The sequence below is a fragment of the uncultured Eubacterium sp. genome (genome assembly GCF_934525195.1).
In the GTDB taxonomy this organism is placed as follows: Bacteria; Bacillota; Clostridia; order Oscillospirales; family Acutalibacteraceae; genus Eubacterium_R.
Genome location: NZ_CAKSZA010000009.1, coordinates 1 through 57,671 on the forward strand (window position 1 = coordinate 1; position 57,671 = coordinate 57,671).

The 57,671-nt window shown below is 38.2% G+C and carries 49 protein-coding genes, 4 pseudogenes and 1 riboswitch (1 of these 54 running past the window's edge); of the genes and pseudogenes, 33 read left to right on the top strand and 20 right to left on the bottom strand.

All coding sequences use genetic code 11. The features are described from left to right. The 6 genes from rplL to Q0E03_RS08460 form a co-directional block, all read left to right on the top strand. A partial coding sequence (rplL, locus tag Q0E03_RS08435) for a 50S ribosomal protein L7/L12 (RefSeq protein ID WP_297131633.1) occupies positions 1 to 318 on the top strand: 318 nt, incomplete at its 5' end. A gap of 555 nt (positions 319 to 873) precedes the next feature. After that, entirely contained in the window at positions 874 to 1,311 is a 438-nt protein-coding gene (locus Q0E03_RS08440) for an NfeD family protein (protein ID WP_297131636.1), read from the top strand. 31 nt (positions 1,312 to 1,342) lie between these two features. Next, positions 1,343 to 2,263 carry an SPFH domain-containing protein gene (locus Q0E03_RS08445; RefSeq protein ID WP_297131638.1) on the top strand — a complete coding sequence of 307 codons (921 nt, stop codon included), beginning with the start codon at positions 1,343 to 1,345 and terminating at the stop codon, positions 2,261 to 2,263. 129 nt (positions 2,264 to 2,392) lie between these two features. Continuing rightward, positions 2,393 to 3,736 carry an MATE family efflux transporter gene (locus tag Q0E03_RS08450; protein ID WP_297131642.1) on the top strand — a complete coding sequence of 448 codons (1,344 nt, stop codon included), beginning with the start codon at positions 2,393 to 2,395 and terminating at the stop codon, positions 3,734 to 3,736. Between the two features lie 85 nt (positions 3,737 to 3,821). After that, entirely contained in the window at positions 3,822 to 4,511 is a 690-nt protein-coding gene (locus Q0E03_RS08455; protein ID WP_297131646.1) for a response regulator transcription factor, read from the top strand. Then, on the top strand, positions 4,480 to 6,891 hold the full coding sequence (locus tag Q0E03_RS08460; protein WP_297131648.1) for a sensor histidine kinase KdpD: 2,412 nt from the start codon (positions 4,480 to 4,482) through the stop codon (positions 6,889 to 6,891). Before Q0E03_RS08455 ends, Q0E03_RS08460 begins: the two co-directional genes overlap by 32 nt. A gap of 42 nt (positions 6,892 to 6,933) precedes the next feature. Here Q0E03_RS08460 and Q0E03_RS08465 read toward each other — a convergent pair whose 3' ends face one another. The 5 genes from Q0E03_RS08465 to Q0E03_RS08485 form a co-directional block, all read right to left on the bottom strand. Then, positions 6,934 to 8,004, bottom strand: coding sequence for an acyltransferase (locus Q0E03_RS08465; RefSeq protein ID WP_297131651.1), 1,071 nt, complete (start codon positions 8,002 to 8,004; stop codon positions 6,934 to 6,936). Positions 8,005 to 8,162: 158 nt separating this feature from the next. Next, positions 8,163 to 9,188 (bottom strand): alcohol dehydrogenase catalytic domain-containing protein, encoded by a 1,026-nt coding sequence (locus tag Q0E03_RS08470; RefSeq protein WP_297131654.1) that lies wholly within the window; start codon positions 9,186 to 9,188, stop codon positions 8,163 to 8,165. Next, a complete protein-coding gene (ispD, locus tag Q0E03_RS08475; RefSeq protein ID WP_297131657.1) occupies positions 9,181 to 9,894 on the bottom strand; it encodes a 2-C-methyl-D-erythritol 4-phosphate cytidylyltransferase in 714 nt (237 codons plus the stop codon). The genes Q0E03_RS08470 and ispD overlap by 8 nt, the downstream gene beginning before the upstream one ends. 37 nt (positions 9,895 to 9,931) lie before the next feature. Further along, positions 9,932 to 12,349 (bottom strand): CDP-glycerol glycerophosphotransferase family protein, encoded by a 2,418-nt coding sequence (locus Q0E03_RS08480; protein WP_297131660.1) that lies wholly within the window; start codon positions 12,347 to 12,349, stop codon positions 9,932 to 9,934. Positions 12,350 to 12,352: 3 nt separating this feature from the next. After that, a complete protein-coding gene (locus tag Q0E03_RS08485; RefSeq protein WP_297131663.1) occupies positions 12,353 to 13,930 on the bottom strand; it encodes a CDP-glycerol glycerophosphotransferase family protein in 1,578 nt (525 codons plus the stop codon). A gap of 193 nt (positions 13,931 to 14,123) precedes the next feature. Between Q0E03_RS08485 and Q0E03_RS08490 the strand changes: the two genes are divergently transcribed. Next, positions 14,124 to 14,894: a sulfite exporter TauE/SafE family protein gene (locus Q0E03_RS08490; protein ID WP_297131665.1), complete on the top strand. Its 771-nt coding sequence runs from the start codon at positions 14,124 to 14,126 to the stop codon at positions 14,892 to 14,894. 269 nt (positions 14,895 to 15,163) lie between these two features. Here the strand turns inward: Q0E03_RS08490 and Q0E03_RS08495 are convergent, their stop codons facing one another. Further along, positions 15,164 to 16,060 carry a phosphatidylinositol-specific phospholipase C domain-containing protein gene (locus tag Q0E03_RS08495; RefSeq protein ID WP_297131668.1) on the bottom strand — a complete coding sequence of 299 codons (897 nt, stop codon included), beginning with the start codon at positions 16,058 to 16,060 and terminating at the stop codon, positions 15,164 to 15,166. A 104-nt stretch (positions 16,061 to 16,164) separates the two neighbouring features. Here Q0E03_RS08495 and Q0E03_RS08500 point away from each other — a divergent pair, with 104 nt between their 5' ends. The 4 genes from Q0E03_RS08500 to Q0E03_RS08515 all read left to right on the top strand — a co-directional run bounded on the left by Q0E03_RS08500 (position 16,165) and on the right by Q0E03_RS08515 (position 21,340). After that, entirely contained in the window at positions 16,165 to 17,097 is a 933-nt protein-coding gene (locus Q0E03_RS08500) for a CehA/McbA family metallohydrolase (RefSeq protein WP_297131671.1), read from the top strand. 57 nt (positions 17,098 to 17,154) lie between these two features. Next, positions 17,155 to 17,275: riboswitch (FMN riboswitch) on the top strand. Between the two features lie 113 nt (positions 17,276 to 17,388). Continuing rightward, complete coding sequence (locus Q0E03_RS08505; protein ID WP_297131674.1) at positions 17,389 to 18,009, top strand: ECF transporter S component; 621 nt, start codon at positions 17,389 to 17,391, stop codon at positions 18,007 to 18,009. Positions 18,010 to 18,180: 171 nt separating this feature from the next. Next, entirely contained in the window at positions 18,181 to 19,635 is a 1,455-nt protein-coding gene (locus Q0E03_RS08510; protein WP_297131678.1) for a DUF1846 domain-containing protein, read from the top strand. 91 nt (positions 19,636 to 19,726) lie between these two features. Further along, entirely contained in the window at positions 19,727 to 21,340 is a 1,614-nt protein-coding gene (locus tag Q0E03_RS08515; RefSeq protein WP_297131681.1) for a CTP synthase, read from the top strand. 39 nt (positions 21,341 to 21,379) lie between these two features. On the opposite strand, the gene larE is transcribed toward Q0E03_RS08515, so the two are convergent. The 3 genes from larE to cysK form a co-directional block, all read right to left on the bottom strand. Further along, on the bottom strand, positions 21,380 to 22,186 hold the full coding sequence (gene larE / locus Q0E03_RS08520; RefSeq protein ID WP_297131684.1) for an ATP-dependent sacrificial sulfur transferase LarE: 807 nt from the start codon (positions 22,184 to 22,186) through the stop codon (positions 21,380 to 21,382). Then, positions 22,183 to 22,863 (bottom strand): hypothetical protein, encoded by a 681-nt coding sequence (locus tag Q0E03_RS08525; protein WP_297131687.1) that lies wholly within the window; start codon positions 22,861 to 22,863, stop codon positions 22,183 to 22,185. Before Q0E03_RS08525 ends, larE begins: the two co-directional genes overlap by 4 nt. 205 nt (positions 22,864 to 23,068) lie before the next feature. Beyond that, positions 23,069 to 23,998 carry a cysteine synthase A gene (gene cysK, locus Q0E03_RS08530; RefSeq protein ID WP_297131690.1) on the bottom strand — a complete coding sequence of 310 codons (930 nt, stop codon included), beginning with the start codon at positions 23,996 to 23,998 and terminating at the stop codon, positions 23,069 to 23,071. Between the two features lie 367 nt (positions 23,999 to 24,365). On the opposite strand from cysK, the gene rplM reads away from it, so the two are divergent. From rplM to Q0E03_RS08570, 8 genes and pseudogenes are all read left to right on the top strand, one after another. Next, a complete protein-coding gene (gene rplM / locus Q0E03_RS08535) occupies positions 24,366 to 24,794 on the top strand; it encodes a 50S ribosomal protein L13 (protein ID WP_297131692.1) in 429 nt (142 codons plus the stop codon). A gap of 16 nt (positions 24,795 to 24,810) precedes the next feature. Continuing rightward, complete coding sequence (rpsI, locus tag Q0E03_RS08540) at positions 24,811 to 25,209, top strand: 30S ribosomal protein S9 (RefSeq protein ID WP_078767836.1); 399 nt, start codon at positions 24,811 to 24,813, stop codon at positions 25,207 to 25,209. Between the two features lie 616 nt (positions 25,210 to 25,825). Next, positions 25,826 to 26,482: a helix-hairpin-helix domain-containing protein gene (locus Q0E03_RS08545; protein ID WP_297131695.1), complete on the top strand. Its 657-nt coding sequence runs from the start codon at positions 25,826 to 25,828 to the stop codon at positions 26,480 to 26,482. Between the two features lie 65 nt (positions 26,483 to 26,547). Continuing rightward, positions 26,548 to 27,897 (top strand): NADP-specific glutamate dehydrogenase, encoded by a 1,350-nt coding sequence (gdhA, locus tag Q0E03_RS08550; protein WP_297131698.1) that lies wholly within the window; start codon positions 26,548 to 26,550, stop codon positions 27,895 to 27,897. A gap of 209 nt (positions 27,898 to 28,106) precedes the next feature. After that, the gene (locus Q0E03_RS08555) at positions 28,107 to 28,520 is read left to right on the top strand and encodes a cytidine deaminase (protein ID WP_297131700.1); all 414 of its coding nucleotides are present in this window, start codon (positions 28,107 to 28,109) and stop codon (positions 28,518 to 28,520) included. Between the two features lie 176 nt (positions 28,521 to 28,696). Beyond that, positions 28,697 to 29,260: a GNAT family N-acetyltransferase gene (locus Q0E03_RS08560; RefSeq protein WP_297131704.1), complete on the top strand. Its 564-nt coding sequence runs from the start codon at positions 28,697 to 28,699 to the stop codon at positions 29,258 to 29,260. Positions 29,261 to 29,429: 169 nt separating this feature from the next. Next, a complete protein-coding gene (locus tag Q0E03_RS08565; RefSeq protein ID WP_297131706.1) occupies positions 29,430 to 30,104 on the top strand; it encodes a hypothetical protein in 675 nt (224 codons plus the stop codon). Positions 30,105 to 30,166: 62 nt separating this feature from the next. After that, positions 30,167 to 30,486: pseudogene (locus Q0E03_RS08570) on the top strand (transposase); the annotation flags it as partial. A gap of 178 nt (positions 30,487 to 30,664) precedes the next feature. Here the strand turns inward: Q0E03_RS08570 and Q0E03_RS08575 are convergent. Next, on the bottom strand, positions 30,665 to 30,856 hold the full coding sequence (locus Q0E03_RS08575) for a hypothetical protein (RefSeq protein WP_297131708.1): 192 nt from the start codon (positions 30,854 to 30,856) through the stop codon (positions 30,665 to 30,667). Between the two features lie 41 nt (positions 30,857 to 30,897). Beyond that, the gene (locus Q0E03_RS08580) at positions 30,898 to 31,521 is read right to left on the bottom strand and encodes a hypothetical protein (protein WP_297131711.1); all 624 of its coding nucleotides are present in this window, start codon (positions 31,519 to 31,521) and stop codon (positions 30,898 to 30,900) included. 187 nt (positions 31,522 to 31,708) lie between these two features. Here Q0E03_RS08580 and Q0E03_RS08585 point away from each other — a divergent pair, with 187 nt between their 5' ends. After that, positions 31,709 to 33,412, top strand: a complete 1,704-nt coding sequence (locus tag Q0E03_RS08585; RefSeq protein WP_297131714.1) for a DUF3048 domain-containing protein — start codon at positions 31,709 to 31,711, stop codon at positions 33,410 to 33,412. 75 nt (positions 33,413 to 33,487) lie between these two features. Here the strand turns inward: Q0E03_RS08585 and Q0E03_RS08590 are convergent, their stop codons facing one another. From Q0E03_RS08590 to Q0E03_RS08620, 7 genes are all read right to left on the bottom strand, one after another. After that, entirely contained in the window at positions 33,488 to 35,161 is a 1,674-nt protein-coding gene (locus Q0E03_RS08590) for a recombinase family protein (protein WP_297131717.1), read from the bottom strand. Positions 35,162 to 35,289: 128 nt separating this feature from the next. Then, positions 35,290 to 35,529 (bottom strand): hypothetical protein, encoded by a 240-nt coding sequence (locus Q0E03_RS08595; protein WP_297131720.1) that lies wholly within the window; start codon positions 35,527 to 35,529, stop codon positions 35,290 to 35,292. A 526-nt stretch (positions 35,530 to 36,055) separates the two neighbouring features. Further along, positions 36,056 to 36,340, bottom strand: coding sequence for a helix-turn-helix domain-containing protein (locus Q0E03_RS08600; protein ID WP_022259918.1), 285 nt, complete (start codon positions 36,338 to 36,340; stop codon positions 36,056 to 36,058). A gap of 285 nt (positions 36,341 to 36,625) precedes the next feature. Next, positions 36,626 to 37,417, bottom strand: a complete 792-nt coding sequence (locus tag Q0E03_RS08605) for a TRM11 family methyltransferase (RefSeq protein ID WP_297131724.1) — start codon at positions 37,415 to 37,417, stop codon at positions 36,626 to 36,628. An 11-nt stretch (positions 37,418 to 37,428) separates the two neighbouring features. Beyond that, a complete protein-coding gene (locus Q0E03_RS08610) occupies positions 37,429 to 38,055 on the bottom strand; it encodes a hypothetical protein (protein ID WP_297131725.1) in 627 nt (208 codons plus the stop codon). 80 nt (positions 38,056 to 38,135) lie between these two features. Continuing rightward, complete coding sequence (locus Q0E03_RS08615; protein WP_297131728.1) at positions 38,136 to 39,137, bottom strand: DNA adenine methylase; 1,002 nt, start codon at positions 39,135 to 39,137, stop codon at positions 38,136 to 38,138. A 54-nt stretch (positions 39,138 to 39,191) separates the two neighbouring features. Next, positions 39,192 to 40,346, bottom strand: a complete 1,155-nt coding sequence (locus Q0E03_RS08620) for a hypothetical protein (RefSeq protein ID WP_297131731.1) — start codon at positions 40,344 to 40,346, stop codon at positions 39,192 to 39,194. A gap of 208 nt (positions 40,347 to 40,554) precedes the next feature. On the opposite strand from Q0E03_RS08620, the pseudogene Q0E03_RS09110 reads away from it, so the two are divergent. The 12 genes and pseudogenes from Q0E03_RS09110 to Q0E03_RS08680 all read left to right on the top strand — a co-directional run. Continuing rightward, positions 40,555 to 40,623 (top strand): annotated as a pseudogene (locus Q0E03_RS09110) (SEC-C metal-binding domain-containing protein); the annotation flags it as partial. A 3,991-nt stretch (positions 40,624 to 44,614) separates the two neighbouring features. After that, positions 44,615 to 46,756, top strand: a complete 2,142-nt coding sequence (locus Q0E03_RS08630) for a DNA/RNA helicase domain-containing protein (protein ID WP_297131737.1) — start codon at positions 44,615 to 44,617, stop codon at positions 46,754 to 46,756. A gap of 36 nt (positions 46,757 to 46,792) precedes the next feature. Continuing rightward, the gene (locus Q0E03_RS08635; protein ID WP_297131740.1) at positions 46,793 to 47,479 is read left to right on the top strand and encodes an MBL fold metallo-hydrolase; all 687 of its coding nucleotides are present in this window, start codon (positions 46,793 to 46,795) and stop codon (positions 47,477 to 47,479) included. Further along, the gene (locus Q0E03_RS08640; protein ID WP_297131743.1) at positions 47,476 to 47,832 is read left to right on the top strand and encodes a VOC family protein; all 357 of its coding nucleotides are present in this window, start codon (positions 47,476 to 47,478) and stop codon (positions 47,830 to 47,832) included. The genes Q0E03_RS08635 and Q0E03_RS08640 overlap by 4 nt, the downstream gene beginning before the upstream one ends. A gap of 335 nt (positions 47,833 to 48,167) precedes the next feature. Continuing rightward, positions 48,168 to 48,356 carry a helix-turn-helix domain-containing protein gene (locus tag Q0E03_RS08645; RefSeq protein WP_022074379.1) on the top strand — a complete coding sequence of 63 codons (189 nt, stop codon included), beginning with the start codon at positions 48,168 to 48,170 and terminating at the stop codon, positions 48,354 to 48,356. Positions 48,357 to 48,376: 20 nt separating this feature from the next. Beyond that, a pseudogene (locus tag Q0E03_RS08650) lies at positions 48,377 to 48,508 on the top strand (cell filamentation protein Fic); the annotation flags it as partial. A gap of 56 nt (positions 48,509 to 48,564) precedes the next feature. Continuing rightward, positions 48,565 to 49,284 carry a hypothetical protein gene (locus tag Q0E03_RS08655; RefSeq protein ID WP_297131745.1) on the top strand — a complete coding sequence of 240 codons (720 nt, stop codon included), beginning with the start codon at positions 48,565 to 48,567 and terminating at the stop codon, positions 49,282 to 49,284. A 5-nt stretch (positions 49,285 to 49,289) separates the two neighbouring features. Then, entirely contained in the window at positions 49,290 to 49,715 is a 426-nt protein-coding gene (locus tag Q0E03_RS08660) for a hypothetical protein (RefSeq protein ID WP_297131748.1), read from the top strand. Positions 49,716 to 49,776: 61 nt separating this feature from the next. Next, positions 49,777 to 50,382, top strand: coding sequence for a protein adenylyltransferase Fic (gene fic / locus Q0E03_RS08665; protein WP_297131752.1), 606 nt, complete (start codon positions 49,777 to 49,779; stop codon positions 50,380 to 50,382). A gap of 15 nt (positions 50,383 to 50,397) precedes the next feature. Then, positions 50,398 to 51,492, top strand: coding sequence for a Fic family protein (locus Q0E03_RS08670; protein ID WP_297131755.1), 1,095 nt, complete (start codon positions 50,398 to 50,400; stop codon positions 51,490 to 51,492). A 340-nt stretch (positions 51,493 to 51,832) separates the two neighbouring features. After that, on the top strand, positions 51,833 to 52,525 hold the full coding sequence (locus Q0E03_RS08675; protein WP_297131758.1) for a hypothetical protein: 693 nt from the start codon (positions 51,833 to 51,835) through the stop codon (positions 52,523 to 52,525). A gap of 18 nt (positions 52,526 to 52,543) precedes the next feature. After that, positions 52,544 to 53,506 carry a hypothetical protein gene (locus Q0E03_RS08680; protein WP_297131761.1) on the top strand — a complete coding sequence of 321 codons (963 nt, stop codon included), beginning with the start codon at positions 52,544 to 52,546 and terminating at the stop codon, positions 53,504 to 53,506. Between the two features lie 19 nt (positions 53,507 to 53,525). Here the strand turns inward: Q0E03_RS08680 and Q0E03_RS08685 are convergent, their stop codons facing one another. Further along, complete coding sequence (locus Q0E03_RS08685; RefSeq protein WP_367270260.1) at positions 53,526 to 53,885, bottom strand: TnpV protein; 360 nt, start codon at positions 53,883 to 53,885, stop codon at positions 53,526 to 53,528. Between the two features lie 485 nt (positions 53,886 to 54,370). Here Q0E03_RS08685 and Q0E03_RS08690 point away from each other — a divergent pair, with 485 nt between their 5' ends. Further along, positions 54,371 to 57,325, top strand: coding sequence for an AAA domain-containing protein (locus Q0E03_RS08690; protein WP_297131764.1), 2,955 nt, complete (start codon positions 54,371 to 54,373; stop codon positions 57,323 to 57,325). A gap of 321 nt (positions 57,326 to 57,646) precedes the next feature. Here the strand turns inward: Q0E03_RS08690 and Q0E03_RS08695 are convergent. Further along, a pseudogene (locus Q0E03_RS08695) lies at positions 57,647 to 57,671 on the bottom strand (alpha/beta-type small acid-soluble spore protein); its annotated part runs 122 nt beyond the window's last position; the annotation flags it as partial.

Sequence of the window (57,671 nt, forward strand, 5' to 3'; positions counted from 1 at the left end):
CTTAAAGAACTCAAAGAAACAATCGAGGAAACATTCGGCGTAACTGCAGCAGCAGTAGCAGTAGCAGCAGCTCCGGCAGAAGGCGGCGCAGCAGCAGCTGAAGCTAAGTCAGAATTCGATGTTGTTCTTACAGAAGTAGGCGCAAACAAGATTCAGGTTATCAAGGCAGTTCGTGAAGCAACAGGTCTTGGTCTTAAGGAAGCTAAGGAAATCGTTGACGGCGCTCCTTCAACAGTTAAGGAAGCAATGCCAACAGCTGACGCTGAAGCTCTTAAGGAAGCTCTCACAGCAGCAGGCGCAACAGTTGAACTTAAGTAATTTTAGTTTAAACTTAATCCATAATTTAGGAAGCCATCCATATTGGATGGCTTCTTTTTTCAGCGTGTCGAAAAAGTATTTTTTGACACGCTGTAGGCTGTTGAGAAAGTTTCTGAATTTCGTTTTCTTGCGAAGGAAGATGTACGATGGTACCTCGACTGAGCAAAAAACGAAAAACGCCAAAAATGCCGTAGGTCCGATACCTACGGCATTTTTAAAACCCCACCGTCAACACTTCGTGTTGCCACCTCCCCTTTTAAAAAATGGGAGGCATAATTCGGTTAATTATATTTTGGCGTGTTTCAGGAGCTTTATCGACAGTCTGGGAAGTCATCCGTATCGGATGGCTTCTTTTTTATATGTAAATTGTCAAAAATTAACCACAATAGGTTGTATGTCAAAAATATTTGTGTTATTCCTGTAGTATCGGATTATGAACAGATTGTAAATCTCATTCATACTATTCACAACATATTGAAAATATCACCGAAATATGGTATAATGTGCACAACATATGGAACAAAGCATATGTAATTTATTATGGAGGTGAAAGATGTGTCTGATTCAATGATGTATATTATTTGGGCGGTGGCAATAGTTGGCTTCGGTGTTTTGGAGGCAGTAACTGTTCAGCTTGTGTCGATTTGGTTTGTTATCGGCTCGGTTGCAGGTCTTGTGGCGGCTCTTTTGGGCGCTCCGATTTACCTTCAAGTTATCATTTGCATTGCGGTCAGCGTGCTTGCACTTTTGGTGACAAGACCACTTGTTCGCAAAAAACTGAAAACACAGGTTCAGCCGACAAATGCAGACCGAGTAATCGGGCAGACTGCCGTGGTTGTTGAGGAAATCAACAACATTGCACAGACCGGAACCGTGAAAATTGACGGTAAAGTTTGGACAGCCCGAAGTTGTGATGACAAAATTCTTCCGCCAAACAGCCTCGTTGCTGTTGAAAAAATTGACGGCGTAAAATTAATAGTTAAACAAAATTAGCATATAATAGATTTATTTAAAGGAGAAGATTATGAAAGTGGCTATTGTTATCGGTATTATTGTGATTGCTTTGTTGGCTCTCGTTTTTGCAAACATCAGAGTTGTTCCGCAATCAAAGGCTTATGTTATTGAAAGACTCGGCACTTACTTTACAACTTGGCAAACAGGACTTCATGTGAAAGTTCCGTTTATCGACAGAATTGCAAAGATTGTGTCGCTTAAAGAGCAGGTTGTTGACTTCAAGCCACAGCCTGTAATTACAAAAGATAATGTTACTATGCAGATTGACACGGTTGTGTTCTATCAAATCACCGATCCAAAACTTTATTGCTACGGTGTTGAAAGCCCGATTTCCGCTATTGAAAATCTTTCGGCAACAACACTCCGTAACATCATCGGTGAGCTTGAACTCGACTCAACCCTCACATCCCGTGACACAATCAATGCAAAAATTCGTGTAATCCTTGATGAAGCAACCGACCCGTGGGGTATCAAGGTTAACAGAGTTGAACTTAAAAACATCATCCCTCCTCGTGAGATTCAGGACGCTATGGAAAAGCAGATGAAGGCAGAGCGTGAGCGCCGTGAGGCTATTCTCCGTGCAGAGGGCGAAAAGCAATCAAGAATTCTTGTGGCAGAAGGTCATAAAGAATCAAAAATCCTTGAAGCAGAGGCAGAAAAGCAGTCGGCTATTCTTCGTGCGGAGGCTGTCAAGGAAGCAAAAATCAGAGAAGCAGAGGGTGAGGCACAGGCTATTGCAACTGTTCAACAGGCAAGCGCAGAGGCAATCAAGCTACTCAACGAGGCTAATGCCAATGAGGCTGTGCTGAAACTTAAAGCACTTGAAGCGTTTGCAAAGGCTGCTGACGGTCAGGCAACAAAGATTATTATCCCGTCGGAAATTCAATCTCTTGCCGGACTTGCAGAGGGCATTGTTGAAGCAACAAAGTAAAGTAATTTATTGCACCCGTGGTAGAAATGCTGCGGGTGATTTTTTGTTTTTGCGGTTTTTACATTCACGGTTGTCAAATCTGCATATATATGGTATAGTCATTGAGTAAAATCAAATCGGAGAGGGAAAATGAAAGTACAAATATCAGACCATTTTAATTTTAAAAAGCTAATTCAGTTTACGATTCCGTCAATCGTTATGATGATTTTTTCAAGCATTTATAATGTTGTTGACGGCTACTTTGTGTCAAACTATGCGGGCAAAACGCAGTTTGCGGCAGTAAATCTTATTATGCCGTTTTTGATGTTGCTCGGCGGAATCGGTTTTATGTTCGGCACAGGCGGAAATGCGATTGTTTCCAAACTGCTCGGCGAGGGTAAAGAGAAAAAGGCAAACGAAGTCTTTTCTATGCTTGTTTATATCACCCTTATTTGCGGTTCGGTTATTTTTGTCCTTGCAGAAATCTTTATGCCACAAATCGCAAAAGTTCTCGGCGCTGACGAAAATATGATTGAATATTGCATATTGTACGGTAGAATTATTTCAATCAGCTCCATTCCGTTTATGCTTCAGGTTATGTTCCAAAGTTTTATGGTCACCGCAGGCAAGCCGCAAATCGGACTTGCAATAACAATCATTGCAGGGGTTACAAATATTGTTTTGGACTTCCTTTTTGTCGGCATTTTCAAATGGGGACTTGTCGGCGCAGCAGTCGCAACCGTAACGGGTGAGAGCATCGGCGGTTTTGCTCCGCTTGTTTATTTCATCAGCAAAAATTCAAGTTCGCTCCGTCTTTGCAAAACAAAGTTTGACGGCAGAGCACTACTCAAAACTTGCGGTAACGGCTCATCGGAACTTATGACAAATATATCCGTCAACCTTGTGAATATGATGTACAATCTTCAACTTATGAAGTATTACGGCGAGGACGGCGTTGCCACATACGGCACAATTATGTATATCAACTTCCTGTTCACATCGGTGTTCATCGGCTATTCGATTGGCTCGTCACCGATTGTCGGCTACAATTACGGCTCAAAGAACTACAAGGAACTTCAAAATATATTCGGAAAAAGCCTGTTGACGCTGTTCGTATTTTCGGGCATAATCACGGTTGCTTCCGTGTTCCTCGCAGGACCTATTGCAAGCATTTATGTCGGCTACGACAATGTACTATTTGACCTCACGGTTATGGCGTTCAGATTGTTTGCAACTTCATACTTGATTGTCGGTTATAACATTTACGCTTCGGCATTTTTCACGGCGCTCAATAACGGACTTGTCAGTGCGGCAATATCGTTTTTGAGAACGCTTTTGTTCCAAATCGTTTGTATTTTTGCTTTGCCGCTGTTGTTCGGCAAGCAGGCAATTTGGCTTTCAATCACGGTTGCAGAGGCTTTTGCGCTCGTGATGTCGGCAGTATTCATTTTCACTCAAAACAAAAAGTATCACTACATCAAATCAAAAAAGTAAATTCTATTCTTTGACAGTTCTTTACTTTTTCTTGTTCAATTATTAAATTCGGTATGGTTTAATAAAATCACCGGAGGGGAAATATATGTACACGGTTTTAGTATGCGATGACGACATCGCAATTCAAAATTCAATTAAGATTTATCTTGAAAACGAGGGTTACAATGTTCTCACCGCTTCTGACGGCGAGGAATGTATCAGGGCTGCGGAAAATAACGAAGTGCATTGCCTCATCCTTGATATTATGATGCCCAAGATTGACGGCTTAAACGCTATGCTCAAAATCAGAGAAAACAAGAATTTTCCTATTATTCTTCTTTCTGCCAAGAGCGAGGACACGGACAAAATCACGGGACTTTCATTCGGTGCCGATGATTATGTTACAAAGCCGTTCAACCCGCTTGAACTTGTGGCGAGGGTGAAAAGCCAAATCAGACGCTATTCAACTCTCGGCTCGATGGTGAAAACCGACAGTCAGCTCATCACGGGCGGTCTTGTGCTCGACACAAAGTCAAAGCGTGTGACCGTTGACGGCGAGGAGGTTCACCTCACAGCCCGTGAATACAGAATTCTTGAATATCTTATGCAGAATATGAATGTTGTTCTTTCTTCTTCGCAGATTTATGAGGCTGTGTGGAACGAGGCTTCGTTCGGCATTGAAAAAACCGTAACTGTACATATACGAAATATCCGAGAAAAAATCGAAATTAACCCCAAAGACCCTAAATATCTAAAGGTGGTGTATGGACTTGGATACAAAATTGAAAAATATTAAAATTCAAAAGGCATCAAGAGTCATTTCGTTTTTGCTTGCATTGATTTTTGTTGTCGTGGGTATGCTCAACGGAATCGAGTTTGTCAAATCGGCGTATCTGTTTGGCTTTGACGATTGCCTGAGCAATGACCTCACCGTTTATGACACAAACGGATTTGAAAATGATTTTAGAACAGATGTTAATTCTGTGCTTGCTTGGTCAAATCGAAACTATATGCAAAAGCAGATAGAAAAAAAGAAAACGGAATTCATTGACGGTATGCTTGCAAAATACCTTGAATCAAAAAGTTTTTATGATGCAAACAGTCAAGCGTTGCTAAAGTCGTATAATGATGAGTATACTGATTACGATGGTTATGATGATGACGACGGTGTTGATTATGACGATGCATCATCGCTATATAACATTCAACATGAATATGATGAGTTCGGACGCGATGTTTTCTACTTTCAAAAGGATTACTCGGAAGAAATTTCAGCCGGAAGGTATTTTTGGTTTACCTGTACTGTTCCGTTATCATGTTCAAGCGAACAGGCACAAAAATACCTTGAAAAAAAGTTTGATAACGAAGTAACCAAAGAATTCGGACCTTATCTCACTCAAACCGAAGTTTCGGATGTTTTGCAATTTTACATTGAATCAAAAGACGGTGTCGTTTACACAAATGTTGATGATGTAAACGCATTCAAAAATAGTGCAACGGCAGATAAAGGCTTTTGGCTTGGCGAGGACAATTTGGGCAGAAACAGATTTTATTCGCTTTGCAATGTTTATGATGATTTTTACACCAATAATACAAAGCAGGCTTATTTTCAAATTGATATGAGCAAGGCAAAGAATGATAGCTATTCCAAAATTCAGGAAAATTTTGACAAAGTCAATCATAATCCGATGAAAAACTTTGCCGTGAGCGTTGCCTGCATCATACTTTTGCTGTTGCTCCTTGTTTGGAACTGCGTGCTTGCAGGCAGAAAAGGCAGTGAATACAAAACTTCCAAAATCGACAAAGTGCCAAACGATTTGCATTTTCTTGTAAGCGGCGGACTTGTTGCAGGCGGATTTTTCCTGTTGGTTAATTCACTTTATTGTTATGCTAAAATCCTGTTTTCCGAGGCGGATATTTACAATGATATAGCTGATGTGACTATCAGCATTGTAAACGCAAATATGTTCATGCCTCTTGTTTGTGCCCTTGCTTTTGCAATCTTCCTTGTTATGAGCGAGTGGCTCACATCGGTGGCAAGACAGGTAAAGACTCATAGCGGATTTTTCAAAAACACACTTGTTTATATGCTGATAAAATGCTTTGTATGGCTCTTTAAGACGGTTGTTGCAAAACCTGCAAAGAAAGGCATTGCGTTCTTAAAATACCGTCCTGATGTCTTTAAAAAGCAATTAATGGCATATCTCATCGGCTACGGTGTTGTCAATTTGCTGTTGATGTTCTTTGTGTGGTTTTGTGATGAGGGCGGAGTGAGATGGCTCCTTTGCCTTGTTTGGTTTGGGTTGAATGTGGCAAGCCTTGTCTTTATTGTAAAATATGTTATGGACCTTGACGAAATCATCAAGGCGTTTAACGAAAGACGACCGCCGAGAGTTAACTACCAAAAACTTCCGCAAAGCCTAAAGATGCTTGTGGATGCACAAAAATACACAGCCGAGGAACTTAACCGTGCGGTTGACAAGGCTGTTAAAGATGAGCGAATGAGAAGCGAACTTATCACAAATGTTTCGCACGATTTGAAAACACCGCTCACATCAATTATCACTTATGTTGACCTCTTGAAACATTGCGATATTCAAGACGAAAAAGCGCAGGAATACATCGGTGTTCTTGACGAAAAGGGTGGCAGGCTGAAGCGACTTATTGACGACCTTGTGGAAGCGTCAAAGATTACCAGCGGAGTGGTAAAGCTCAATTTGGTACAGCTTGATTTGGGAGAGCTTGCAACCCAGGCAGTCGTTGAACATCAGCAAGAATTTGCCGACAACGGACTTGAACTCATCTTCAAGGGCGACAAAAAGAGCCTTTCGGCAATAGCAGACGGTCAAAAGACATACAGAGTTATTGAAAACCTGTTGTCAAATGCACGCAAGTATTCGGCAAAGGGCTCAAGAGTTTATGCGGATGTTTACGAGCAGAACAACACCGCCGTGTTTGAAATCAAAAATGTTTCGGCTCAACAGCTTGATATTTCGGCAGATGAACTGAAAGAACGCTTTGTTCGTGGGGATAAGTCACGCAACGAGGAGGGTAATGGTTTGGGACTCTCGATTGCAGACAACCTCTGTCAGGCAATGCACGGCAGAATGGAAATCCATATCGACGGCGACTTGTTCAAGGTCAAGGTTGTTTTGCCAAGACAACAAGGGAAATAAATATAAAAAAGAGGTGATGTAAGTCACCTCTTTTCATGTTGATTAATTCAATTTCTTTTTTGGCTTCCATATTGCCGATGAAAGTTTGCCTGTCACAAAGTCAAACGCAACTGCTATTGCTGTTGTCAGCGCAAACGATGCAATGAGGAAAACGTATTTATGTCTGTCCGACACACCGTAGTGGTCAAGGAATATCATCGGTATTCTTTGAAGAATATAGATGCTGAAAATATGCTTGCCGAGGAACTTGAGAACTTCGTTTTGCAAAGATATTTTCATAGTCAGCAATATTACAAGTGTGCAGAAAAGCATTGCCCAAATTTCGTAAATCAGGAATCTGTCCCATCTGTGCATATATGCAAGGAAGTATGCAATCACAACAACTGCCAATGTGCACGAATAGATGATGTCGTTTTTCATCAACAGCTTTTCGATTGTGTTCTTGAAGTAGCTGTACCAAAATCCGAGTGGGAAAAGAATGATTGTGTTGTAGCAATATCCCGGTCGTCCGACTTTTTTCAATCCCCACACAACAGCTATGCTGAGTGCCGTCAAAATGACAATAGACACAATTTCGAGCACTTTGTTTTGACTGAATTTCTTTGGCAAAAATGCAATCATAACAGCGATGTACATCACGAGTATCGCAAAGATGTACCAACTTGAATTGCCAATTCCTTCCCAAGATGTCAAAGCGATCAGAAATTGTTTTATTGTGTAAGGTTGACCGATTATAAATCCGAGTATAAAAAACAGCATAACTGCCAAATCGTAGTTCAGCAGCAGGTTAGGAAACCTTTTTGTTGCAATGGATTGGACATAGGCAAATTGCTTTTTCTTCAAGCTTTCCATCATTCCGAATCCCGAGTAGAACAAAAACATTGCCACCACCATTTGGTTGAGGTGGTTTTGCATTGCAATATACGGTTCGTCATATGCTCCGCCGAGTTCAAGATACGATTTGCCGTGGCTCAACAAAATGAGTGCAACAAATATGCCCTTGATTGCCAGCGTGCCGTCAGGCGAAATATAATCTTTGTTGAATTCGCCCGACTTGCTTATTTCCATTTTGTTGAAAATCAACAGCAGAAGAATGAGTACAAAAAATATCATTTGATTTCCATAGCCTTTCCGGCTACAAATAGTTCATTAAAAATCACATACGCCATTGCTGTAGCCGGAGAAGGCGTATAATGGAAATTTTGCCATCTCAAAATTATGCCATCGGCAAATTTTGAGGGCATACAATCGGAATAGTGTGATTTTTCACACTATTCTTCCCACTTCATAATGGTTTTGCCGAATGATTTTTGGGTGTCCTTTTCAAAAGCATTCTTGATGTCGGTCGTTGTTCTCACAACATTTACGCTGCTTACAAGATTGCCGAGGTAGTCGATGATTTCAGGATGTTTAACATACATATCAACTGTTTTTTGGAAGTCGGCAACACCGCTTCTTGATGTGCCGAACATACGGATGCCTTTTTCAAGAATCATTCTTGTGTTGATAGGCACAGGATATTCGCTGACGCCCAAAATAGAAAGTGTTGATTCAGGCTTGATGAGTCCGATAATCTGCTCAATTGCGATAGGACTGCCGTTTCCGCCCACACATTCAAATGCGTGATCCATTGTGAAGCCTTCGGGCACTTCGTTTACAAGATGTGTTTCATCCGCAAAGGTGAAGTCGTTGAGCTTTTCTCTGTTTGTGCCGAAAACAGCAATTTTTGATTCAGGGAAAATATACTTCAAGAACAATGAAGTAATGTAGCCGAGGTTGCCGTCACCCCAAACACCGATGACATCTCTGCGTGCGTGTGCGATTTTGTCAAATCGGGTGATTGCGTGCACGGATACAGAAATAATTTCGGTGAAAGCCGCAACATTTCTGTCAATATCCTGCGGAAGTTTTACAAGTCTGTTTGGAGAAATTTCTACAAACTCCTGCAAAAAACCGTCCATAGAAGAACCGCAGAATTTTGATGAACGCAAGTAGTTTTCTGCAATGTAGTCGTCCTTTTCGGTAGGGCAGTTAGGCACCATAACAACAAGGTCGCCCGTTTTGAACTTGCCTGACGGGTCGTGGAGCACCTCGCCGATACCCTCGTGGATAAGTGCCATAGGGAGCTTTTCGGCAAGAACTTTTGCATCACGAGTGCCGAGGTAATATCTCATATCGGCATTGCAGATAGAAAGATTTGTAGGTCTTACAATTGCATTTTCGTCAAACATATTGATGTCCTCAAATGCAATTTCAAATCGTCTTGGAGCTACCAAGCGATAGATTGTATTAATCATCGGTTTCGTCCTCCAGCAAAGACTTTGCAACCCTTAAATCATAAGGGTAGGTTATTTTCATATTGAATGTTTCACCCTGAACAAGTGCAACTTTTTCACCCTTGATAACAAAGATTTTGGCTGCGTCTGTGAGGATGTCCTTTTCTTCATCAGAAAGGCTTTCGTACATATTCTTGAGTTTGAGAGCCTTGAATGATTGAGGGGTTTGACCCTGATACATCTTGCTTCTGTCAGGAATGCTTGAGATTGTTGCGTTGTCAACAGCTTCAACGATTGTGTCGGTTGCAGGAACAACTGTGTCGCAAGCGCCGAATTCCTCGGCAGCTTTGATGTTTTCTTCAATAATTCTGTGTGTTACGAACGGACGAACAGAATCGTGAGTAACAATGATTGTGTCATCGTTGAGGTTGCCCTCCGATTCAATGAGTTTGACAGCGTTCATAATAGTTTCGTTTCTTGTTGCACCGCCCTCAATAACAGCAACTCTGTCCTTTGCAGGCGCAATGTGCTTTTCGATGAGGTTCTTTGTGTGCTCAACCCATTGCTTTGGGCAAAGAACGATAACTTTTTCAAATTCAGGCACTACCAAAAACTTTTCGATAGTGTAGATGATGATAGGCTTGCCTTTAACGGTAAGGTACTGTTTTGGCTTGTCGCCACCCATTCTTGAGCCGATACCGCCGGCAAGAATAACACCGTATGTCATAATAATATCTCCTTAAATTAAGATTTGTTTTGTTAATTTATTTTAATTGATTAAGCAAATTTTCAAGGCTCTTTCCGTTGCAGTTCGCAAGGTACTTGTCCTTAGTTTGATTATAACCCGAATAATCGTAGTTTTCAATATTTAATATTTGTTTTATTACATCCTCAATGTCGTTGTATATAGGAAGCTTGATGTCCTCCTTGACATCAACAAGCGTTTCCATTTCCAAAATTGCCTTGTTGGTGTTCTTTGTGTAGAGGAATACAGGCTTTCCCGTTGACATAAACGACAAAACAGGAGCGTTGATGTTGCCGATTGCAATATCTGCGATTGAAAGAAGTTCGTACGGCTTGAACATTTCGCTCACATCAACAATGCTGTCTGAATAGTAAATCAATGTTTCGGTTGCATTGTTGAGATTTGTGTAGCATTTGAGGAGCACATAGTCCTTGTAAAGATATTCGTACATAGCCGAATCGTCAATTGCTTCATCGTTTGTTGAGATGTAAACAATGATTTTTCTGCCATTGAGTTTTGGATTGGTTTCGTAAATCTTGTCAAGGATTTTTTCCTTGTTTGCTTCGTCAAAGAAAATGTCGGTCTTTATGTCACCGATGTTGAGCACTTCGACATTCTTGCCGAACTCTTTTTTGAAAAGTTCGCCTGTTGCTTCGCTCGGAGCAGTAACGGCAGAAACGCTCTTGAACAGCGGTGCGGTTTCATAGATTTCTCTGCGGAGTCCGCTTCTGTATCCCTTTGTGTCGCAACCAAAGGTGTTGAGCGGAAATGCGTTTGGAGGAAGATAGACAACCTTTGTTTCCTCACGAAGTTCAATGCCGTCAAGCAAGGTGCTTGGCTTGTCAATGATGATGTATTCGCTTTGTGCGATAACAGGAACTGCCTCGTCAAGATTGCTTGATTTAACAAGCTTTATGCCGCTTTCTTTTGCAAGTGTCTTGAACTCTTTTGATTTGATGTCGAGTGCAATCACACTGCCTTTTTTGAGTTCGCCGTTTTTAGCGCCGTCATAGAGTTTTGTTGCGTTTTTCTTTTGCTTTTTGACATTTTCAACTCGCTTGAAATACGGAGTTTTGCTGCTTTCAACCTTTGGCACGGTGTAGAAGTGTTCAAAGTTCTTGCACTCTTTTCTGTGTGCTTCGGGATTTTCAAAAACAGTGTCGATAATTCTTTGTGTTGCGTGGCCGTCACAAGAACGCATAAATTTGTATCTGAAATCTTGAATTGCTTTTTTGTCGAAGCGTTCATCAATGTGCTTGATGTAGTCAATCATCTCAAAGTTTGTTTTTGCGATAAGACCCGGAGCAAGCTCGTAGTAATCGTAATAGAAACCTCTCCAGTCAAAGTATTCGTCCAAATCATATGCAAAGAAAATGAGTGGCTTTTCGAAAAGGCTGTATTCAAATACAAGAGATGAGTAGTCCGAAATGCAGATGTCTGCCGTTGAGAGGAGTTCCTCAATGCTCAAAATATTGCCGACATCCATTGCAAAATTCTTGTATTCCTCCGGAACAGCAGGAGGATTTTTAACAACAGGGTGGTGCTTGATGAGAAGCACGTATTCGTCACCGAGAGCCTCATAAAACATTTTGATGTTGAGCATATCGGGTGTTTCTGCCTTTGCAACTCTGCCACGGAATGTAGGAGCGTAAAGAATGATTTTTTTGTCCTTTGCCTGCGGAACAAGCTCGTACACATGCTCTCTTGCTTCTTTGAGGAATTCCTTGTTGTAGAAAATGTCGGTACGGCTTGAACCTGTTGCCTGAACAATGCCTTTGCTCTCGTCAATGTTCATAGCTTCGTTGTACGCCCAGATAACTTCAGGAGAACTTACGGTTACAAGTGAATAGTTTTTGTTGAACGGGTGCTTGAGCTGTTCGTCTTTTGATGCACCGAAAATCAAATCTGCGGTTGAAAAACCGAATTTTTTGAACGCACCGCAACCGTGCCAAAGCTGAATAATCTTTGTTTCGGGGCGGAGAGGCATTGCCGACATTGTGTTGGACGCCTCGTTCATAAACACATATTTTGCTGTTGCAATATCCTTGACCGCATCAAGGCAACGCTTTCTGAAATCGGCTCTGATTGTGCCGTTTGTCAGCAAAAAGTGAGTGTGGATGTTGTAGTCGTAGTTGTTTGCAAGCTCGTCAAACATAACTTGCATACTGTTTGTAACCTGTGGATGTCTAACTTCAACAAAAATAACTTTCTTTTCATCAACAGGAGCCTTTGCCGCTTCTCTGTAAGCTTTTGGAATGTCCTTGTCCAACAGCTTGTCCATAAAACGGCGGTAGCCCTTGTGGTGCATATTTGACTGAAAATCTCTTGTGAAATCCTGAAAATGAGTCAAAATGTTTCGTTTGATAGAAAAGACTGTCGAAGTGTTTTCTGTTTGAAGTGCCTGCAAAGCAGGGTCGGTTTTTGATTTATACGCCATATGTTAATTCTCCAAATTAAGTAATGATAAAATTTTGTCTGCCACTCTTTGGCTTGATTTGCCGTCGATGTCGTCAAAGAATTTGTGCTTGAAGTTTTCAACTTTTTCGCTCTCAAAATCCTTGTTGCAAATGGCGGTTATCACTTCGTCTTGAGTTGCAACCGTTTTGCCCGGGATGAATTCCTTGAAATCGTAGTAGAAATCACGGTTTTCAATGTATTCGTCAAGGTCGAAAGCGTAGAACAGCATCGGAATGTCAAGAAGTGACGCTTCAAACACAACGCTGGAATAATCGGTTATCAGCAAGTCGGTGACGAACAAAAGGTCGTTCAACTCGTCTGCTTCCGAAAGGTCGATTATGCGGTCACGGAGGTTTTCGTCAATCTCATACTTCTCCTTGCAAAACGGATGAAGCTTGATGATGATTGCGTAGTCATCTCCGAGTTCCGAGCAAATTTCGTTAGGGTTGAACTTGTCGGTCGGGTAATATGCGCTCATCTGTCCTTTGCCCCTAAAGGTCGGAGCAAAGAGAATGATTTTTTTGTCCCTCAACTGTGGGTGCTTTTCGTAAAAAGCCGTCTGTGCTTTAGCCTTGTATTCGCTGTCGCAGAAAATGTCTGTTCTCGGCACACCGCTTGGCAGTACGCAATTGTCCGGAATACCGAATCCCTCGGCATAGTGCTTTGCAATGTTCTTTGAACTCACCACGGCGTAATCGTACATTCTGTGATTTTTCGCCCATTGGCGAGGACCGCCGTCTTTGCCGATTCGGGTAAACCCAAAGGTCTTGAATGCACCGCAGGCGTGCCAAAGTTGGAACAGCTTTACATCGTCTTTTTTCGGCACAATGTTGAGCATCCTGAAATAGTCATCAACAATCACAACCCGTGAAGTGGTGTACAGTTCAAAAAATCTTTTGATGTTTTCGATATTATAATGCCCCTTGGCACTGCTGAACATCAAAAATTGAAAATCAATTCCCGTGATGTCCTTTAGCTTGTCGTACACGAATTTTTCGTTGCCCGTAAGCTCCGAGCGTCTGCCCGAAATAAAGGTGACACGGTTCATTTTGACAGGCATTTTCCAATATTTCTTGTAGTAAATATTGAGAAGCTTCACAATCGGCTTTTTGAGCGTGATTGTGTATGTTGAACGCTTTGTCAAATCCTGCAAGCCGAAATGTTGCTTGTGATATTTGATTTTGTTATCAATCACAACACGGTTGCCGTCAATTTTGATATGTTCGTTGTCCTGTTCGCAAAAAGAGAATTCGACCGCTTCGTATTCGTCTGCACCGTATGCCAAATCAAAGGTGAGCACAGCAGGCTCTGTCAATGTTTGCTCGTAGAACAGATAGTAGAGATTGTAGCTGTACTGCGCTTTGGCTGTGCAAATGCCGTTTTCTTTTGTGCATTCCTGCACAGGCAAAGGGAAGCGCCTTGTCTGCCCCTGTCCGCAAAACAGCAGTCTGATTTTTGGCACGGTTGCAAGCGGATTGATTTCAAATCTTGCGGTTGCTTCGATATTCAGTTTTCCTTTTTCAACAAAGATATTGTTTATTTCAAGCTGATACTTCTGCATGTTCAACCTCTTAATGCGTTTTTAACCTATAAATTATAACATATAACTTATAATAAATCAATATAGGAATAAAATATAGGGATAATACAATACCAAATTAACAATATATAGAAGTAATGTTAACATTTTTTTGTTGATTAATGTATTTTGTTGTAATATAATACCTTTTATATTTTTTGGGAGGTATGACAAAATGCTCAAAATTTTGATTTGTATCATAGCCGGATTGGGTGCAGGACTCGGCACAGGCTTTGCGGGTATGAGTGCGGCGGCGGTTATCAGCCCTGTACTTATAACTTTTTTAGATATGGACTCGTATATGGCTGTCGGAATTGCTCTTGCAAGCGATGTTTTGGCAAGTGCCGTGTCGGCTTATACATATGGAAAAAATAAAAATCTCGATATTAAAAACGGAATTATAATGATGATTTCCGTGCTCTGCTTCACAATGGTCGGCAGTTATGTTGCAAGCATTGTGCCGAAGACAACAATGGGCAATTTCTCCGTGTTTATGACCTTTTTGCTCGGCGTCAAGTTTATTGTTAAGCCTGTTGTTGAGCCGAAGCAAAGACTCAAATCGGCAACGGATAAGCAAAAGGCAATCCGTTCTGCGCTTTGCGGAGTGATGGTCGGCTTCATCTGTGGATTTATCGGTGCAGGCGGCGGAATGATGATGCTTTTGGTGCTCACTTCCGTGCTCGGTTATGAACTTAAAACAGCGGTCGGCACAAGCGTTTTCATTATGAGTGCAACAGCCCTCACGGGTTCGGTGAGCCACTTTGCAATCGGCGGAAAGCCCGATATGCTCGCACTTGTTGTTTGCATTGTCAGCACCCTTGTTTTTGCACAGGTTGCGGCATATTTTGCAAACAAGGCAAAACCGACAACCCTCAATCGTATAACAGGTGCAATCCTTGTCATCCTCGGCTTGTCAATCTTTGCGGTAAAGTACTTTAAAGGCTGAATAAAAACAAGCGTGTCGAAAAAGTGTTTTTGACACGATGTAGGCTGTTGAGAAAGTTTCTGAATTTCGTTTTCTTGCGAGTGGGAGCTGTACATAGGTACCGCCCCCGAGCAAAAAACGAAAAACGCCAAAAATGCTGTAAGTTCGATACTTACAGCATTTTTAAAACCCCACCGTCAACACTTCGTGTTGCCACCTCCCCTTATAAATAAGAGGAGGCAAATCGGTTAAATATATTTGGCGTGTTTCAGGAGCTTTATCGGCAGCCTTCACAATTTGTAGTTGTGTAAAATGATTTTTCCTGTTAGTTCCGGGAACGGAAAATCAAGATAGATCGTGCCGTAGTATTTCGATTTGTCAAGCGGATAACCCATAAAATACTCGTTGATAATTTTCGAGTTCTTTCTCGGACCTTTTGAACCGCCTGCGGTTGATGTGTAGTTGATTATGTATCTGCCGTCAAACTCGCTCATACTGTCCAAAAAAGGCTTTAGGCACTCGTTCCAGCGTTCAACAGGCTTGTATTTGAATCTGTCTTGAATGATAAATACGGCATTGTCCTTGCCTTTTGTTTCAAGCGTGAGTGCGTGAGGCTCTGCCGTCCTTTGCTCAACCCAGCGAGAAAAGTCAATTCCCGTGTTATCATCGGTGAATTCCTTGTTGTCTGTCCTCATTTTGCACCTGCGAATGAGCACAATTTTGCCCCTTGCTTCTCCGAGGTCGGGCACACGATTTTCGGTGAACCACCTGTCCTCATTGCCTTTTATATAGGTGTAAAAGAGGTTGTCAAAACACTTTTCGTTTTCTCGGTTGCTGTCGTTTTTGAACTGAAAAACAATGGCTTCACTCGGATTTTCCTCCAAGAATTTGTAGCAATGGTCAAGCACATTTTCAAGGTCCATTTGACCGCCCGAACGGTTTGCTGTGCAAAATGCCTTGACTATTCCGTGCACCATTTTCAGTCGTTCGTCCTTGCTTTCAACCCTGATGTCAAGCGCACGAATTCCGATGTTCAGCTGTTCGTATATGTTTTGACTTTGTGTTTGAAAGTGATGCGGAAATTGAACGAATTGAGTGACGCAGTCGTGACTGCCGGGGATAGTCAACTCAAACAAATTTTCGTTGTTGTCAAAGTCTGCCATCCATTTTTTGAGATTTAATTTCATAGTTATCACCAAGAATATTATATAATATTTGTTGAAGTTTATCAATAGAATATCTGTTTATATAGTGATATAATATTTACATTAATATTTAAAGGATGACTTTTATGAGCTATTTACCATGCGAACTTCATTGCCACAGCAATCACGGTGAGGGCAATTTTTCTGTCAGCGAACTTTTGCAAAAATCGGCTGACGACCACCTCGCTTTAATAGCAATTACCGATAAAAACACAACCGACGGTTTTGCGGAACTTGATGATTCCGTCACTCCGTCAATCAAAGGTATGGAGTGTGCAACGCCTTACGGAAGCCTGCTTGCGCTCGGCGTTGACTCTGCGGTTGACACTTCAAACACCACTCCCGATAACATCGACAGCGTGATTCAGGAACTTCGTGGCAACGGCGCAGTTGTCGGAATATCTCATCCGTTTGACGAAAACGGTGCGTGGAAATTTAATCTTCGCAATCACCGCAACATTGATTTTATTGAGGTATGGCACGGTGCGTTCACCTTTGCAAATGCCGAAAATGATAAGGCACTCGCTATGTGGACAAAACTTCTTGACAAGGGGTGTCACATTGCCTGTACCTATGGCAGAGATTGGAAAAATGACGAAAACTGCGGTCACTTCGGTTGTACCTATCTTGATGTGGACGGCGAAATTAATCAGCACAACGCACTAAAGGCTTTGCGTATGGGAAAAAGCGTTGCTTCAACGGGTGTAAAATTTTTCTTCCGTGTTCACCAAAAAGGCGTGACCTACACAATCGGCGAAACGCTCCAAAAAGGAAGCAGCGTTTTCAGCTTCTTCACTGACCTCCATTCAAGAGAGAAAAATTCCGGCACGGAAGAAGTCGAGTATCAAACAATCAAACTCATTACAAACGGCGGTGTCTGCATTATGGAAACCGCTGTGTCCGAGCGACATATTCATATCAATCTCAAGAATAATCATTGGTACCGTGCCGAACTTTGGGGCAAGGTTGACGGAGAGAAAAAACTTCTTGCCGTCACCTCACCGATTTATACGGCATAGTTTTTGGAAAATAATTTTTCTTGACAAACTGCACAGACGGTATTATTATAGTTATACAAAATATTTCGGGGCGAGGTGCGATTCCTCACCGGTGGTATAGTCCACGACCTGTCGCAAGACAGCTGATTCGGTGCAATTCCGAAACCGACGGTTAAAGTCCGGATGAAAGAAATATAAAATCTTAATAATATTTGCGCATTGATGAGTGCGCAAGTATCGGATTTGTCTTTCGCCCTAACATATTTATGTTAGGGTTTTTCTTATGCCATCCCGGGCAGGAAAGGAACGACTATGTCAAAGGAAAACATCATCAATCAAAACAAAAATTCAAAGGTGAACAAAACGCATCTCATTGTCGGATGTGGCGTGTTGGCGGCTGTTGCAACAGCACTTCAGTATTTGGAAATTCCAAGTCCCGTAAATTTCATTGCACTTGACTTTTCGGATTTGCCTGCACTTCTCGGTGCGTTTGCATATGGTCCGATTGCCGGCGTGCTCATTGAACTTGTAAAGAACGTAATCCACCTTGCAGCCAGCAGAAGCGGATATGTAGGCGAGTTATCAAACTTTATTTTGGGCGCGGTTTTCACTCTTACTGCGGGCTTGATTTATCAAAAACATAAGACAAAGAAAAGTGCAATCTGGGGCGGCGTAATCGGTGCACTCATTATGGCGGTTGTCAGCTATCCGTCAAATCTCTTTATTGTTTATCCGTTCTATTACAACTTTATGCCAAAAGAGGCTGTGCTCGGCGTTTATCAGGCACTCTTTAAGGTTAACAGCATTGAAATGGCAATTTTGATTTATAACGTGCCGTTTACATTCATCAAGGGTTTAATCAGCGTTGCGATTTCTGCGTTGATTTACAAACCGCTTCGCCCATTCCTTAAAGGAAAAGAAAAAACAAAATAACATATATACCGTAGGGGCGAACTGTGTTCGCCTTACAAAAATTTTAAATTTTTTTAATTAACCTATTGAAAAGTTCCTCTCCATACTTTATAATAGGTAAGTACAGACAGGTGTTTTGTGCATCTGTCTTTTCTTTTTTTAAAATGTTCATAAGAGGGGACAATAGCAGGAATGTATAAAATAGGATTTGATAACGACAAATATTTGTCTATGCAATCAAGCAGAATAAAGGAACGAATTTCGGAATTCGGCGGAAAACTTTATCTCGAATTCGGCGGAAAGTTGTTCGATGATTATCACGCAAGCAGAGTTTTGCCGGGATTTTTGCCTGACAGCAAACTTCAAATGCTTCTTCAGCTTAAAGATGAGGCAGAGGTTGTTGTTGTCATCAGCTCGGTTGATATAGAAAAAAATAAAATCAGGGGCGACCTGGGCATCACTTATGATGTTGATGTGTTTAGACTCATTGACGCTTTTGAAAGCAAGGGATTGTTTGTCGGCTCGGTTTGCCTCACAAAGTATACCGCAACTCCAAAAGTTTTGGCGTTTGAGGAAAAACTGAAAAATGCAGGTATCAAGACCTATCATCATTATTTGATTGACGGCTATCCAAACAATATTTCAAAAATTGTGTCGGATGAGGGCTACGGCAAAAATGATTATATCGAAACTCAAAGGGAACTTGTTGTTATCACCGCACCGGGTCCGGGCAGCGGAAAAATGGCGACCTGCCTTTCACAGCTTTATCACGAAAACAAGCGTGGCGTAAAAGCAGGATATGCAAAGTTCGAAACTTTCCCGATTTGGAATATTCCGCTCAATCATCCGGTTAACATTGCATACGAAGCCGCAACCGCCGATCTAAACGATGTCAATATGATTGACCCGTGGCACCTTGAAGCCTACGGCGAAACCACCGTTAACTATAACCGTGATGTGGAAATCTTCCCTGTGCTCAAGGCAACTTTTGACAAGATTTACGGCAAGTGTCCGTACAAGTCACCTACGGATATGGGCGTAAATATGGCAGGCAACTGCATTATCGACAATGATGCGGTTTGCGAGGCATCGAATAACGAGATTATTCGCAGATACTTTAATGCAAAGCGTAACAAAAAGCGTGGCGCAAAGAACGACAGCGAGATATATAAATTGGAGCTTTTGCTCAACAACGCTCTCCTTGATGTAAATGACAGAAAGTGCGTTAAGTTTGCGGAAGAACTTTCCGAAAAAACAAATGCTCCTGCGGCGGCTGTTGAATTGCCTGACGGCACAATCATCACGGGCAAAACTTCACCGATTATGGGTTGCCTGAGTGCAACAATATTGAATGCACTAAAGGCACTTGCACAGATGGACGATGTGACCTTGATTGACCCTGAGGTTATCAAACCTATCGAAAACTTAAAAACACAGCATCTTGGAGCGAAAAATCCACAGTTGCACATAAACGAAATTCTTATCGCCCTTGCGATTTCGGCTGTTACCGATGACAATGCAAAGCTGGCACTTGCACAGATTGGCAAGCTGAAGCACAGCGAAATGCATTGCTCTGTTATGGTTTCGGCTGTTGACGAAAAGGTGCTTAAAGAACTCGGAATCAGACTCACTTGTAACGATAAATAAATACAGGGGGTCGCACAACAATCAATGACGGTTGTACACCCCAAAGGGTGTATTGCCGTCTTTTTTATAGATTTTTATAGGAGGACAAATTATGAAAAAGCCAAAATACATATTCATCACAGGCGGTGTTGTTTCGGGACTCGGCAAAGGGATAACTGCGGCATCCCTCGGCAGACTTCTCAAGTCAAGGGGACTTAAGGTGACGGCTCAAAAGCTCGATCCTTATCTCAATGTTGACCCCGGCACAATGAATCCTGTTCAGCACGGCGAAGTTTTTGTAACCGATGACGGTGCCGAAACCGATCTTGACCTCGGACATTATGAGAGATTTATTGACGAGAGTTTATCTCAAAATTCAAATCTCACTTCGGGCAAGGTTTATTGGAAAGTTATTTCTGATGAAAGAAGGGGAGTTTACGGCGGACAAACAATCCAAATCATTCCCCACATAACCAATGAAATTAAGAATTATATCCGCCGCAACGAGGACACGGGTGCTGATGTTTGCCTTGTGGAAATCGGCGGAACAATCGGCGATATTGAGAGTCAGCCGTTTTTGGAGGCGATTCGTCAGTTTTCGTGTGATTACGGCAGGGAAAACTGCTTGTTCATTCATGTAACTCTTGTGCCGTATCTTGCCGCTTCGGACGAACTCAAAAGCAAGCCGACTCAACACTCGGTTAAGGAGTTGCTGTCAATCGGTATTCAGCCTGATATTATTGTGTGCAGAACGGAACATCCGCTTACAGAGGAGATCAAACGGAAAATCTCGCTGTTTTGCAATGTCGGCGAAGATTGCGTTATTGAAAACAATAATTGCGATATTCTCTATGCCGTTCCAATGATGCTCAAAGAACAAAAGATGGATGAAGTCGTTTTGCGTAAACTCGGCATTGACGCACCGAATCAAGATTTGAGCGATTGGGAGGAAATGCTTTTTGCACTTCGCAATCCAAAACAGACGGTAAAAATTGCAATGGTCGGCAAATATGTTGAACTTCACGACTCATATATCAGCGTAAACGAGGCGCTCAAACACGGCGGAATTGCTACAAGAAGTGCGGTTGATATTGATTGGATTGATTCCGAAAGCCTTGAGGCAGACGGCGTTAACCTTGATGAAGTTTTTAAAGGCGTTGACGGTATTCTTGTGCCGGGAGGGTTCGGAAGTCGTGGCATTGAGGGCAAAATTCTTGCTTGCAATTATGCAAGAACTCACAACATTCCGTATCTTGGAATTTGTCTCGGTATGCAAATTGCGATTATTGAATTTGCGAGAAATGTCGTTGGACTTGACGGTGCAAACTCTACCGAAATTGATTCCGATACAAGGTATCCCGTTATTGATTTTCTTCCCGAAAAGAAAAATCTGACCGACCTCGGCGGAACGCTTCGACTCGGCAAATATCCTTGTGTGCTCAATCCTGACTCAAAGTCGTATGAATTGTATGACGCAGACGAAATTTGGGAGCGTCATCGTCACAGATATGAGGTTAACAACAAGTTCCGTGATGCACTCCTCAGCCACGGTATGATTTTTGCGGGTACAAGCCCGAACAATCATATTGTTGAAATGATAGAAATTCCGGAACATCCGTGGTTCGTTGCGTGTCAGTTCCACCCTGAATTTAAGTCACGCCCAAACAAACCGCATCCGTTGTTTAGAGGCTTTGTCACAGCTGCGTACAAGCATTTAATCGGATAGTAAAAAACAGCTTATACCGCTTTGAGGTATAAGCTGTTTTTAATATTGTATTGATTTGTTCATATTGCCTGTTTTGTAGCCGTTGAGGTCGAGCGCCGTGTAGTCAAATCCGTAGTTTTGAAAAGCGGTTGTGATTTTGTCGGCATTGTCAAGAACGGCTTGCATTTGTTCTCGTTCAACCTCTATTCTTGCGGTTTTGCCGTGCAATCTCACACGCACTTGCTTTATCCCGAGGTCAATTAGCATTTGTTCGGCATGGTCAATCATTTTCAGCTTTTCTTCCGTTATTGTGTCGCCGTATTCAAGCCTTGTCGCAAGGCAGGCAAAGGATGGCTTGCTTGCTGTTTTGAGATTCAAATTCTCCGATAAAAGTCTGATTTCCGTCTTGGTCAACTCTGCTTTCCTCAGCGGACTGATAACGCCAAGTTCTTTGATTGCCATCATACCGGGACGATAGTCGTTGTCGTCATCAAGGTTTGAACCCTCAAAAACACAGTCGCATTTTTGCTCATCGGCAATTCTGCAAATCTCTGTGAAAATCGCCTTTTTGCATATGTAGCACCTGTCGGGCGGATTGGTGCAAAAACTCGGAATTTCAAGCGGATTGATGTCAAAACAAATTTGTTTTATCCCCTCCGATTTGCAAAACTCCGTTGATTCGCTTTGCTCTCGCTTTGGAAACGCAAGAGAGCACGCCGTGATTGCAACAACATTTTCCGCTCCGAGCGTGTCGGCACACTCCTTTAGCAAAAGCGTGCTGTCAACACCCGATGAAAATGCAACAGCAACCTTGCCGTGCTCCGTGATTATTCTTTTTAATTCCTGTTTTTTTTCGGCTGATTTCATTTGCTTTTCTTCTTTTTGTTACGCAGAATTATCATAAATATCATTCCAAAAATTCCGCCGATTGAGTTCATCATCATATCGGTCATTGTGTCCACAAGTCCCAAATATCCGTATTCGTTGTGGTATTTTGAAATGTCAATTTGTGCTGTTTCGGAGCCGTATTTTGCAAGCTGAAGATTTGTGCCGTGGAGGGTGTCCATCAAAAATTCGTAGAACTCCCAACCGACTGCGATTGACAGCGCAAAAGTTATGCTGAACAGTGCGGCGAGTGTTGCGGCACATTGACCTTTTTTGCGCTGAATTATCACGGCAAAGTCATAGCCGAACACAGCGCAAACAACACCGCTCAAAATGTGCATAAAATTGTCGAACCAACTGATTTTGTCAAACAGTTTAAAATACGAGCCGAACAAAATGCCGACAAAAATAATTAAATTCAGCATAGTTTGGGATAGCGGCGGAACTTCGATGATAAAGCTTGTGTGACCGAAAATTTGGAACATATCCCAAAGATATGAAAAAATGAAACAAAAAATGCTTTCAAATCCCATTACCACATCGCCTGTAACAAAGCTGTATGTTGCACACACAATCATTGTTATTCTGACTATAATCCAAAATATCAGTTGACCTTTCGGTATTTCGCTTATAGGGTCTTTTCTCAATTTATATTTCATATTTAACCTCTGTGCAATGATATATAATATATTATGTATAAATCAAAGGATTTATTTGCCCCGTGGCTTAATAAATAATTATGAATATTATATAACATTGATTTGCATAGTTCAATGAAAAAATATTAATAATTGTATAAATTTATTATGACTTAAAAAAGAAAAAATACGATAGAGGAGAGCCTCTATCGTATTTGTGTCTTGATTATTTTGCAAGCATTGGGGTTGAAAGATATCTGTCGCCTGAATCGGGAAGAATAACTACAATGTTTTTGTCTTTGTTTTCAGGACGGTTGGCAACTTGAACGGCTGCCCAAAGTGCCGCACCCGAGCTGATTCCGACCAATGCACCCTCGAGTGACGGGAACTTTGCACCGAATTCAAACGCCGCTTCGTTTGGTACGGTGATTACTTCATCATAGATTTTTGTATCAAGAGTGTCGGGAACAAAACCTGCGCCGATGCCTTGGATTTTGTGAGCACCGCCTTTGCCTGTTGTGAGAACAGGTGATGTTTCAGGCTCAAGAGCAATAACTTGAACATTTGGATTTTTCTCTTTGAGGTATTTGCCTGTACCCGATACAGTTCCTCCTGTGCCGACGCCAGCAATGAAGATGTCAACCTTGCCGTCAAGGTCGTTCCAAATTTCAGGACCTGTGGTTTCGTAGTGAGCTCTTGGGTTAACAGGGTTCACAAATTGACCCGCAACGATTGAATTCGGCGTTTCTTTTTGCAATTCTTCGGCTTTTGCGATTGCTCCTTTCATACCAAGTGAAGCGTCTGTTAGCACAAGTTCAGCGCCGTAGGCTTTCATCAAATTTCGTCTTTCAACGCTCATTGATTCAGGCATTGTGATGATAACTTTAAATCCTTTTGCGGCAGCGTATGATGCAATGCCGATTCCTGTATTTCCCGATGTCGGTTCAATAATTGTTGCGCCCTCTTTTAGCTTTCCTGTTGCAACCGCATCGTCAATGATTGCCTTTGCAACTCGGTCTTTTACAGAACCTGCCGGATTGAAGTATTCAAGCTTTGCATACACATTTGCTTCAAGACCGTATGCCTTTTCAAAATTGCTGATTTTTACGAGCGGAGTGTTGCCGATTGTTTCGGCTACTGAGTGATATAGTGCCATATCTGTGTCCTTCTTTCATTTTTTCGGGATTGTCGCCCGGGTGAAAGCCGATTGCTAAATCTCGTTTTGGTTTTTGTTGTGACCTCATAATATCACACAATGCCTACTATGTCAATAGGTTTTTAGGAATTACTTTAAACTTTTTTGAATTTGCAACGGTTTTGGCTATATATAATGTATATATGCAAGGGGCTATGTGCTGATTTCGATAAATAATAAATTAGATTTTGCATAGAAAACAAGAGCAAAAGAAAGAAAACAAGAGCAACAACAAATTATTTTAATTTAGGTGTTGACTATTTTTTTGCTTTGTGGTAAGATATGCAGGCAATCAAAAAGATTAGAAAAATTTTGGAGGATATAGATTATGTCAACATTTATGCCAAAAGCTGACGAAATCGAACGCGCATGGTATGTTATTGATGCTGCTGATAAGCCACTTGGTCGTGTAGCTGCTGAAGCTGCTACTCTCCTCAGAGGCAAGCACAAGCCAATTTTTATGCCAAATGTAGACTGCGGTGATTTCGTAATCATTATCAACACAGACAAGGCTGTTCTTACAGGCGACAAACTCAACAAGAAGCATTATTATCATCATTCAGGTTACATCGGAAACCTCAAGGATGTTAAGTACGGCACTCTTATGAAGGAAAAGAGCGATTTTGCTATGCAGCTCGCTGTTAAGGGTATGATCCCTGACACAACTCTTGGCAGAAAGCAACTCACAAGATGCAGAATTTACAAGAACGCAGACCACAAGCATGAGGCTCAGAAGCCTGTTGCTTACGAATTATAAGGGAGGTATATAGATTATGTACGAATCAAATCCTTATTTCTATGGAACAGGCAGACGCAAGGAGTCTGTTGCTCGTGTACGTGTATATGCAGGTACAGGTAAAATCACAATCAACGATAGAGATATTGACGATTACTTTGGTCTTGACACACTCAAGCTTATCGTTCGTCAGCCTCTCGCACTCACAGAAACAACTGAGAAGTTCGACATCGTTTGCCGTGTAAACGGTGGTGGTGTTTCAGGTCAGGCAGGCGCAATTCGTCACGGCCTTTCAAGAGCTCTTCTTCAGTATGACGAGTCACTTCGTCCTGCTCTTAAGAAGGCAGGCTTCCTCACTCGTGACCCACGTATGAAGGAAAGAAAGAAGCCGGGTCTCAAGGCTGCTCGTCGTGCACCACAGTTCAGCAAGAGATAATCGGTACAAAATTATCAACCAACGCTTCCTGTTTGGGAGCGTTGTTGTTTTTATATGTGTATTTAATCTCTTGCTTCCTGTGGGTCCTCGCAACGCAGTTGCTGCGGCGGAGCTAAAAACAGTCCACCGGACTGTTTTCTAAACGCTCCTACAGTTCTCAAGGAGATAATTGTTTCTCAAATTCAAGGCATTCCTTGGGGCACACTACATAAAAAATAAATGCTCAAAAATCAAATAAACAGCGAAATACTGCGTTAAATTTACAGTGAAGGCGGTAAGCCTGCCCTGTAAATTATGCCTTGTCTTTCATCTGTTTCTTTGATTTTTGAGTGCAAAGCAGTTTAAGCAAACTGATTTTGTTCAGTGTGCATTAACAAAATCCCGTCAATACTTGCGTATTCACGGGATTTTTTAATAGTGCAATGGGCAAAACTCAGAAAGCTTAAACTAATTACTTTCTTATGTAGTGTGCCCCTTTGGAGTGCCTTTTTCTTTTGCTTTAAGTGAATATTTTGTGTTTTTGTGAATTTTATATCATAAAAATTCAATTTACTGTTACAAAATTGTTGTAAATAGACATATGATGTGATAAAATATTTAATTGGAGGTGAAAAGAGTGAATGTTTATGGGAGAGATGGACATCGTAGCAGAATACGAGAATCATATCTTACCAACAACGGTGTTGATATGGATGACGTTCACATTGTTGAGCTTTTTTTGTCGTTGATTATTCCACGAAAGGATGTCAAACCCATTGCGTATTCTCTTTTTAACCGATTTGGCAGTCTTGAAAAAATATTTTCTGCTGACTATGACGAACTTGTTAAAATAAACGGAATAGGCAAAAATGCCGCCGTCAGTATAATGATGTACAGAGATTTGATGAACCGTATTGGCGATTCACCCTCAATCAATCTTTATAACAAGGAAATGCGTCTTGCGTTTGTTAAAACTGATTTGTTTGGTGATAAAAAATACAGGATAGTGTTTGTCGGCGGGGACGGCGATTGTATGGACAAAATTGAGTTCTCTTGTTTTGACGGTGCTGTAAAAAACAGCATAGTTGAGCATATTATCAATTATAATTGTCATTCTGTTTTTGTAGTGAGGTACGGCAGCGAAAATATTTTGGGTGAGGATGTCAATTTTATTTCCGAATTCAAAATGCTTGTAAATCCAATCGGGGCTGTATTTTTGGATTATGTTACAGTCGGCTTAGATAAGGCTGTTAGCATAAGTGATACGGTTCATTACAAGCTGATTGAAAAATAAAATAATTATATCTGTTTGGGTTAAGTGTGCGACCATTTACGAATAACAGAAGAAGGAGGAAATTTATGAACGATTACATTGAAAAAGTAATTGCAACAGTAGAACGCAGGGACAATGCAAAACCTGAATATATCCAATGTGTTAAAGAAGTTTTCAGGTCGCTTGAGGCTGTTATTGAAGAACATCCCGAATATGTTGAGGATGATTTGCTTCAGCGTATGGCAGAGCCTGACCGACTCATCACATTCCGTGTGGCTTGGGTTGATGATGAGGGCAAAACTCAAATTAACAGAGGCTATCGTGTTCAGTTCAATTCGGCTATCGGTCCTTACAAGGGCGGACTTCGTTTTCATCCAAGCGTAAATTCATCAATTATGTATTTCCTCGGCTTTGAGCAAACTTTCAAGAACTCGCTCACAGGACTTCCTATGGGCGGTGCAAAGGGTGGCTCAGATTTCGACCCAAGAGGCAGAAGCAAGGGCGAAATTATGAGATTCTGCCAGGCATTTATGACAGAACTTTACAGACATATCGGTCCGAATGTTGATGTTCCTGCGGGTGATATCGGCGTTGGCACAAGAGAAATCGGCTTCTTGTTCGGTCAGTACAAGCGTATTGCAGATGCGTTTGAAAACGGCGTAATAACAGGCAAAGGCCTTTCCTACGGCGGTTCACTTATCAGACCCGAAGCAACAGGCTACGGCGCCGTTTATTACACACAAGAGGTGTTCAAGCACGAGGGCGATACTATCGAGGGCAAAATTTTTGCGGTTTCAGGCTTTGGTAATGTAGCTTGGGGCGCATGCAAAAAGCTCGCAGAGCTTGGCGCAAAGCCTGTTACAATTTCAGGTCCTGACGGATATATCTATGACGAGGACGGAATTGTTACCGAAGAAAAGCTGAACTACCTACTTGAAATGAGAGCATCAGGCAGAGACAGGGCACAGGATTATGCCGACAAATTCGGCGTTCCGTTCTTCCCGGGTGAAAAACCTTGGGGCGTAAAGGTTGATGTTGTTATGCCTTGTGCAACCCAAAATGAGGTTGATTTGGAAGAAGCAAAGAAAATCATTGCAAACGGAACAAAGTATTATATTGAAGTTGCAAATATGCCGACAACAGAGGATGCGCTCAATCTTCTTATCGACACAGATGGCATAATCGTTGCACCGTCAAAGGCTGTTAACGCAGGCGGTGTTTGTGTATCGGGTCTTGAAATGAGCCAAAACTCACAGCGTCTTTCTTGGACAGCAGAAGAAGTTGACGAAAAGCTGCATAATGCTATGATTAACATTCACAAACATTCTGTTGAGGCTGCCGAAAAATACGGACTTGGCTATAATCTTGTTGCAGGTGCAAACATTGCAGGCTTTGAAAAGGTCGCAGAAGCTATGATGGAACAAGGTATCTATTAAAATAAAACTGTGGAGATGTCTATTTCTCCACAGTTTTTTGTTTATAAATTGTTTTTATTTAATTCAGGTGTCAAAATAAATTTATTGTGATTATCCATACTATATGATAAAATAAATATGTAAATGAGTGATACAATGTCCCCGATTGAAATAAAAAGAACGACTGCAATCAAAGTTGCAGAGGCGTTGAATAGTAGGAGAACACTAAAATGATGAAACACAAATTCAATAGTAAGCTTATACAAGATGAGCAGATTGAAAATCTATATGATATGGCAAAATCAGTAGCAATACCAAAAGTTATAAATGAGCAAATGAGTTCAGGTGGTGTAGGTGCTGCTATTTTAACAAAACAAGGAAATATTTACACAGGTGTTTGTATAGATACGGATTGTTCGCTTGGTATGTGCGCCGAGCGAAATGCCTTGTCAACAATGATTACTAATGGCGAGTATGAAGTTGAGATGATTATTGCGGTTACTAAAGTCGGCAAGGTAATTCCTCCTTGCGGTGCCTGTCGTGAATTTATGTGGCAACTTAAGAATTCAAGAGATATTAAGGTTGTTTTGGACAATGAAGAAACGGTTGTTAATCTTGAAGATTTAATGCCATATCCGTATTAATTGTTAAATTCGTTATACGATGAACTGAATTTAGATTTATAATTAGGTGTGCTCTTAAGCATTAATCAGTACTGACTCCGACTAAACATGAGTATATGGAGTGATGATTATATGAATTTTAATGGTGATAAGATAACATTCATTATATAAATTGAATCAGAAGGGCAGGCGATAATATGATCAAGATTGATGCAGGTGATTTTTTCTTGGTTGAGCCTAGTGAAGTATACGCAGAACAAATTCGTGAATATCGACAGGATTTTTTGGATACTGACAGCTCAATGGATGGCTGCGGTCCTCTTCGCAGATACGAGGACCCTATTACATACATTTCAGAATGTAAAAAATATTTGAATCCCAAAACTCTTCCTGACGGAACAGTTATAGCAACGCAGTTTTTATATGTGCGCAAGGCTGATATGCGTTTAGTCGGAATGATACAGATAAGGCATTATTTTAATGACTATCTCTCAAAATATGGCGGACATATTGGATATTCCGTAAAACCAAGCGAACGAAGAAAAGGATATGCCACATCAATGTTGAATGCGGTTTTGCCTTATTGCAAAGAAATCGGTCTTGAAAAAATACTCATATCCTGTATTGATGGTAATATAGGAAGTGAAAAAGCCATTTTGAATAATGGCGGCGTTTACGAATCTACCGTATATGAGCCACGCAGAAAATTCAGAGTGAAAAGACACAAACTAAAAAGATTTTGGATTTATTTGAGTGATTAAACTGAAAGAATACATTTGGAAAAAATATTGCTTAATGCAATTTGTATTGAGCCTGTTGAATATGCGAATGGCAATATAGAATCCAAAGATAAGACAGAAAAGTACAAAAATACAGGTCAAAAAATTACACTCCGACTAAACATGAGTATATGGAGTGATGGTGAGAAAAATGTTTATTGAAAATAATATACTAAAGCATTATTTGAAAAATGTATATTTCATTACAGGAACTGCTTATGCAGGCAAATCTACAATGGTGAAAATGCTTGCAGAAAAATATGATTTGATATTCTGCGGAGAAAACTATACTTGTGATATTACAGATAAAGTAGCAGATCCTGATATTCAACCGAATTTATGCTTTATGAATTTAATGAACAGTTGGGAGGATTTTGTAAAACGTTCCCCTGAAGAATATGAAAAATGGATGTATGGCACGTCTGATGAAGTAGCAGGATTTGAAATTGCAGAACTAATATCACTTTCCAAAGACAAAAAAGTAATTGTTGATACCAATATTCCGATTGATGTGCTGAAAGAAATATCAGATTATAATCATGTTGCAGTTATGTTGTCACCTCAAAGTATGAGTGTGGAGCGATTTTTTGACAGAAATGACGAAGAAAAGCAATTCATCCTCAGTGTAATCAAAAATTGCGATAATTCGGAAGATGTAATGGCAAATTACAAGGCAGGGTTAGAGTTGATTAACAGTGAAAAGCATTATAACGAATATGCCCAAAGCGGATTCTTTATTTTGGTTCGTGATGATAGTGAACAGGATACACGAAAAGAAGTTTGTGAGAAACTTGCAAAGCATTTTGGCTTTGTGAAAGGTAAATAAATGATTAACATTTTACTTGAATGATATGAAATAAATTCCGATTATCTTTATGATGACTTGAAAAACTACCTGCTGATGCAACACCAATATTCCATTTAAACCAAGGATGGCAGTACCAACACGCCGAATACCAACGCTTGTTAGCAGAACATAACATTACTCAAAGTATGTCCCGAAAGGGCAACTGTATGGATAACGGAACTATGGAGAATTTCTTTGGCAGACTCAAAAATGAAATGTTCTACGGCGAAAAATTTGAAAGCGTTAACGCTTTCATTGATGAACTAAAAAATATATTCATTACTACAACAATGAAAGTATTTCCATAAAACTAAAAGGAATGAGCCCGGTACAATACCGAACTCATTCACTTGCAATTTAATATTTAATTTTTTCTAAATTTTTTGGGATACCATTTCAGAGGGGCTGATTGAAATAGTAATGCGATGTCAAACCATCAGTGCCGACTTTCAGTCGGTAAGCCGGTAAGCGACCCTTATAGGGTCTGTGCAAACCATCGGTTCAACCAGTGGTTATGATTAAATAAACTTATTATATTTTTATAAATCATCTGCATCTTGCACAGGTTCTTCCAAAACTCCGTCATAGTAGGTTTCTTTGGTTATGCCCGTGTATGAACCGTTGTCGTCAAGCTGAACGACCTCTGGATGGAAGAATTTACGCAAATCGATTATTTCTTTTGTGTTGCCCAAATCATCATTTTGATAGCTTGGCTTTTTGCCTTTTTTCATAAAAAATCACCTCTGCATTATTTTTTGCAGAGGTGTTCATTTTATGCTTTTTCAACATCAACTTGAGCGATTTTGTCAAGAAAATCTTTTGTTGTCACAACTTGTCCCATATCAAGAAAATCATCCATATTCATATTGAAATTGTTTACATAGATCGGTGCACCGGCGTATTCAACATCAATGTGCAGTCTTTTGGCATCTTCTTTGATTTGATTTGGGTCAAACGAATTTGTGTCGTATTGCTTTTCGGCAAGCACTTCGTTATTGTTGAGATATTGCAAAATAATATTGCGGTTTGAACGGGATATAGAAATATACTTTGTGTGAGCCTTTGACAGAGTTTGACCCATAGTTGTTTGGGCAACGGCTTTGCAGGTGTCGCTGTGCAAAAAGAATTCGTTTAAAAAGATATGCTCAAGTGCGGTTGTGTCATCAGGCACAATGATTGCAAAAACATATTTGCTCACTTTTTTGCCGTATAATTTGAGCATAAATTCTTTAAAATAGTATTGACATTCCGAAATTTTGCTTGCAAATTGATGATAAAATGGAATGTTTGGTACATTTTCTATTCCCGGCATATTGAAGGCTACAAACTTGTTTTCGTCTTTTTCTTTAACAAGTATGTTCCTGTTTGTAATTATAATAGGTATTGTTTTAGGCATAGCATTGTCCTTTTTTGATTGATAAGTACATTATATATCATTTTGTGCATATTTTCAATAGTGCGAGTTGCGTGTCTGCTTTGTGGCGTGATTATATTATCAAAGTGTTACAATTTAGTAATTTTTGTGGATATTTGGTGTATTTGTGGTATAATTAATCTGTTATTTTTTGAAAGGAACACTTTTTATGAACGATAACGAATTAGAAGAGATACTTAATGAGATAAAAAATAATAAAGCACCAAAAAAGGAATTGGATTCAGAGGAATTTGAGGATATACTCAGCAGTCTTAATTCTCAGCCTCTTGAGGAAAGAATTGAGAGCGAACAGCAGGCTTTGGCAGAGGAAAAAGCCAAAGAACCAAAAGAAGAACTTGTTGTTGAATCAATGCCGATTGATGAGCCGAAAGAGGAACTTCACGCCGAGCCTAAGCAGGACGAATTTCATCTTGTATCGGAAGCTTTACAGGAACAAGACGATGAGGACGATTTCAAACCGGCAAATGAAATTGTTGATTTGATTGAGGAAGAACCCGAACATAACGAATATATCAAAATTCCCGATAAACCTGTTGAGGAAGAACCGAGTGCGGAAGAAACCGAGAATGACGAAGAATACGAGGAAGAATATCCTGAAGAAAATGAAAATGCAGACGCACAGCCGTCAAAGCAGGACGATGACAATAATGTGTATTTTTCCGAAATGGCAGAGCAGGTTGACGACAAAAAAGCAAAGAAAAAAGGCAAGACTGTTGCCATTGTGATTGTTGTTTTGGCACTTGTTGTCGCTATTGCAGTCGGTGTTTATTTTTACTTTTTCAACGGTGCAAAAAATGAAGAATCGACAACCGTAACAAAGGCACAGGCAACCGAAATTGTCACCGAAAAAGCACCGCTCGGACCGCAAAATCCGCTTACAGGTGAAACAGGCTATGACGAAAGTGCTCTCACACAGCGTCCTGTTGCCGTTGTTGTTGAAAACGAATATTCAACTTCATCCGTAAGACCGCAGTGGGGACTTGCAGATGCGGATATAGTTCTTGAGGGCGAAAGCGAATTCTCAACAAGAATGTTGCTTTTCTGGGCAGATTACAACAAAGTACCCGAGCAAGTAGGTCCGGCACGCTCTGCACGACCGCCGTTTATTCATTTTTCACAGTTGTTCAACGCTGTGTTTATTCACGCAGGTCTTTCCCGTTCAAAGGACAATTATGTCGGCGCAGACGAAGTGTTTAAGAACGAAAATGTTGACCACATCAATCTTTTGAGTTTTTCGGAATCAAGTTCGTATTTCCACAGAGATAAGAGCAGAACAAGTACAATCGAGCACACAGGCTGTCTTATGGGAGCACATACTGCCGAGATGCTTCAAAAGTCAAATATTAATTTGAAATTGAATGAAAGCAAGTTCACAAAACTTCAGTTTAATGACGAGGCTAAGGCATTGTCAACAAACACCGCTAATGAGGTTTCGTTCAGATGGTCAAAGGGTTATTGTCCAAAGGTCGGCAAGTATAGTTACGATACAGAAAAGCATAAGTACACAACAACCGATTTCGATTCAAAGTACGGCACTTCGGGTGTTGAGTGGGAAAACTTGATTTTCTTGCTTGACGAAACAGAATATATCGTTAAGCACAATTATAAGCACGCAGGCAACAGCGAAACTTATTGTAACTATAAGTTGTCGGGCGGCAAGGGAATTGTTTGCTCCGAGGGCACTTGTGTTGAAATCACATGGGGCGTTAAGGACGGCAAACTTTGGATGAAGGACGCACAGGGCAATGAGGTAAAACTCAATCCGGGTAAGTCATACATCGGCTACGGCTCATCTAACCACGGCGGATATTATGAGGTTTCAGGCGCAACAAGCGATTCAACAACCGATTAAAATCGAATATAGCACAACGCAAAACAAAAAGGTGATGAACCAAATCGGTTCACCGCCTTTTTTCTTCATCAACAATTATCTCATTGATTCTTCATAAGCCTTGATCATTTTCTTACTATTGCTACCTGCACGGCTCGTAAGGTTTTGTAGGGTTTTAGTGACTGTTGTTCCGGCTTTCAGATGTATCTCAAAGCGTGTTATTTCCTCATCGGGATATACCGTAATATCGCTTATATATCGGTCAACAAACGCTCTGTCAATTTCCTCACCGTCAATGTGTTTTTCCGCCGCTTTCAGTATGGTTTTGATTTCGGCAAGCTCTTTTTTCATCTCTCGCTCGGTTTTTGATGTTTTGTTCAGGGCATTTATTTTTTTCTCAATGTCCTTGATTTCTTTATCGCAGTCGGCAGTCATTCGTATGAATTCGCTGTCGTTCATTCTTCCGTCAGCGTTGTATTGCAATAACTTCGCTTTCATTTTTTGCCGTGTGATAAGTTCTTGATTTAACCTGTTAAGCTCGTCTTTGTTTTCGTTTGTGTCAAGGATTTCGGACACAAGCTTTAACACACACGCCGAGAGTTCCTCAATATGCTGTTGCCCCGATTTGAAAATATCCTCAATAATCGGCTTGATTTCACTTTCGTAAATCGCTCGGCTCGGACAGCTTGACGCACCGTTTTTTATCTTGCCCGAGCATACCCACTTTGAGATTTTTTCTCCGCCCTTGCTTACTGCGTCCTTGCGATAGTAGGGCATACCGCAGTGCGCACATATCAGTTTACCTGTCAGCAGGTTTTGATGCACCGTCTTGTGCTGTGCCGTGATTACATCCTGACTTCGCATATACAGCACTTCGTTTGCCTTGTCCCACAATTCCTCGCTGACGATTGCCGGTACTGTTTCACCGCTTTCATCTTTATACATAACCCATTCTTCCTCCGGCAAAAACTTTTGCTTTTTGGTGAACAGGTCAGTAATTCGCACTTTGTTTCCGGCATAGTAGCCCTTGTATTTCGGGTTGCGTATGATGTTGCTCATCGTTGAGTGGGAGAGCATTTTGCCTTTTGAATTTCGTATTCCTTTTTGGTAAAAATGCTTTTCCATTTGCTTCATACTGAATTTTCCCGTTGCATACATTTCAAACAGTTCTCGCACAAAGTCGGCTTGCGTTTCGTCAATCATCAGCTTGCCGTCTTTTTTGATGTAGCCGTACATATTGTTCGTGCCGAGTACAGTCCCTTTTTTGATAGCCTGTTGATGACCGAATCGCACACGGGTAGAGATTTTTCTCGACTCATCTTGTGCCATTGATGACATAATCGTCAGCCTCAGTTCGCTGTCCTCGTCAAGGGTGTTTATGTTGTCATTTTGAAAATACACAGCCACTCCGCTTGCTAAAAGTTCACGGGTAAAGCGAATACTGTCCAGCGTGTTACGGGCAAATCTCGACACCTCTTTGGTTACAATCAGGTCAAACATTCCTGCCTTTGCGTCCTCAATCATTTCGTTGAATCGCTCACGCTTTGTTGTCGATACACCCGATATGCCCTCGTCAACATAGCCGTCAACATATTCCCAATTCGGATTTTTCCTGATGAAATCTGTGTAATATGTTATTTGGTTATCAAGTGAATTTAACTGCACATTAAAATCCGTGCTGACACGAGCGTAAAATGTCACTCGCAGCGGCAGGTTCATAAAGTTGATATTTTCTTTTCTGATTCTCTCACGAGTTGAATATATATCCATATTTTTACTCCTTTCCAAGCAAACAATATCACAAATAATTTCTATTATCCAGCTTTATTTTACAGTATTTCACCCCTGCGTTCATTAGGGGATTGATACCTGTTTTGGTAATGTTTTACAGAGCTTTTTCAGTTTATTTTTCCGTATCTGCGATTGACTTCCACGCTGATTTTTCCCATCAATTTGCGATAGGTTTTGTCGTCAATGGCATTTTGATTCAGCAGCGTATTTGCAAAATGCTGCATCCAAAGCTCCGTGCTGATTCTCTCATCGGCAATGTTTTGTGTATTGATTTTCGGCTCACTCCCGTTTGATTTTTCAATACTATTATTGCCTGATGCTTTAGAATTTATTTCCTTTGCTGCCATAAGGCAACACGCTAACTATGATTTTATATCTGCCTCCTTTAATTTGATGTACCTTTCATTGTAGATTTGTAGTTCATATTAACCTCCTATTTTGCTCACAGGCTCGTACAAATCGCCCACAAGCCGTTTTTAGTTTTAGTCCGACGAGTTACTCTATTTTAGAGCGAACTCGTCAATTTTTGCTCACAGCGTTGCCTGATTTTTCTTAAATAGGTTTATCATACCGCAACGCTCAAGTGAATACGCAAAAGCCTTGATTTTCTGCGAAAAACAGCCTTTACTGCATACGAATTTGGAATCATACGCAAAAGTATTACGAATTGAAAAGCCGACAGGCTTTGCCGGACGGCGTTTTCGGGCATTTCAACGCCCGAAAATCATACCCCTTTATCCTGCTTTAAAATCGACGGCTTGAAATCTGCTCAAAAATTCACTCAAAAGCCATCAATTTTCGTTTCAAAAATCATAAAATTTCAAAATCAAAGCCTTTCATATTCTTTGCCGATAAACCCTAAAGCACGGTGCATTAAATCTTGTTGACCGTGTATAGATTGCTCTTTTGCTCGCCGCCGATAAACCGCTTCGAGATCGTTATGTACCCACCGCTTTCAAGCGAACGCAAAACTTTTCTGCAAGTAGATGCACACATCGAACAGCTTTTCGCAATCATTGGCACCGACCAAAAACTTTGCCCCGCCGAGTCCTTTGCACGAACAAGAAAAGAATAAACGATAAACTCGTTGGGCGATAACCGTTCATCAAAAATCCTGTTCGGCAAAAGAAAAAATTGACCGCTGCAATTTTTACGCATACGAAACCCTCCTTCCAAATTATTCGAGAGAATATTTTTATAAAGTGAAAACCAAAAAGAAAAGACACCGTTAAAAAACTCCCTCTACTATACGGAGAAAAATCCCCGTTTTGTTCGGGTGTTTTTCAAAATTCTTTACACCTTGTTTACATTTAATTTCACCATAGAAAAAATGCCCCTCTATAATACAGAGAAAAATTCAAGTTTTGTTGATGTGTTTTGAGAAAAAATTTATAAAAAATAACCAGCACTTTAAAAAATGCTGGTTGTGAATAAATAATCCAATTATTGTTTGATCTTCTTAAACACAAAAATATATTCGTGCTTAAACAAATAAAAATCGCTCGCCAATGCTCTATAACGCCAAATTGCTTTTTGATTTGCTTTGCCCTTTGTTTCATCAAAATTCTTCACAAGAATTGCTTTCATTTTAAATCCACGCATCATAAATAAATTCATACAATAAAAACCAAGTGGTACAATCTCGCTATTTGCGTATTTATCACCGATAACAACTGCACAATATCTGTTTTTTTCAAGATATTGCGATGTGTTGTCAATAACTTGTCCGAAAGAATCAAGAAAGCTATTTAATGTTTCGCAATTTGAAAGGTCATTTTTATTGTCACTAAATTTTATAATATCCCAATACGGCGGATGGTAAATTATAAACTGGACTTTATCAATACCAAACTGCTGTAATTTTTCTCCTATATTTACAGTTCTGCTGTCACCAATAATGATTTTACCTTTTGTATCTGGATTTTTCTCTTCAAGCAATAATTCCTGAGTGTTTTTAGCAACATCTTCCTGTAATTCTATACCGATTGAATTTCTGCCAAGCCTTTGAGCTTCAATTAAAGATGTGCCGCCACCGGTAAATGGGTCTAATATCCAATCACCTTTTTTAGTATATCTTCTAAATAACTGATTTGGGATTTGAGGGACAAAATTACCATGATAGCTTGCATTATGAACACCGGATTTATCTCTTTTATCAAATATCCAAAGTGAATCAGTAAGAATATCATCGTATTCTTTCCACTTTTTCATATCCAAATCGTTATACTTTGCCATTGTTTTTATCCTTACTTTTCAAATTTCAAATGTTTCCTAAATTCTATAGGATCATACCAAAAGCAACCAACACAACCGTTTTCTGCTTCGTTATGATTTTCATCACCATAATAAAAAGACATCGGGTATCCTAATTTCTTTGCATCATACCGTTTACCGGTCTTTCTGCATTCTTTGCAAAATTGTCTTTTGGCATCATTAGCCGCTTTGCTTAAAGGTTGAAAATCTTCAAATTTTTGTGATGCAGTATTCATAACATCGGCATCATTTTTCCAACCGTTTTTGTGATCGACTTCAGGTTTAGATGTACCCAAGACTACACAGCGTTGCTTTTGATAATATGCTTTAATATCTGCACGGATAGTTTGACTGCCAATCCATTCTTCTTTGCCTTTAAATCCGTCAAGTTTAATTCTGTCAACACTGTTTCCGGGAGTAATTGATTTATCGAATTTAACAATATACTTTTTTGCAATAGACGACTCTTTTCTGCACCACGATGCTCCGTTTTGAAACATCAAGTCTGCATATTCTCCTACAAATTCTGTTTTTGATATCCAACGACTAAAACCGTTTTCATCCGGCTGCGCAAGTTTTTCAAACAAATAAGGCTTAGAGCCAACAGCAAATGGTTTCATAATATTTTACCTCTAATTTCAAGATAAAATAATTATAACAGAAAAACGGCAACTTCACAATATGCAAAGTTGCCATAGTACTATTTCCTGATTAAACAGTGTAGATATTCTGTTGTTGTATTTGCTTTTATGTTTCTGTTCTTATCCGTATCCGCCTTGAATCTGCGATATTCTTGCTCAAACCTTTGATATTCACCATATTTTTCCATTGTATGTTGAATTACATCAAATGGCATTAATCCTTCGTTATTATAGCTTAAGAATATGTATTTAAAATCAGCTTTTCTTAATACATCATCAAACGCATCAACTACTGTTCTCGGTGAGCAAAATAGGCTTTTTTGACTTGAATAATCTCTGAGTCCTGTCTTTCCGTGAAGTTGAGGATCATCATATCTCGCAATAGTTTCAAGCACATGATAATTTGTGCAGTATTGTCGAGCGTTATATGGAGGATCTAAATATAGAATATCTCCGCCAATAGTTGAAATTATATCTGAAATGTTTTTGTTATATGCCTTGCTTTCTTTATCTCCATCAATAATAGGCAATAACTCTAATTGGAATTCTTTTGCAGCAGATTTTTTTACCTTTTTTAGGAAAGCACCATACACTGACGCAGTATTTGCATATTTATCAATCGAGTTGATTAAACTGGCAAGCAAATAATAATATTGCGACTCGTCTATTTCTCCACATTCTTTTAATTGCTCAAGTTCAATTCTGATTGAGTCACACTTCATTCCGTTTTCATCAGTAAAATATTGTCTGCCACTGCCTGAGCCTGCACAATAATTTTTATAGATAAAGCCTTCCGTTCCGGCAAGTTGATTTAAAGATTCAGCTATTTCTGCACTCAATGGTGGGACATTTTCTATATAGTGCTTATTCAATACATAGCTGTAATATTGAATATCATTAGAAATTACTCTGTAGCCTTTTTCTTTAAATGTTTTTCCTACAACACCGGTTCCTGCAAACAAATCGGCAAATACCTTGCCGTGTGTATTTGATCCTGCAACATCAGCAATAGTAGTTGTTAAAAAATCAATTAAAGAATATTTTGATCCAATATAATTCAAGTCCTCACCTCATTTCTTACATACTATACCATAGTTTAGCCAATATATCCAGTGTTAAAATACCTTTTTGAAGTAAATATTATCATCATCTGTTTTGTAAGTTATTAATGAAGTGGGATTAACTTTGAAATTTCTAGTATTTGTCCAAAATAGCGTTTCACAGTGTTCCCTAAATGACTGTAATGCTTGTAGAGTTTTGAATTCTTTTGTGATAATTACAGGATTAATTTTAACTGTTTTTCTTGGAAATGTTGGAAGGATGTAGTTGCGCATCCACTCAATGTACCAGGAAATTTGATTGTCAATAATTTCGTTATATGCTTCAACACATTTTAGTTCGATAATATTTATTGTTACCGAATTTTCTGTTATTTGCATAGTAGCAACATCAATTCGTTGCATTCCTACACCGCAAGCAACTTCATTGCCAATCCAAAGATCATCAATGTCTTCAAGTAAAATAGATTTTAATGGTTCTTTATCAATGTTTTGAACAATATATGCCTGTAAATGTGATTCGCATTTATTATTTTTTCTGTCTTTATATAGTAATCTTGGTAAAATGTCTAATTCGTTTCTTTGCCCTGTATATATTTTTTTGACATCACTAGCAATAATTTCATTGTTTTCAAATGAGAAAAAATTAGATTCTAAACATTTATTGTTATTCTTCGCTGATAATAATATTTCTAATCTTCGTGATTCATTGTCAGTTATCATTGTGCAACCGCGATTGCCCTTTAATTTTCTGTATATTAAGCTCCAGCACATATCACTTGGATGCTGTACACAGACTAAACTGTCGAGTGCCTCGTGTTCAGATATCCCTTTTGCATAAACTTTATGTGGCCTTATCAAAACTCTAAAGTTTAATGATTTTCCTAATTCTTCAGTTAAATAATGATTTGAGTTTGGTTGATAGAATGCTTCGCTTGCTGCTTCAAATACACCAAAAAACATTCCGGGCTTATCATTGTGAGCTTGTAAATAAAAGATTATTTTATCTCCTACTCTAATTCTAGAAACATCTGCTATCATCGCAACCAAATTTCTTTCAGCTGATGAGGTAATACCTTCTGTTTTTCTTCTTGGATTTATGTATTGAGTATCAAGTAAAAATGGCGCATCTTTCGATGAACCCGTTCCAGCAAACAAGTATTCAAGATGAATTTTCATTGTTTGTTCATTTACAATAAATACGTGAGTCATACGACACCCTCTATTAAAAATCAATTTAAATTTTTTGTAGTTTTTAAGTTTATTTACAAGATAATAGTAACAGAAATAATGCTTTTATTCAAGTTGTTGTTAATGTATCTGTCAATATTTACAATTATATATGCTGTTTGTTATTGCTTTTAAGGTATAATGCGTTATAATTGATTTAAAAATAATATAGACAGGTATTTAAAATATGAAAATTGGTAGAAATGATTTATGCCCATGTGGAAGTGGAAAAAAGTATAAGAAATGTTGTTTGTACAAAAAGCATCAAAACAATTTGCTTTTTGATTATGAATTCTTGAATAACTGTACATCAAATTTCGATTATATTACGCCGATTGCATTTAACATATATAACGAAATAAAAGAATACCGATTTGAAGATGCCGTTGTGGCTATCTTTTGTCTTAATCTTTGGAGAAGAAACCGTTCAGCACTAGCTCAAAGTTTATCGTTGAATTTAGCATTGACAATGCCTGGAAAATTTGGAAATAAAAGAATTGAAAATTATGCTGATTTCGAAAATTTCTATAATCAAATTGCACCTTTTACTCAAATCACACATCGAGAGGATTATACTATTGATGATTTTGGTGAGGTGTTTATTAATCATAGAAACAAAACATATCCTATTATTACAGGAACTGGACATTTGCAAGTGTATGCAGCAATGCGATATATGCAGACACTTTCTCACTTAACTAATCACGATGATGAACTAAGCGTTCTATTAGAATACAATGAATTAATTATTTCAAATACTGAAAGCGAAAATTTAGAAAATTTTGAACAAAATATAGTGTTCGATTTACCTACGGAAGATTTTTGGATTAGTGTCAATGGGTTGTTTGAAAATCAGATGTTTATAAACCAAATTCAAGCAGTTTCAAGTATTATGGGATATCAAAATTCTCCAATAGAATATAGGCATTTTGTTAAAAGAAATTTAAAATTTTATCCGTTATATAATTGTTCTTTGCTAGTTGATTACTATAAAATACTTTTAAACAATTCGGATCACAATATAATAAAAAAGCATGTAACTTATACTATACATTCTATTGTCGAAAACTCTTATAATTTTTCGAACGATAAACAGAATGGAGCCTTAATTAATCCTGTTTTAATTGATAAAACTACTAATGAGAAATTAGTTGATAAAGGTGTATTGTTCGCTGGTCTAAATAAAGAAAATATCCTTATTGTTATTGACAATGATATTTTTGATGATAATAAAGATGTTGATGCAATATTAAATAAATTTTTAGAATGTTCAAATAGAGAATTGTTGCTTGCCGAAGGTTATCCAAGAAAAGAAAACAATGGCACAATATGTGTCAATTTAGATGCAAAAAATAAAATAACTTTTATGATAGTAAATTCATATACGGATATTTCATCAAACTATTATATGCTTGGAGAAAGTGAAAGAAGGCCTATATATAATTCCTTAGATTTGTTGTATATGATAGGCTTTTCAGATGATTTTGGGGAACTAATTGAGTTTTTGAATTATCATGAAAATCAAACAGCTATGATTTGCTCATTTGGTAGTATGTGTAATTTGTTTTTTGCTTGGAAAAACGCTAACAGAAATATTTTTTCTGGTGCAATTGAATTTAATAATTTATCTCTAGATTATAATGAGGCAGAAGGATATACATATCAATACTTTAAAGAGATCTTAAGCGATTTCCCAAAGAATGACAATAGTTTATTTATCGACCCTTTAAATTGGAAAGCTGAAAAGGTTGATTTGGGTTTCACCAGAATCTATCACAAAGGATGCATTGGTTTTGGTGGAGAGGTTAAGAAATTATCACCTGAATTATATGTTTTTGTTGCAAAAAATGTTGCTCATTTTTGTGATGATGATTTTTCTCAGTCTGCACACACAGCATTGAACACATCTGATGAATTAATTCAAAGATTAATGCTTCGTTATAGGGAACATTTATCTAATTTTTCTGTTTTGAGGAATAAAACACTACAATTGTTATTTATTCCTTTAACCTATGCAAAAAAGAAATTTGGAAATAAATTTTTAAATGATCCTAACAGAACTATAGTTTATAGCGATGAATATATTCAAGCAGGATGTGTAATATTACGCTATAGTTATGATTCAGAAATCCTTTTGAATACTATTCAAAACGCTAGCAATCGTTACTCCGAAAATACATTTTTTGTAGAATTATTAACTCCTTTAAAAAAGTACGATTTAAAGAAGTTTGATTTATTTGAAAAAACGGTCTATGCCGATAACTATAAAAAAAAGACAGTTGGCGTTTTTCAAGTTGAACAAGAATACTATTTTTCAGATTTTTCTATTGATATAACAGTTTCAGATATTAGTTATGCAAAGGTTAGAAAAGAAATTGCCAAAATCTGTTTTTCAGCAGGTGTTCTTCCAGGAAAATATCATGGAAAAGAAGCTACCAAAACAATTAGAACCATGCAAAATACGGCTGTTCAAGTATTTGAGAAATATATTTCTTTATATGACAAAGAAGAATTAAATAAACGAATATTAGATTATTATGCTATTCAACAAAATGGTGTTATTGTAAATTATAAAAGGTATTTAGGATTTAAGGATTTAGATGCTTCTGTTCAAGAAGAATTTGAACATAAGACAAGAAATATAAGAGAAGAATATAGAAGAAATGCCGATACAGCAAAATATTTTCTTGAATCAAATTTGGTCGTTGAAAGATGCGACGCCTTAAAAAAATGTTCAAAAGAAGATTTTGAATATTTAATTGGGTTTGCAAATTGGCTTGTTGTGTTGCAAGATAATGCGGACACTTGTTATTATACAGATTTTGATTTATATATTGAAGTTGATTCTGAATATAAAATAGATACAGTTTTTGAAGATGACTCAAGGAAAATATATGACGATATTTTATTAAGAAAGTATAATACAAATGATTATCATATAAAAAATGATGATGAAGATGCTGAATTCTTTAGAGAAGCTATTCAACAATTTAAAAATGATACAGGAATTGATTTTCAATTACTAATTCTTCTTTTGGAATATATACAATTGGGACTAATTGAGGACAATGTAGCAACAGAAATATATACAAATGTTTTTTCTGTTGAAAAAAGTGCATTGATAGAAGCATTTAATTCAAATCTTGAAATTAGAATTGATGATGAGTTTGAGATAAGCAATACCGTAGATTTTATTACATTGAACGAATCTTTGTTAAAAACTCTCGAAAATAAGCAAACTGATATTTTGCCAATTTGGGACAGGGAAAAGAGAAACAATCGTTTTGATGTAAAACCATTGATTATTCAAAATGAAAATTTGGTGTTTACGCCGGTTGCTTTAAGCAATCTTCGTACTTTATGGATTAGTGGAATTACTGATTGGTATCTGCCTTTTGAGATAGGTTTACCTAATCTAATATCCGTTCTTAAATCATGGAAGAAAAGATATGAAGATGAAATGGTTAAAGATATTGCGGAATTGTTTAAAAATAGAGGATTTTGTTTTGTTGAATATGAAGTCGACTTAAATAAACGTTTTCCGAAATCCGGCTATCCTGAGGAACTTGGAGATTATGATGTTTTTGCAATAGATGACAAGGGTAAAACTATTTGGATAATCGAAAGTAAAGTGTTGCAAAAAGTGGGTTCCATATATGAAGATCAAATGCAACAAAAGAGCTTTTTCTTTCAACATAAAGATGATGAAAAATTTCAAAGAAGAATAGATTATATGAACAATAATTTTTCAAAAATTTTATCTTCTTTTGATATATCGATTTCTGAATATACAATTAAGCCTTATATGGTAACAAACAAACTTTTTATATCGCGATATAAAACAATAGATTTTCCTATTGTTACATTTGATGAATTTAATCGCATCTTAGAAGAATACAGTTTTTAATTTAATTTTGTGTTTTATTAAGTATCAAAAAGGATTAAATAGAACGTTTTTGAAAAACTTAATTTTTTATTAGTTTGCTATTCGGGAAACGTACGCAATAAACAGGTTGTATATGTGTTACGGGTACAAATACAAATCAATTTGCATTATGCATTATAAAGCTATATCACTAATATATGTAATGATTTGTTATTTAGAGAAGTAAGTATTTTTGATATGTTTTAGAAAAAATATTTGACTTAGTACTAAAAATTACTCGTTTGTCGTTTGCGATGTTGTTTGTAGAATCGAATTATGATATAATAATCACATTAAGATATGACTATGGAATCGAGGAAGAAGTATGAATAACAATCCACGATGCTTATATAATAATAGTTTTGATGAATTTATAAATGAAGACGCAAATGCAATATTAGGGGAATTGTGTGACCGCTATCATGGTAACGCTTTGACCACAACGATTGAAGCGTGGAAGAATGAAATTACGATTATGCAAGACGTAATTTCGCAATTAGAAAATTATGATGGCAAAATTATATTTGAATACGACATACCACGATTAGGCAAGAGGGTTGATGTTGTTCTTCTCTTAAATGGAATCATTTTTTGCTTGGAATTTAAGAATGGCGAGAAAAACATTATTGAAAATGATATTGACCAAGTGCTTGATTATGCTCTCGATTTGAAAAATTTTCATAAGCTGAGCGAAGATAAAATTATAGTTCCTGTATTGATTGCAACAGAGTATAAAAATCATACAGATATAATTCAAATGTCTATCTATGATGATAAGGTTGTCAATCCGTTAGTTACAGGCAAAACCGGATTATTAGAAGTGCTTTCTAAAATACTTTTCCGCTATCCAAACGAGTCAAAAGTTGATGATAATTGGATTATAAGTCCTTATGCACCAACGCCGACAATCATTGAAGCGGCAAGGTCTCTGTATGAAAATCATTCCGTCGAAAATATAACAAGGCATGAGGCGGATAAAGTTTCAACTGACAGAACAATATCCTATATTCTCAAGGTGATAAACGATAGTAAAATAAACGGAGAAAAGAGCATTTGCTTTGTAACCGGTGTTCCGGGAGCAGGCAAAACACTTGTTGGACTTGATGTAGCAATTAAACAAACTTATCAAGGACAAGATGTTCCTGTTGAAGACGAAGGTGCAGTGTACCTTTCGGGCAATGGACCTTTGGTCGCAGTTTTAACCGAAGCTCTTGCACAGGATAATCGTAAAAAATGTATAGCGTCCGGTGAGAAAAAGAAGCTTACAGACTCCAGAAGAGAAGTTAGCAAGTCTATCCAAATGATTCACAGATACCGTGACAACATGCTTGCTAAGATAAAAAATCCTGTTGAGAACGGTGTCTTGGAAATTGATCCTGAAAAAGCAATTAAGTTGGAAAAATCCGGCTTTGGTGAAGTGGAGCATGTTGCAATATTTGACGAAGCGCAACGCTCGTGGACACATAAAAGGTTAGCAGATTATCTTAAACGAGGCGGTACTTATGGCAACAAATTAAAAGTGCCTAATTTCCCAATGTCAGAAGCGGAATTTTTGATTTGGTCATTAGATCAAAGAGAAGATTGGGCTACTATTGTTTGTTTAGTTGGCGGTGGTCAAGAAATAAACACCGGTGAAGCCGGTATTTCAGAATGGATTAACGCCTTAAATCATACTTTCCCTGATTGGAAGGTGTATATTTCACCAAAATTGACCGAAGCTGAATATGCAGAAGGTAAAGTAAACGAACTTTTAGAAAAGAATAATCATGTTACATATTCAGATGATTTGCATCTTGGTGTATCTTTAAGATCTTTTAGAGCAGAAAAATTGTCCGCCTTTGTTCATTCATTGTTGAGTTTTGAAGATAATGCGGCAGAATTGTATCAAGAAATCAAAGATAAGTATCCGATTGTTTTAACACGAGATATTCAAAAAGCTAAAAGCTGGTTGCATCAAAAAGTAAGAGGTAGCGAGCGAACAGGCGTATTAGTGACAAAAGAATCTGCTCGTTTCAAGCCACTTGGAATTCATATATTGCCTTCCGGCGATGAAAATGCAGTTCATTGGTTTTTGGATGATAAAGTGGATACCAGATCTTCAAATTATCTTGAGGATGCCGCAACAGAAATTCAAGTTCAAGGATTGGAATTAGATTATACGTGTTTGCTTTGGGACGCCGATATGCGATATGAAAATGGAGAGTGGCATTTTTACAAATTCAACGGCCATTCAAAATGGAATGAGCAAATCGCAGCAGATAGCGAAAATAAAAAAGAATTGCAAAAATATATGCTCAATGCATATCGCGTTTTACTAACTCGTGCAAGGTCGGGTATGGTGATTTGTGTGCCGTATGGTAATGACAATAAGACCTCTACCGGCTTTTGGGAAGACAGCACACGTCTGCCGGAGTATTACAATGGAACTTATGAGTATTTGAAAAGCTTGGGAATTGAAGAAATTTGACTGTTGCTCAAAATCCCGAATTTGCAGAGGTGGATTATGAAAATAACATACATTAACCACAGTGGTTTTTTGGTTGAAACCGAGAACTGCTACTATGTTTTTGATTACTACAAAGGCGAGATTCCGAGGCTTGACAAAAGCAAGGAAGTTGTCGTCTTTTGCAGTCACTTTCACCAAGATCATTTCAATCCGAAAATTTTTGAAATTCTTGATGATATGGGTGTGAATTATCAGGCTGTTTTGGCAAAGGACATCAGCAAAAAGAAGTATCCTGTCGGTGTGAAAGTCACGACGGCTTATCACGATCAAACCTATATTCTTGACAACGGCACACAGGTTAGTACGCTTCTTTCAACCGACAGCGGTGTTGCTTTTATCGTCGAGACAAGCGAGGGTGTAATTTACCACGCAGGTGATTTGAACGATTGGTATTGGGAGGGTGAGACGGAAGCCGATAACCGCCATATGAGCTCCATGTACCGTGCAGAGATTGACAAAATCAAGGGCGCTCATTTTGATGCTGCATTCGTTCCCATTGACCCACGGCAGGAGGAGCATTATGCCGACGGTATGCTTTATTTTTTGAAACATGTCGATTGCAATGCCGTTTTTCCAATGCATTATTGGAACGAGCCGAGCGTGATTGATAGGTTTATCACCGAATATCCGCAGTATAAATCACGAATAAAAAACACAGAATCAGCAAAAGGAGAAAAAATATGAGCTTTAGAATGATTCATGAAAACTATAATGTTTCCGATTTGGATAGGTCGATTAAGTTTTATGCCGATGCGCTTGATTTGCACGAGGTCAGACGAAAAACCACCGACGATTTTATTATCGTTTATTTGAGCAATGATTCAAGCGATTTTGAACTTGAACTTACTTGGCTTAAAGAACATCCGCAGCCGTACGATTTGGGTGAATGTGAGTTCCATTTGGCATTTAAGGCAGATGATTTTGACTCGGCACATAAAAAGCACGAAGAAATGGGTTGTATCTGCTTTGAAAATCCTGAAATGGGTATCTATTTCATTGAGGACCCGGACGGCTATTGGCTCGAAATTTTGCCGTAAAATTGAACTATACTATAAACAAAAGGAGTTGAGGAATACAATTTCTCAACTCGTTTATGTTTATGTAAGCAGTTCATTTAATTTTGAAACTATTTTTTCTTTTTCGCCGCTTCCTGTTGTGTTCAACCTTATGCTTGAGAGTAGTTTCCCGAATAGAATCAAGAAAAACAAATAACTATAATTAACCTTACGGAGCCGTTTGAGTAACAGCTCCGTTTTGTTTTGATTTTTTCTTGCTTTTCCCTTATAAATCCGCAATAATCATTGCTTTTAAGCATTCTGTGTGATATACTAAACTTGTATAATTGTAACTATCTGAAAGCGAGGAAAATCTAATGGATTCTAACATCGAGCGCTGGTACTCAATGAAAGAAATATGCGAATATCTTGGCGTCAGCCGTGATACCGTACTTGATTGGATAGAAAGAAGAAATATGCCCGCAGCAAAAATCGGACGCCTTTGGAAATTCAAAGTCAGCGAAATTGACGCTTGGATGAAATCCGGTATTGCAGCGGATAAATAATCAAATTTCGGAGGTGCAATATGGCACTTGAAAATAAATTAGGACTGACAAGTTCTGCCGAACTTGCTCGTGAAGAGGAACGCATCAGCAAGAAAAAGGCCGTTGAGCTTTTTGAAACGGGCTTACTCAATACTCTTCCGACAGGTAAATTTTTTGATTATATAAAAGGGTGACAATAATGGACGATATAATTACTCTAAATAATAAAATGCAAGAAAATAAAGATAATGAAATATTGCAAATGATGAACAACACTTCAATCTATCCCATGTTGAAAGAATCTGAGGTTGGTGTATCGAACTATACATCATTGCCGCTTTCAAGGCTTGCCGCATATGGCACAGCGTTTCAGCCACTTACAACAGCTGTTCAAACGGCAGTGAACAGAGCCGGTGGAAGCGGAATTTATTATGTGAATACTGCCGGAAAAACAATGTTCCAGATGAAAGGCACAAATAACTTTATTGGCTCATTACAGACTTCAACCGGTATGGTTGGTGGCGGTCAGGCAAAAATGACGCCTCTTGCTTGCGACCCGACAATGATATTTATGGCAGCAGCATTAGCGAATGTTGAAAAGAAACTTGACGCTATTCAAGATATGCAGAAAGAGATGATGGACTTTCTTGTTCAGAAAGAAAAAGCCGACTTAAAGGGTGATTTAAATTTCTTGTTTGATGTGTTTAACAATTACAAATACAACTGGAACAATGAAATGTATAAAAACAGTAATCATATAAAGGTTCTTGACATAAGGCAAGAAGCGGAAAAGAAAATTGCTTTTTACCGTGAGCAGATAATTGCAAAGGTTAATAAGAAATCTTTTATTCATAGTGACCAAACGGGAATAAGCAATTACAGATGGTTCAAGACCAGTTCAAGGATTATCAGCTTGCCTTATACTTACTTGGGTTCTCGTCATTCTTAGAAGTAATGCTCTTAGGAAACTTTGACAAGGATTATTTAACAGGGATTTCTGAAAAATTGGAAAAACATTCTCTAAATTACAGAGAATTATATACGAAGTGCTATGATGAAATAGAAAGTTATTCATCAACATCTGTGCAGTCGTCAATGCTAAAAGGCTTTGCAAAGGCAAGCACATCCGTTGGCAAGTTTGTGGAGAAAATTCCGGTTATCAGTAAAGGTCAAGCTGATGAAGCATTGATCGCAGCAGGCAACAAATTAGACGAATTAAATGCCGGTAAGTTGAGAAAACAGATGAGTTCCTTAATCGAACGTCAAAGTAATTCTATTAGACCTTTTATTGAAAATATTGACAAAGTAAATGAATTGTGTAACAAACCGGTTCAATTATTGGTAGATAAAGAAAATCTTTATATTTCTACAATAGCATAGTTATTTTTGTATGGTTAAAGTTCGGTGTGAAATACTATCGTAATTATGACGGAGGTGCAATATGGCACTTGAAAATAAATTAGGTTTAACAAGTTCTGCCGACCTTGCCCGTGAAGAGGAACGCATCAGCAAGAAAAAGGCTGTTGAGCTTTTTGAAACAGGCTTACTCAATACTCTTCTGGCAGGTAAATTTGCAACATTGCAGGCAATCCACAAGCACCTTTTTGAGGATATTTATGACGTTGCCGGAGAAATTCGCACGGTCAATATGGTAAAAGGTAATTTCCGCTTTGCGCCGCTTATGTACTTGCAATCGGCACTTGAAAACATCGACAAAATGCCACAATCAAATTTTGATGAGATAGTAGAAAAATATGTTGAGATGAACATTGCACACCCGTTTCGTGAGGGCAACGGTCGAAGCACTCGCATTTGGCTTGACCATATCTTGAAAAACGAAATCGGCAAAGTAGTAGACTGGAGCAAGGTGGATAAAGAAGATTATCTTCTCGCAATGGAACGCAGTCCGATTAAAGATGTAGAGATTAAAGTGTTGTTAAAAGGTGCGCTTACCGACGAAATAAACAGCAGAGAAGTCTATATGAAAGGTATCGACCACAGCTACTATTATGAGGGATATACAACCTTTAAGGCTGAAGAATTGTAAGAAAGAGGTGCAAATATGCCCGATAAGAATTGGCAATTTGAACTTGAAGAATATATAAAACAAGGCGAACCCGACAAAGCCGAAAAAAGCGAAGCGTGGCAAACTGCCATTGGTTTGCAGGCTGTTGACGGGCTGAATACTTCTGACTATTTGTTAGACACCGCCAAAGAGCATATCGAGGGTAAAATCACAATCGACGAGGCTCAAAAGCGTATTCACAGTTACTATGAGCAGCGTTCTGTACGCACCGAAACGGAAAATGAAACCAAAGAAGCAGACATCGTTTCGGCAAGAATTGCAAAGTTATTAGGCGAAAAAGCGTTTCAGTTCTCTCCTGCCGAGTGGCTTTCGATTCATCGCAGATTGTTCGAGGGCGTGTTCAGTCACGCAGGACAAGTCAGGCAGTACAACATCACAAAGAAAGAGTGGGTTCTGAACGGCGATACAGTCATCTATGCGGATTGGAATAGTATTAAGGAAACTTTGGACTATGATTTTTCCACCGAAAAGCAATTTTCTTATGAGGGCTTGTCGGTTGATGCGGCTGTAAAGCATTTGGCAAAATTTGCCTCTGATATTTGGCAAATTCACCCATTCAGCGAGGGAAATACCCGTGCAACTGCCGTATTTATGATAAAATATATGAAAACATTCGGCTTTAGCGTAAATAACGACGCATTCGAGAAGTATTCTTGGTATTTCCGCAACGCTTTGGTTCGTGCTAATTATAATAACCTGCAAAAAGGCATCCATTCCACAACGAAGTTTTTGGAAATGTTCTTTTCAAATCTTTTGTTAGATACGCATTATGAGCTGAAAAACAGATATATGCACATTGATTATGTGGACGAAAGCAAATCCCAAAGTATCAACTCCAAAGTTTCAAAGTATCAATTTGATACTTTAGACTGTACTTTAGAAGAGCTTGCAGTTTTAGAATTAGTGGCAAAGAACCCAACTATTAAACAGCAAGAGCTTGCAGAAGCAACCGGAAAATCCATTGCAACGATCAAGCGAATTATGAAATCGCTGCAAGATAAAAACTATATCCGCCGAGAAAGCGGCAAGAGATATGGTAAGTGGGAAATATTGTTTTATAAGGAGGGTTAAAATGACCGAAAAGCAAACAATATATCGCTATTGTTAATTCAACTTAATGACCTATATCTTAAAATATCTGAATCCAAATAAGGAACACAGAAGTTTCATGTAAATTTTAAATTCAACAATAGCAGAGTTGCAAAATCTAATGCAGTATATTACAAAAAATAGGCAGAAAGCAAAAAAATACAAAACATTAGCTATTAACGAAAATTTGCTATACATGTGAAATCCTAAGAATGTTTTAGATTTTATTATTTTCTTATAGGAGTTCACAAATCAATTAATAAAACAGCATATATGCCACAAAATTAAAAAAATAAAATTAATTATAAAGGAGATTTTTATCATGGCAGAAACTTTCAAACTTCCCGCATCCTCTTTAGAAGAGATTATCAAAATTATTCAGGCATACGCAAATGAAAAAGAGGGCATCTTGTTGTCCCTGGATGACATTACTCAATCGACAGGAATTCCTCGTACTGTTGTAAGTGGTAATAATGGTTTTTTGGTTCAAATAGGCTTAATTACCGAAGGAAACAAAAAATCGGCTACTGATATTGGGCGATCACTAGGAAGAGCCTATATATCTAAAATTGATTATGAACTTGAAAGGATTTGGAAAGAAATAATCGCAGAAAATGATTTTCTTAACCGAATGGTATCTGCTGTTAGAATTAGAAACGGTATGGATAGAACAAATTTTCTCAATCATATCATTTATTCTTCCGGTCAGAAAGATACAACAAAAAATCGAACAGGAGCAAATGCAGTTATTGAAATTTTAAAATCAGTTAATGTCATTAACGAAGTTGACGGAAAACTAACTGTTACTGAAATTATGGAAGCAGAAGAAAGTGAGCAAATTGTAACTGATGAGACAATGGATACATTGCAAACAACTCGTCCTAATCCTCATCCTGTAACAAACATCCAAACCGAACAATCAATAACAATTAACATCAATATTAATTGTTCGGTGTCAGAAATGGATGAACTCACAGACAAAATACAAAAACTTATAAAAGGATTATCGGATTAATACTAAGGGAGTAATAGGATGGCACACAATATTGTTTTAACTACTGCCGAGGATATTGTTGCTGTTGTCGATGCTATTGTTGCTAAAGGACAGGATGCTGATAGAAATTTTGTTGCTGAATTTACTGGAATAGCAACCGATGATCAGGTAAACAAGGCACTTGAAATGGCTATTGAATTAGAAATGGTTTCATTTAATGCTTCTTCAAATTGTTATTCCGTAAATTCGTTTCTTGCAAAAAAGCTTGTAACAGCGACATCTGATAATCAAAAAGCAGTTATAATGAGATTGATACTAGAACAGTACCAACCATACAAAATATTTAAGGTTCGTTATAATTTTACAAAGTCTATTGAACAAGCATGTAAACAGACAAAAATATTATGCTCACTATCATCGAATGAAAGAGATATAAAAAACACCTTGATAAGCATTGCGACATATGCAAAAGCTTTAAAGAGTGAGGGTGCAAATCTGTACAGCTTTGTAGAAGAAGAAAATATATATTCGCTTGTGGAACACAGCCTCTCAGAAAGTGCTGTTTTTGAAAAATCTTTGAGAGATTTTTTTGGTGAAACTGTCTATAATTCAATCAATAACACTACAATTGTGGAACCCCTTTCGGAAGCGTTCCAAAAATCTAAAGCTCAAACACCAGATATGCGTGCCGTAATAGTATATGCAGCTAACGCTTTTGAGTCTTTTTTGGATAGGTATTCGGAGAAACACAGTGTATCATTAAAAGGTAAAAACGGCATACTCCAAAAAAGAGATGCCTTATCCTCTTGCTTATCTAAAAAACATCGAGGTATGATAGATTACATAGGTCAAATTCGCAATGCTGCTGATCATGGAGCTGATTCTGATGAAAGTGGGCAAATGTGGACAATAACAAAGGATACTATGTGTTTGTATCCTTGCGTAGTTGCAATTACTATTAAGGATATATTGCAACGGGACAACGGAATTATTGAGGTGTGATTTTAAAAACCTTTAATTATTATACGAATGTAATCTCTGCATTCACAATTTCAGTTGTTTTACTACGGATGTTATTCATCTTCTGAACCCATTTCATTTGGTCGGTTGCTTTTAGCTGTTCGGTTACATTTTCTTTTTCGGCGAGTTCATTTACCAGCCGGAGAAAAAGTTGTTGGGCTTGTTCCTCTGTATCGGCAATGTGGGAATGGAGTTTGCCAGAAGTGAGCAGATTATAATATAAAACTTTGCGGTGGTGCTTTAAATAATTTAACCTGCGTTGTTCCCATACTTCGATATAATCGGTTTCTTCTTCCGCCGGTAAAGTTAAATTAGGCAAGATAATCGCCCTGCTGGGTATATGTACCGCCGAATTGTTCAAATAATGTATTATTCATAATAAAAACCTCCTTTGATACTCAAATTGTACCAAAAGAGGTTTTCTTTTACTAATGTTCGATTTATAAATTTACAAATATAGTTCGTGCCAAAAATTACAACAAACTTTTGCAATCTGTGCCACTTTTAGCGGCGAATAATGTGTATTCCAAATTTATTCGTTATATTTACTTTTTCATTTACCACTAATTTCGCTGAAATATGAAATTGATTTGTCAGGATTGAATTTTACCGAAAATAATAATTGATACAAATTATGATGCACAATAAAAAGGGCGTTGGAGATTTGGTTCTCCAACGCTTTTCTTTTAATGAGTATATAAATCTAATCAATCACCTGAAACTTGATTTATATATCAAATTAATGTAGAATAATGTAGGGTTTTATTTTTTGTTTCGGAGGTGAGTGACATAAACAAGATTTCAAGAGATATTTTCAAAGCGATTCATGAAGGTAAGTGGATTGCTGTGGAATACAGGAATAAACAGCAAAATGTAACAAAATATTGGATTGGAATTAAAAACATAAACCCGTATAAAAAATTGCTCATTGTTGATGGGCTTAATGTCGCTACATCGGAAATGAAAGAATTAAATTTGTATTATGATTCTATAATTGACGCCAATTTGATTGAAGGCTCATTTTATGAAATAAATTCTGAATTGATTGAGGATATTGAAGAACACTCCTCAAGGTATTCGTTTATTTTTAATAATGTCACAAATTTGAAGCTTCTTGATTATTATAGCGAATGTAATAAACTCGATAACACTCCATATCGAAATGATTATAAACTAATTGATGAACTTGATGTGGATGTCATTGGGGAAGGGGATTATAATTTAAGCAATGAACAGTTTGAACATTTAGTAAAAGTTTATAATTATAATGCTAAAAATAAGAATCAAAACAAAATGCCTCGTTCAGTATCTTTGTGTATGAATATATGTAGTATTCATACTAAAAAAGGGCTTTATGTACTTGCTTATAAAAAGCTTTTGTTTGATGTAAAAAACCGCACCCTTACACAAGATGATGAAGTATCTGTTTGTCGTGAGTTCACAGTTGACGGTGTAAAGATAAGCGCTCATTGGTTTCTTGATGCAGACGAGTTCCAATTACTTGATAAGTTTGAAGAAAATGCCGAACTTATTAAAGATTTAATTACTAAGAATAATCCTGAATACAACGGTGTTGATGATATGCCATATGTTATGGCTTTATCAAGAGATTTCACGATAAATCTTGATAAGGAGTATGATGCCATTCTTAAAATGTATGAAGATAACACGGTGACATATCCGATTAAAGCATTTTTTGGTGACTTAACGGCTAAGCCAAGGAGAATTAAAAATTACCCTTTGGCTTTATATAACGATAAAGTAAACCTTGACCAACTTTTAGCAATACATAACGGTTTGAAATATCCCGTTTTGTATGTTCAAGGACCTCCCGGAAGCGGAAAAACAAACACCATTCTCAATACAGTTGTCACCGCATTTTTTAATAACAAAAGTGTTTTGATTTCATCGTATAATAATCATCCGGTTGATGAGATTTACCAAAAACTTTCTCATCTTAAATATAAAGGTAATGATATACCTTTCCCGATAATCCGTCTTGGAAACGGTAATAAACTTAAAGAAGCAATTAAACAAATACGACATTTGTTTGAAATAACTGCTTCTATGAAAGTGTTTGATTCGTCATTGAACAGAAAAAAGAATGACGAAGAACACAAAACAAAAGCTCTAAGTGATTTGCTTCGTAAATATGAAGAAAAGCTTGATATGAATGAACGAAAAGAAACGATAAGAACAATGATTTCTTCTTCAAATAACTTGACTTTTCTCACGGATTTGCAGGGAGAACAGCTTGCTAAAGTAAACAGCGCACTTAAAGAAATCGGTGAAATTACAGAGGATGATATTAAGCCACTAATTACACAAGACAGACTTGAATTGTTAAAGTATTTGAATTTTACTTCAGCTAAGTTTATTAAACGATTATCAGAGCCTAAATATGAGAAACTTGCTGATATTATATTCACTAAAGACATAAACGAAGCAGCAAAACAATTAAATCAGTATCTTTCAAATGATGAGAATTTTCAAAAATTTCTCAAGATATTTCCCATTGTTGCAACAACAAATATTTCTGCTCATCGGTTGGGAGAACCAAAACAATATTTTGATATGGTTATTATGGATGAGGCAAGTCAGTGTAATACTGCGGTAGCACTTGTTCCGATTATCAGGGGTGAACAGCTTTTGCTTGTAGGCGATCCGCAACAGTTAAAACCTGTTATCTTACTTGATGAAAAGAATAATTCGGTTTTGAAAAAGAGATATAACATTACTGATGAATACGATTATAAAAACAAATCTGTTTATCAAACTTTTCTTTCTGCCGACGCCGTCAGTGATGAAGTTTTGCTAAGCTATCATTATAGATGTCATCCGAAGATTATCGAATTTAATAATAAAAAGTATTACAATAACAAACTTAATGTTCAGTCTTCCGACAAAGAAAAACAACCGCTTGAATTTATAGAATGTCATTCAAAAGATACAACATTGAAAAATACAAGCGAAAGCGAAGCAAAAGAAATTGTTCATTATGTTAAAAATCACCCCGACAAAACGATTGCAGTTATTACACCGTTTGTAAATCAACGCAATATAATTCAAGAAGAATTAAATCAAAACGGAATTACCAACGTTGATTGTGGAACTGTACATGCATTTCAGGGAGATGAAAAACAAGAAATAATTTTTTCGTTAGCCCTTACTGATAAGACGCATGAAAAAACATATTCTTGGTTAAAGAATAACAAGGAACTTATAAATGTTGCAACGTCAAGAGCTAAAGAAAAATTAGTTATTGCAGGGGACAAAGATCAACTAAACAGACTTCATCATCCGGGAGACGATGATGATTTGTTTGAATTGTGTAATTATGTTCGATTAAACGGAAAAACAACCGTAACAGAGCGTGTGCCTGAATCAAGAGCGCTTGGAATTAAACCTTACAGTACCGAAACTGAAACAGCATTTTTAGACACACTAAATCATGCAATAAATGCTATGATGATTACAAAATCTAAATATGTTATTAAAAAAGAGGTTCCCATTTCGCAGGTGTTCAATTCTTCAAATCAAGTGAATGATTTATTCTATACAGGCAGATTTGACTATATAGTATATGAGCGTGAAGGAAAAGAATTGTTGCCTATTTTTGCGATTGAACTTGATGGTAACGAGCATACGAACGACACTAAGGTAATTGAAAGGGATAAAAAGAAGCAGCAAATATGTGATGAACATAATTTTCAGCTTATTCGTGTTCCTAACAACTATGCAAGACGATATAATTATGTAAAAGAAATCTTGTCGTCATTCTTTGAAAATTCAAGAAGATAATAAATATTCTGATTGAAAAATGAGCCGAGAGGGGATACCTCTTGGCTCATTTTTTGTGAACACACAACACTTATTTAAATTTTGATGATTATTTTATACTTTATTGAATTGGCTTTTTATTGAAAAACGCTTGAAACCCTTGAAAACAGTGGGTTTTTATCGTAAGCCTCAATCATTATATGATTATGATACATAGGTGCTTACGAGGGTCGTTTTTTCCTAAACAGCTATGCAAAATTCGTATGTAATCGGCTGAAGTTGGTTATTTTTAGCCCAATTTGTACGCTGAAATTGCACAGTTCGTACAGGACACATTACATTGACCATCTGACCGCCGACAGAACCG

Bases quoted from the DNA above. Each gene is read 5' to 3' on its own strand.
- Q0E03_RS08505 (WP_297131674.1), top strand. From the start codon at position 17,389: ATGTCAAAGGAAAACATCATCAATCAAAACAAAAATTCAAAGGTGAAC.
- Q0E03_RS08455 (WP_297131646.1), top strand. From the start codon at position 3,822: ATGTACACGGTTTTAGTATGCGATGACGACATCGCAATTCAAAATTCA.
- Q0E03_RS08460 (WP_297131648.1), top strand. From the start codon at position 4,480: ATGGACTTGGATACAAAATTGAAAAATATTAAAATTCAAAAGGCATCA.
- Q0E03_RS08510 (WP_297131678.1), top strand. From the start codon at position 18,181: ATGTATAAAATAGGATTTGATAACGACAAATATTTGTCTATGCAATCA.
- Q0E03_RS08555 (WP_297131700.1), top strand. From the start codon at position 28,107: ATGATGAAACACAAATTCAATAGTAAGCTTATACAAGATGAGCAGATT.
- Q0E03_RS08670 (WP_297131755.1), top strand. From the start codon at position 50,398: ATGCCCGATAAGAATTGGCAATTTGAACTTGAAGAATATATAAAACAA.
- Q0E03_RS08590 (WP_297131717.1), bottom strand. From the start codon at position 35,161: ATGGATATATATTCAACTCGTGAGAGAATCAGAAAAGAAAATATCAAC.
- Q0E03_RS08565 (WP_297131706.1), top strand. From the start codon at position 29,430: ATGTTTATTGAAAATAATATACTAAAGCATTATTTGAAAAATGTATAT.
- Q0E03_RS08560 (WP_297131704.1), top strand. From the start codon at position 28,697: ATGATCAAGATTGATGCAGGTGATTTTTTCTTGGTTGAGCCTAGTGAA.
- Q0E03_RS08675 (WP_297131758.1), top strand. From the start codon at position 51,833: ATGGCAGAAACTTTCAAACTTCCCGCATCCTCTTTAGAAGAGATTATC.
- ispD (WP_297131657.1), bottom strand. From the start codon at position 9,894: ATGACATACGGTGTTATTCTTGCCGGCGGTATCGGCTCAAGAATGGGT.
- Q0E03_RS08620 (WP_297131731.1), bottom strand. From the start codon at position 40,346: ATGACTCACGTATTTATTGTAAATGAACAAACAATGAAAATTCATCTT.
- gdhA (WP_297131698.1), top strand. From the start codon at position 26,548: ATGAACGATTACATTGAAAAAGTAATTGCAACAGTAGAACGCAGGGAC.
- Q0E03_RS08660 (WP_297131748.1), top strand. From the start codon at position 49,290: ATGCTCTTAGGAAACTTTGACAAGGATTATTTAACAGGGATTTCTGAA.
- Q0E03_RS08610 (WP_297131725.1), bottom strand. From the start codon at position 38,055: ATGAAACCATTTGCTGTTGGCTCTAAGCCTTATTTGTTTGAAAAACTT.
- Q0E03_RS08495 (WP_297131668.1), bottom strand. From the start codon at position 16,060: ATGAAATTAAATCTCAAAAAATGGATGGCAGACTTTGACAACAACGAA.
- Q0E03_RS08645 (WP_022074379.1), top strand. From the start codon at position 48,168: ATGGATTCTAACATCGAGCGCTGGTACTCAATGAAAGAAATATGCGAA.
- Q0E03_RS08630 (WP_297131737.1), top strand. From the start codon at position 44,615: ATGAATAACAATCCACGATGCTTATATAATAATAGTTTTGATGAATTT.
- Q0E03_RS08470 (WP_297131654.1), bottom strand. From the start codon at position 9,188: ATGATTAATACAATCTATCGCTTGGTAGCTCCAAGACGATTTGAAATT.
- Q0E03_RS08635 (WP_297131740.1), top strand. From the start codon at position 46,793: ATGAAAATAACATACATTAACCACAGTGGTTTTTTGGTTGAAACCGAG.
- Q0E03_RS08490 (WP_297131665.1), top strand. From the start codon at position 14,124: ATGCTCAAAATTTTGATTTGTATCATAGCCGGATTGGGTGCAGGACTC.
- Q0E03_RS08640 (WP_297131743.1), top strand. From the start codon at position 47,476: ATGAGCTTTAGAATGATTCATGAAAACTATAATGTTTCCGATTTGGAT.
- Q0E03_RS08575 (WP_297131708.1), bottom strand. From the start codon at position 30,856: ATGAAAAAAGGCAAAAAGCCAAGCTATCAAAATGATGATTTGGGCAAC.
- rplM (WP_297131692.1), top strand. From the start codon at position 24,366: ATGTCAACATTTATGCCAAAAGCTGACGAAATCGAACGCGCATGGTAT.
- fic (WP_297131752.1), top strand. From the start codon at position 49,777: ATGGCACTTGAAAATAAATTAGGTTTAACAAGTTCTGCCGACCTTGCC.
- Q0E03_RS08445 (WP_297131638.1), top strand. From the start codon at position 1,343: ATGAAAGTGGCTATTGTTATCGGTATTATTGTGATTGCTTTGTTGGCT.
- Q0E03_RS08525 (WP_297131687.1), bottom strand. From the start codon at position 22,863: ATGAAATATAAATTGAGAAAAGACCCTATAAGCGAAATACCGAAAGGT.
- Q0E03_RS08465 (WP_297131651.1), bottom strand. From the start codon at position 8,004: ATGATATTTTTTGTACTCATTCTTCTGCTGTTGATTTTCAACAAAATG.
- Q0E03_RS08515 (WP_297131681.1), top strand. From the start codon at position 19,727: ATGAAAAAGCCAAAATACATATTCATCACAGGCGGTGTTGTTTCGGGA.
- Q0E03_RS08595 (WP_297131720.1), bottom strand. From the start codon at position 35,529: ATGGCAGCAAAGGAAATAAATTCTAAAGCATCAGGCAATAATAGTATT.
- cysK (WP_297131690.1), bottom strand. From the start codon at position 23,998: ATGGCACTATATCACTCAGTAGCCGAAACAATCGGCAACACTCCGCTC.
- Q0E03_RS08680 (WP_297131761.1), top strand. From the start codon at position 52,544: ATGGCACACAATATTGTTTTAACTACTGCCGAGGATATTGTTGCTGTT.
- Q0E03_RS08500 (WP_297131671.1), top strand. From the start codon at position 16,165: ATGAGCTATTTACCATGCGAACTTCATTGCCACAGCAATCACGGTGAG.
- larE (WP_297131684.1), bottom strand. From the start codon at position 22,186: ATGAAATCAGCCGAAAAAAAACAGGAATTAAAAAGAATAATCACGGAG.
- rpsI (WP_078767836.1), top strand. From the start codon at position 24,811: ATGTACGAATCAAATCCTTATTTCTATGGAACAGGCAGACGCAAGGAG.
- Q0E03_RS08485 (WP_297131663.1), bottom strand. From the start codon at position 13,930: ATGCAGAAGTATCAGCTTGAAATAAACAATATCTTTGTTGAAAAAGGA.
- Q0E03_RS08450 (WP_297131642.1), top strand. From the start codon at position 2,393: ATGAAAGTACAAATATCAGACCATTTTAATTTTAAAAAGCTAATTCAG.
- Q0E03_RS08600 (WP_022259918.1), bottom strand. From the start codon at position 36,340: ATGCGTAAAAATTGCAGCGGTCAATTTTTTCTTTTGCCGAACAGGATT.
- Q0E03_RS08655 (WP_297131745.1), top strand. From the start codon at position 48,565: ATGCAAGAAAATAAAGATAATGAAATATTGCAAATGATGAACAACACT.
- Q0E03_RS08605 (WP_297131724.1), bottom strand. From the start codon at position 37,417: ATGGCAAAGTATAACGATTTGGATATGAAAAAGTGGAAAGAATACGAT.
- Q0E03_RS08480 (WP_297131660.1), bottom strand. From the start codon at position 12,349: ATGGCGTATAAATCAAAAACCGACCCTGCTTTGCAGGCACTTCAAACA.
- Q0E03_RS08580 (WP_297131711.1), bottom strand. From the start codon at position 31,521: ATGCCTAAAACAATACCTATTATAATTACAAACAGGAACATACTTGTT.
- Q0E03_RS08585 (WP_297131714.1), top strand. From the start codon at position 31,709: ATGAACGATAACGAATTAGAAGAGATACTTAATGAGATAAAAAATAAT.